The organism is Kitasatospora sp. NPDC048722 (assembly GCF_040650235.1).
Classification (GTDB): domain Bacteria; phylum Actinomycetota; class Actinomycetes; order Streptomycetales; family Streptomycetaceae; genus Kitasatospora.
In genome coordinates this window covers 1-56,468 of the sequence record NZ_JBEZGX010000042.1, presented here as the reverse complement: position 1 = coordinate 56,468, position 56,468 = coordinate 1, and the positions used below count along the sequence as shown (strand labels likewise).

50 protein-coding genes and 3 pseudogenes (1 of these 53 running past the window's edge) are annotated in these 56,468 nt (G+C 74.3%); 26 read left to right on the top strand and 27 right to left on the bottom strand.

Annotated elements, in window-relative coordinates:
* Positions 1 to 1,000 carry the 5' portion of a hypothetical protein gene (locus AB0C76_RS27740; protein ID WP_359970817.1) on the bottom strand. The gene continues 485 nt to the left of window position 1, outside the view, so only the first 1,000 of its 1,485 coding nucleotides appear in the window; its start codon is at positions 998 to 1,000; the stop codon falls past the left edge of the window.
* A gap of 582 nt (positions 1,001 to 1,582) precedes the next feature.
* Here AB0C76_RS27740 and AB0C76_RS27735 point away from each other — a divergent pair.
* The 3 genes from AB0C76_RS27735 to AB0C76_RS27725 all read left to right on the top strand — a co-directional run bounded on the left by AB0C76_RS27735 (position 1,583) and on the right by AB0C76_RS27725 (position 3,627).
* Positions 1,583 to 2,083, top strand: a complete 501-nt coding sequence (locus tag AB0C76_RS27735) for a hypothetical protein (protein ID WP_359970815.1) — start codon at positions 1,583 to 1,585, stop codon at positions 2,081 to 2,083.
* Between the two features lie 144 nt (positions 2,084 to 2,227).
* Positions 2,228 to 3,004, top strand: a complete 777-nt coding sequence (locus tag AB0C76_RS27730; RefSeq protein WP_359970765.1) for a 5-oxoprolinase subunit PxpA — start codon at positions 2,228 to 2,230, stop codon at positions 3,002 to 3,004.
* Positions 3,001 to 3,627: an allophanate hydrolase subunit 1 gene (locus AB0C76_RS27725; RefSeq protein WP_359970763.1), complete on the top strand. Its 627-nt coding sequence runs from the start codon at positions 3,001 to 3,003 to the stop codon at positions 3,625 to 3,627. Before AB0C76_RS27730 ends, AB0C76_RS27725 begins: the two co-directional genes overlap by 4 nt.
* Positions 3,628 to 3,642: 15 nt before the next feature.
* Here the strand turns inward: AB0C76_RS27725 and AB0C76_RS27720 are convergent.
* From AB0C76_RS27720 to AB0C76_RS27710, 3 genes and pseudogenes are all read right to left on the bottom strand, one after another.
* Positions 3,643 to 3,997, bottom strand: a pseudogene (locus tag AB0C76_RS27720) (aminoglycoside phosphotransferase family protein); the annotation flags it as partial.
* A gap of 84 nt (positions 3,998 to 4,081) precedes the next feature.
* Positions 4,082 to 4,240: pseudogene (locus AB0C76_RS27715) on the bottom strand (helix-turn-helix domain-containing protein); the annotation flags it as partial.
* 669 nt (positions 4,241 to 4,909) lie between these two features.
* On the bottom strand, positions 4,910 to 5,689 hold the full coding sequence (locus AB0C76_RS27710; RefSeq protein ID WP_359970761.1) for an alpha/beta hydrolase: 780 nt from the start codon (positions 5,687 to 5,689) through the stop codon (positions 4,910 to 4,912).
* A gap of 233 nt (positions 5,690 to 5,922) precedes the next feature.
* On the opposite strand from AB0C76_RS27710, the gene AB0C76_RS27705 reads away from it, so the two are divergent.
* The 3 genes and pseudogenes from AB0C76_RS27705 to AB0C76_RS27695 all read left to right on the top strand — a co-directional run bounded on the left by AB0C76_RS27705 (position 5,923) and on the right by AB0C76_RS27695 (position 8,318).
* Positions 5,923 to 6,474 (top strand): PadR family transcriptional regulator, encoded by a 552-nt coding sequence (locus tag AB0C76_RS27705; RefSeq protein WP_359970759.1) that lies wholly within the window; start codon positions 5,923 to 5,925, stop codon positions 6,472 to 6,474.
* Between the two features lie 66 nt (positions 6,475 to 6,540).
* Positions 6,541 to 7,265, top strand: a pseudogene (locus AB0C76_RS27700) (methyltransferase domain-containing protein).
* Between the two features lie 210 nt (positions 7,266 to 7,475).
* Positions 7,476 to 8,318, top strand: a complete 843-nt coding sequence (locus AB0C76_RS27695) for an undecaprenyl-diphosphate phosphatase (protein WP_359970813.1) — start codon at positions 7,476 to 7,478, stop codon at positions 8,316 to 8,318.
* A 160-nt stretch (positions 8,319 to 8,478) separates the two neighbouring features.
* Here the strand turns inward: AB0C76_RS27695 and AB0C76_RS27690 are convergent, their stop codons facing one another.
* Positions 8,479 to 9,990, bottom strand: coding sequence for a HEAT repeat domain-containing protein (locus tag AB0C76_RS27690; RefSeq protein WP_359970757.1), 1,512 nt, complete (start codon positions 9,988 to 9,990; stop codon positions 8,479 to 8,481).
* Between the two features lie 292 nt (positions 9,991 to 10,282).
* On the opposite strand from AB0C76_RS27690, the gene AB0C76_RS27685 reads away from it, so the two are divergent.
* Complete coding sequence (locus AB0C76_RS27685) at positions 10,283 to 10,846, top strand: hypothetical protein (protein ID WP_359970756.1); 564 nt, start codon at positions 10,283 to 10,285, stop codon at positions 10,844 to 10,846.
* A 150-nt stretch (positions 10,847 to 10,996) separates the two neighbouring features.
* Here the strand turns inward: AB0C76_RS27685 and AB0C76_RS27680 are convergent, their stop codons facing one another.
* The gene (locus tag AB0C76_RS27680; RefSeq protein WP_359970754.1) at positions 10,997 to 12,478 is read right to left on the bottom strand and encodes a hypothetical protein; all 1,482 of its coding nucleotides are present in this window, start codon (positions 12,476 to 12,478) and stop codon (positions 10,997 to 10,999) included.
* Positions 12,479 to 12,987: 509 nt separating this feature from the next.
* On the opposite strand from AB0C76_RS27680, the gene AB0C76_RS27675 reads away from it, so the two are divergent.
* Positions 12,988 to 14,202 carry an aminoglycoside phosphotransferase family protein gene (locus AB0C76_RS27675; RefSeq protein WP_359970752.1) on the top strand — a complete coding sequence of 405 codons (1,215 nt, stop codon included), beginning with the start codon at positions 12,988 to 12,990 and terminating at the stop codon, positions 14,200 to 14,202.
* A 54-nt stretch (positions 14,203 to 14,256) separates the two neighbouring features.
* On the opposite strand, the gene AB0C76_RS27670 is transcribed toward AB0C76_RS27675, so the two are convergent.
* The 3 genes from AB0C76_RS27670 to AB0C76_RS27660 form a co-directional block, all read right to left on the bottom strand.
* A complete protein-coding gene (locus tag AB0C76_RS27670; protein ID WP_359970750.1) occupies positions 14,257 to 15,465 on the bottom strand; it encodes an acyl-CoA dehydrogenase family protein in 1,209 nt (402 codons plus the stop codon).
* Positions 15,466 to 15,829: 364 nt separating this feature from the next.
* Positions 15,830 to 16,324, bottom strand: coding sequence for a hypothetical protein (locus AB0C76_RS27665; RefSeq protein ID WP_329926780.1), 495 nt, complete (start codon positions 16,322 to 16,324; stop codon positions 15,830 to 15,832).
* 942 nt (positions 16,325 to 17,266) lie between these two features.
* Positions 17,267 to 17,479 (bottom strand): DUF397 domain-containing protein, encoded by a 213-nt coding sequence (locus AB0C76_RS27660; RefSeq protein WP_359970811.1) that lies wholly within the window; start codon positions 17,477 to 17,479, stop codon positions 17,267 to 17,269.
* Between the two features lie 321 nt (positions 17,480 to 17,800).
* Between AB0C76_RS27660 and AB0C76_RS27655 the strand changes: the two genes are divergently transcribed.
* On the top strand, positions 17,801 to 18,340 hold the full coding sequence (locus tag AB0C76_RS27655) for a PTS fructose transporter subunit IIA (RefSeq protein ID WP_359970748.1): 540 nt from the start codon (positions 17,801 to 17,803) through the stop codon (positions 18,338 to 18,340).
* Between the two features lie 100 nt (positions 18,341 to 18,440).
* Here the strand turns inward: AB0C76_RS27655 and AB0C76_RS27650 are convergent, their stop codons facing one another.
* From AB0C76_RS27650 to AB0C76_RS27635, 4 genes are all read right to left on the bottom strand, one after another.
* Complete coding sequence (locus AB0C76_RS27650) at positions 18,441 to 18,929, bottom strand: NUDIX domain-containing protein (RefSeq protein WP_359970746.1); 489 nt, start codon at positions 18,927 to 18,929, stop codon at positions 18,441 to 18,443.
* A 28-nt stretch (positions 18,930 to 18,957) separates the two neighbouring features.
* Positions 18,958 to 19,497 (bottom strand): sugar transferase, encoded by a 540-nt coding sequence (locus AB0C76_RS27645; RefSeq protein ID WP_359970744.1) that lies wholly within the window; start codon positions 19,495 to 19,497, stop codon positions 18,958 to 18,960.
* A 326-nt stretch (positions 19,498 to 19,823) separates the two neighbouring features.
* A complete protein-coding gene (locus AB0C76_RS27640; protein ID WP_359970742.1) occupies positions 19,824 to 20,096 on the bottom strand; it encodes a hypothetical protein in 273 nt (90 codons plus the stop codon).
* Between the two features lie 98 nt (positions 20,097 to 20,194).
* Entirely contained in the window at positions 20,195 to 20,659 is a 465-nt protein-coding gene (locus AB0C76_RS27635; RefSeq protein WP_359970740.1) for a pentapeptide repeat-containing protein, read from the bottom strand.
* Here AB0C76_RS27635 and AB0C76_RS27630 point away from each other — a divergent pair.
* Complete coding sequence (locus AB0C76_RS27630) at positions 20,652 to 21,680, top strand: polysaccharide deacetylase family protein (protein WP_359970738.1); 1,029 nt, start codon at positions 20,652 to 20,654, stop codon at positions 21,678 to 21,680. The two genes, AB0C76_RS27635 and AB0C76_RS27630, sit on opposite strands and share 8 nt — an antisense overlap.
* A 133-nt stretch (positions 21,681 to 21,813) precedes the next feature.
* Here the strand turns inward: AB0C76_RS27630 and AB0C76_RS27625 are convergent, their stop codons facing one another.
* Entirely contained in the window at positions 21,814 to 22,590 is a 777-nt protein-coding gene (locus AB0C76_RS27625) for an aspartate/glutamate racemase family protein (protein WP_359970737.1), read from the bottom strand.
* A 57-nt stretch (positions 22,591 to 22,647) separates the two neighbouring features.
* Between AB0C76_RS27625 and AB0C76_RS27620 the strand changes: the two genes are divergently transcribed.
* Both AB0C76_RS27620 and AB0C76_RS27615 read left to right on the top strand, forming a co-directional pair.
* Complete coding sequence (locus AB0C76_RS27620) at positions 22,648 to 23,799, top strand: glycosyltransferase (protein WP_359970735.1); 1,152 nt, start codon at positions 22,648 to 22,650, stop codon at positions 23,797 to 23,799.
* A 224-nt stretch (positions 23,800 to 24,023) separates the two neighbouring features.
* Complete coding sequence (locus tag AB0C76_RS27615; protein ID WP_359970733.1) at positions 24,024 to 24,770, top strand: class I SAM-dependent methyltransferase; 747 nt, start codon at positions 24,024 to 24,026, stop codon at positions 24,768 to 24,770.
* 18 nt (positions 24,771 to 24,788) lie between these two features.
* Here the strand turns inward: AB0C76_RS27615 and AB0C76_RS27610 are convergent, their stop codons facing one another.
* The 3 genes from AB0C76_RS27610 to AB0C76_RS27600 form a co-directional block, all read right to left on the bottom strand.
* Positions 24,789 to 25,664 (bottom strand): alpha/beta hydrolase, encoded by an 876-nt coding sequence (locus tag AB0C76_RS27610; protein WP_359970731.1) that lies wholly within the window; start codon positions 25,662 to 25,664, stop codon positions 24,789 to 24,791.
* Positions 25,665 to 25,750: 86 nt separating this feature from the next.
* Positions 25,751 to 26,488, bottom strand: a complete 738-nt coding sequence (locus AB0C76_RS27605; protein ID WP_359970729.1) for a thiol:disulfide interchange protein DsbA/DsbL — start codon at positions 26,486 to 26,488, stop codon at positions 25,751 to 25,753.
* 172 nt (positions 26,489 to 26,660) lie between these two features.
* A complete protein-coding gene (locus AB0C76_RS27600; protein ID WP_359970727.1) occupies positions 26,661 to 28,046 on the bottom strand; it encodes a glycosyltransferase family 4 protein in 1,386 nt (461 codons plus the stop codon).
* Between the two features lie 335 nt (positions 28,047 to 28,381).
* Between AB0C76_RS27600 and AB0C76_RS27595 the strand changes: the two genes are divergently transcribed.
* The 6 genes from AB0C76_RS27595 (at position 28,382) to AB0C76_RS27570 (ending at position 35,961) form a co-directional block, all read left to right on the top strand.
* Positions 28,382 to 29,509 (top strand): glycosyltransferase family 4 protein, encoded by a 1,128-nt coding sequence (locus AB0C76_RS27595; RefSeq protein WP_359970725.1) that lies wholly within the window; start codon positions 28,382 to 28,384, stop codon positions 29,507 to 29,509.
* A gap of 261 nt (positions 29,510 to 29,770) precedes the next feature.
* Entirely contained in the window at positions 29,771 to 30,220 is a 450-nt protein-coding gene (gene mscL / locus AB0C76_RS27590; protein ID WP_359970724.1) for a large conductance mechanosensitive channel protein MscL, read from the top strand.
* A 437-nt stretch (positions 30,221 to 30,657) separates the two neighbouring features.
* Positions 30,658 to 31,452, top strand: a complete 795-nt coding sequence (locus AB0C76_RS27585; RefSeq protein WP_359970722.1) for a DUF6643 family protein — start codon at positions 30,658 to 30,660, stop codon at positions 31,450 to 31,452.
* A 284-nt stretch (positions 31,453 to 31,736) separates the two neighbouring features.
* Positions 31,737 to 32,630, top strand: coding sequence for an MOSC N-terminal beta barrel domain-containing protein (locus AB0C76_RS27580; protein ID WP_359970720.1), 894 nt, complete (start codon positions 31,737 to 31,739; stop codon positions 32,628 to 32,630).
* A 269-nt stretch (positions 32,631 to 32,899) separates the two neighbouring features.
* Complete coding sequence (locus AB0C76_RS27575) at positions 32,900 to 35,362, top strand: right-handed parallel beta-helix repeat-containing protein (protein WP_359970718.1); 2,463 nt, start codon at positions 32,900 to 32,902, stop codon at positions 35,360 to 35,362.
* 422 nt (positions 35,363 to 35,784) lie between these two features.
* Complete coding sequence (locus AB0C76_RS27570; protein WP_359970716.1) at positions 35,785 to 35,961, top strand: DUF6191 domain-containing protein; 177 nt, start codon at positions 35,785 to 35,787, stop codon at positions 35,959 to 35,961.
* A 51-nt stretch (positions 35,962 to 36,012) separates the two neighbouring features.
* Here the strand turns inward: AB0C76_RS27570 and AB0C76_RS27565 are convergent, their stop codons facing one another.
* Positions 36,013 to 37,134, bottom strand: a complete 1,122-nt coding sequence (locus AB0C76_RS27565; RefSeq protein WP_359970809.1) for a PLP-dependent cysteine synthase family protein — start codon at positions 37,132 to 37,134, stop codon at positions 36,013 to 36,015.
* Positions 37,135 to 37,346: 212 nt separating this feature from the next.
* Positions 37,347 to 38,525 (bottom strand): ROK family protein, encoded by a 1,179-nt coding sequence (locus AB0C76_RS27560; RefSeq protein WP_359970807.1) that lies wholly within the window; start codon positions 38,523 to 38,525, stop codon positions 37,347 to 37,349.
* Positions 38,526 to 38,641: 116 nt separating this feature from the next.
* Here AB0C76_RS27560 and AB0C76_RS27555 point away from each other — a divergent pair, with 116 nt between their 5' ends.
* Together AB0C76_RS27555 and AB0C76_RS27550 are read left to right on the top strand one after the other, a co-directional pair.
* Positions 38,642 to 39,868, top strand: coding sequence for an MFS transporter (locus AB0C76_RS27555; RefSeq protein ID WP_359970715.1), 1,227 nt, complete (start codon positions 38,642 to 38,644; stop codon positions 39,866 to 39,868).
* Positions 39,869 to 39,989: 121 nt separating this feature from the next.
* Positions 39,990 to 40,595, top strand: coding sequence for a HutD family protein (locus AB0C76_RS27550; RefSeq protein WP_359970713.1), 606 nt, complete (start codon positions 39,990 to 39,992; stop codon positions 40,593 to 40,595).
* A 32-nt stretch (positions 40,596 to 40,627) separates the two neighbouring features.
* On the opposite strand, the gene AB0C76_RS27545 is transcribed toward AB0C76_RS27550, so the two are convergent.
* Positions 40,628 to 41,383 (bottom strand): DapH/DapD/GlmU-related protein, encoded by a 756-nt coding sequence (locus AB0C76_RS27545; RefSeq protein ID WP_359970711.1) that lies wholly within the window; start codon positions 41,381 to 41,383, stop codon positions 40,628 to 40,630.
* A 296-nt stretch (positions 41,384 to 41,679) separates the two neighbouring features.
* On the opposite strand from AB0C76_RS27545, the gene AB0C76_RS27540 reads away from it, so the two are divergent.
* A complete protein-coding gene (locus AB0C76_RS27540; protein WP_359970710.1) occupies positions 41,680 to 42,483 on the top strand; it encodes a maleylpyruvate isomerase family mycothiol-dependent enzyme in 804 nt (267 codons plus the stop codon).
* Positions 42,484 to 42,520: 37 nt separating this feature from the next.
* On the opposite strand, the gene AB0C76_RS27535 is transcribed toward AB0C76_RS27540, so the two are convergent.
* Positions 42,521 to 43,294 carry an enoyl-CoA hydratase family protein gene (locus AB0C76_RS27535; RefSeq protein ID WP_359970708.1) on the bottom strand — a complete coding sequence of 258 codons (774 nt, stop codon included), beginning with the start codon at positions 43,292 to 43,294 and terminating at the stop codon, positions 42,521 to 42,523.
* Between the two features lie 176 nt (positions 43,295 to 43,470).
* Here AB0C76_RS27535 and AB0C76_RS27530 point away from each other — a divergent pair, with 176 nt between their 5' ends.
* From AB0C76_RS27530 to AB0C76_RS27520, 3 genes are all read left to right on the top strand, one after another.
* Entirely contained in the window at positions 43,471 to 44,322 is an 852-nt protein-coding gene (locus tag AB0C76_RS27530; RefSeq protein ID WP_359970706.1) for an ATP-grasp domain-containing protein, read from the top strand.
* Between the two features lie 123 nt (positions 44,323 to 44,445).
* A complete protein-coding gene (locus AB0C76_RS27525; protein WP_359970704.1) occupies positions 44,446 to 44,853 on the top strand; it encodes a RidA family protein in 408 nt (135 codons plus the stop codon).
* A gap of 286 nt (positions 44,854 to 45,139) precedes the next feature.
* Entirely contained in the window at positions 45,140 to 47,443 is a 2,304-nt protein-coding gene (locus AB0C76_RS27520; protein ID WP_359970702.1) for a glycosyl hydrolase family 18 protein, read from the top strand.
* Positions 47,444 to 47,626: 183 nt separating this feature from the next.
* Here the strand turns inward: AB0C76_RS27520 and AB0C76_RS27515 are convergent, their stop codons facing one another.
* Complete coding sequence (locus AB0C76_RS27515; RefSeq protein ID WP_359970805.1) at positions 47,627 to 48,835, bottom strand: geranylgeranyl reductase family protein; 1,209 nt, start codon at positions 48,833 to 48,835, stop codon at positions 47,627 to 47,629.
* A 352-nt stretch (positions 48,836 to 49,187) separates the two neighbouring features.
* Between AB0C76_RS27515 and AB0C76_RS27510 the strand changes: the two genes are divergently transcribed.
* Complete coding sequence (locus AB0C76_RS27510) at positions 49,188 to 50,552, top strand: dipeptidase (RefSeq protein WP_359970700.1); 1,365 nt, start codon at positions 49,188 to 49,190, stop codon at positions 50,550 to 50,552.
* Here the strand turns inward: AB0C76_RS27510 and AB0C76_RS27505 are convergent.
* On the bottom strand, positions 50,503 to 51,474 hold the full coding sequence (locus tag AB0C76_RS27505) for a DUF4184 family protein (protein ID WP_359970698.1): 972 nt from the start codon (positions 51,472 to 51,474) through the stop codon (positions 50,503 to 50,505). The two genes, AB0C76_RS27510 and AB0C76_RS27505, sit on opposite strands and share 50 nt — an antisense overlap.
* 133 nt (positions 51,475 to 51,607) lie before the next feature.
* A complete protein-coding gene (locus tag AB0C76_RS27500) occupies positions 51,608 to 52,675 on the bottom strand; it encodes an NUDIX hydrolase (protein ID WP_359970696.1) in 1,068 nt (355 codons plus the stop codon).
* Between the two features lie 436 nt (positions 52,676 to 53,111).
* On the opposite strand from AB0C76_RS27500, the gene AB0C76_RS27495 reads away from it, so the two are divergent.
* Complete coding sequence (locus tag AB0C76_RS27495) at positions 53,112 to 53,444, top strand: PfkB family carbohydrate kinase (protein WP_359970694.1); 333 nt, start codon at positions 53,112 to 53,114, stop codon at positions 53,442 to 53,444.
* On the opposite strand, the gene AB0C76_RS27490 is transcribed toward AB0C76_RS27495, so the two are convergent.
* The 3 genes from AB0C76_RS27490 to AB0C76_RS27480 all read right to left on the bottom strand — a co-directional run.
* Positions 53,404 to 54,288: a C40 family peptidase gene (locus tag AB0C76_RS27490; protein WP_359970692.1), complete on the bottom strand. Its 885-nt coding sequence runs from the start codon at positions 54,286 to 54,288 to the stop codon at positions 53,404 to 53,406. The genes AB0C76_RS27495 and AB0C76_RS27490 overlap by 41 nt on opposite strands.
* Positions 54,289 to 54,514: 226 nt before the next feature.
* Positions 54,515 to 55,945, bottom strand: coding sequence for an acyl-CoA synthetase (locus AB0C76_RS27485; RefSeq protein WP_359970690.1), 1,431 nt, complete (start codon positions 55,943 to 55,945; stop codon positions 54,515 to 54,517).
* A gap of 201 nt (positions 55,946 to 56,146) precedes the next feature.
* Positions 56,147 to 56,468 (bottom strand): electron transfer flavoprotein subunit alpha/FixB family protein (locus AB0C76_RS27480; RefSeq protein WP_359970688.1); only part of this gene is annotated, 322 nt, incomplete at its 5' end.

The window sequence follows — 56,468 nt, the reverse complement described above, 5'->3', positions numbered from 1 at the left end:
CCTGCTCTATCGGCAGCCGCAGCACGGGGGCGAGCAGCTGCCCGTACAGGTCGATGCCGCTGCGGACGCCGGGGGTGGCGAAGGCCTGCCGGTCCTGCTCGGCGCGGAACAGCGGGCCCGCCTCCAGCAGGCGGGTCTGCAGCTGGGTGTGGCGGCGGATGCAGTCCTTGACGATGTCGACGAGCTCGGCGGCGCGGCGCTTGTGCTCGGGCTCCTCGGCCTCGTCGCGGGCCTTGCGGATGTTGGTGAGAATCGCGTTCTCGTGCCGGTAGCGGTCGGCGATGTGGTCCAGTGCCTCGTCGATGAGGTCGGGGATGGTGCGCATCCAGTCCACGGCGCGGACGTTGCGCCGGGTCGCCTCCAGGGCGCGGCGCAGCGTCTCGGCGTACTGGACGGTGCGGTAGCGGGCCTGCTCGGCGGCGAGCTGGGCGTCGGCCAGGCGACCGCGGCGGATCAGCACCTCCAGTTTGACCTCGGCGGCGATCTGGGCCGAGGTGACGTCCGTGTCCAGCGCGCCGACCAGGACGTTGACCGCCTCGTCGGTGGTGCGCAGGTAGACGCCGCCGTCGGGGCCCGGGACCTCCTCGATCAGCTTGAAGTCGTAGTCGCGGCGGACGTACTCGCCGTCCGCGCCGAAGGTGCCGTAGACGGCGCGGAAGCCGCGGTCGACGCTGCCGACGTTGATCAGCGACTCCAGCACCCAGCGGGCGACCCGCTCGTGCTCGGCGCCGGGACGGCCGGCGGCCTGCGCGGCGACCCTGGGCAGCAGCCGGGCGAGCACTATGTCGCGGTCGGCGCCGGTGTCGAAGTCCATGTGGAGGGTGACCAGGTCGATCGCCGCCAGGCCGACCTCGGCCATCGCGTAGCCGCCGTACTCGCCGGCCAGGTTGACCTTCCGGTTGTCCAGGTCGTGCAGCGGGGCGGTGCAGGCCAGCGCCTTGAGCCGGCGGGCGAGGCCCTCGTCGGCGGCGGGGCCGGGCGCGGGGCGCGCCGTGGGCACGCCGGCGCCGGCGGCGGGCCGGAGGCCGGGCTCGGTGGGCGGGTCTGCGATGGCGGTCACGGTGGACAAGATTAGAGGTTCGCACCGACATCGACCGAAACGGGCCGTGCGGGCGGGCTGCGACACGGGCGCGCGGCGGGTGCGCAACGGGTGCGGGTGCGTGTCGGGGGTGAAATCAGAACCCGGTTTCGACGGGATCACGCCGATTCCGAACGGAAGTTCGAGAAAGCCGTGGAGGCGGTGCACCGCTCCCGGGATGATCGGCCCGTGATCATTCGACCGGCCGAAGCGGGCCTCCTGCCGCGCCGTCGGCGACCGCCCCCGCCGCCGGCGCCGGCACCTCCTCGGTCGCACCGGCCGGACCGGCCTCCGCCGGCCCGCCCGCACCCCCGCCGAGGCAAAGTTGAACACGTTCAAACCATGGGTCTAGAGTCGGTTCCGCGCAGGTGGGCAAGGCTCCACCTGCCCTTCGGCCTGGAGGTTTGCCCCGTGGACACCGATCCCACCGCCGGTACTGCCGATCCCACCGCCGGCACGGACACCGGCACTGCCGGCCGCCCCGACCCCGCCCCCGACGCCGCGCTGCGGCGGGTGCGGCGCTGGCTCCGACTGTTCCTGGTCGGCCTCGTCCTGAGCGGTCTGACCGCCTTCCCCCTGGAGACCGAGACCCGCTGGCTGGCCGACTTCGCCGCCGGCCCCGCCGCCCCGGTCTCCGACCACTTCCCCGCCGCCATGGCCTGGCTCGAACGCGTCCGCGACGGTGTCGCCGAGACCGACGACCGCTTCCCCTTCCTCGCCTACGGCACCGACTGGCTCGCCTTCGCCCACCTGGTGATCGCCGCCGCGTTCTGGGGCCCGCTCAAGGACCCGGTCCGCAACATCTGGGTCATCCGCTGGGCCGTACTCGCCTGCGGGGCCGTGATACCCCTCGCGCTCATCTGCGGCCCGCTGCGCGGGATCCCCGTCGCGTGGCGATTCATCGACATGTCGTTCGGAATCCTCGGGGTCGTTCCGCTGCTGATCGTGTTGCGGGCGCTGCGTCCGCTGGAACGTTCCTTCAGCGCACCGACGGCCGCGAGCTGAACACACTGCCAGGGGTTGTGCGCCCCAGGGCGCGAATTGACAGGGCGAGCGCCGGTGACGGCGCTCGCCGCCCGGGTCACGGTCCGCTGCCTTCCCGCGCAGGCCCTACCATCTCGCTCAACAGCTGCTGGGAGGCGGACGGGCGTGGCCGATGCGGTGATCGATCTCAATGCGGACCTCGGTGAGGGGTTCGGGCGCTGGACGCTGACCGACGACGAGGCCCTGCTGTCCGTGGTGACCAGTGCCAACGTCGCCTGCGGCTTCCACGCCGGGGATCCGTCGACGATGCGCCGGGTCTGCGCGCTGGCCGCCGAGCGCGGCGTGCGGATCGGCGCACAGGTCTCCTACCGCGACCTCGCCGGCTTCGGCCGCCGCGCGATGGACGTCCCACCGGAGGAACTGGCCGACGAGATCGCCTACCAGATCGGCGCGCTCCAGGTGTTCGCCCGCGCCGCCGGCTCCCGTGTCTCGTACGTCAAGCCGCACGGAGCCCTCTACAACCGGGTGGTCTTTGACTCCGAGCAGGCCGAGGCCGTCGTCGCCGGCGTCCTGCGCGCCGGGGCGGTCTGCGACGGGCCGCTGCCCGTCCTCGGTCTGCCCGGTTCGCGGCTGCTCGCCGTCGCCGAGGGGGTCGGACTGCCCGTCGTCGCCGAGGCGTTCGCGGACCGCGCGTACACGCGGTCCGGCACGCTCGTGCCGCGCCGCGACCCCGACGCGGTCGTGCACGACCCCGAGTCGGTGATCACCCGGGCCGTCGGCATCGCCCGGGACGGCACGGTGGAGGCCGTCGGCGGCGAGCACATCGGCGTCGAGGCCCGTTCCCTGTGCGTGCACGGCGACACCCCCGGAGCGGCCCAGCTCGCCTGGCGGGTGCGGGGCGCGCTCGCCTCGGCCGGGGTCCGGGTGGAGGCCTTCGCGTGAGGGCCGCCGTCCGGCCGGTGGGCGGGAACGCGCTGCTGGTGGAGGTGGCCGGACCGGCCGAGGTGGCCGCGCTGTACGGGTGGCTGCGTGAGCGGCAGGCCGAGGGCGCGCTCGGCGCCGTCGAGGAGATCGTGCCCGCGGCCCGGACCGTTCTGCTGGACGGCGTCGCCGACGCCGACGCGCTCACCGCGCTGCTCGCCACCGCACGTCCGGTGGCCGCGGACACGGCGCACGGCCCGCTCCTCGAAGTGCCGACCGTGTACGACGGCGCCGACCTGGGCGCGGTCGCCGCGCTGTGGGGCGTCTCCGAGGAGGCCGCCGTCCGGATCCACACCGGGCCCGAGTACGTCGTCGCCTTCTGCGGGTTCTCCCCCGGCTTCGGTTACCTGACCGGGCTGCCCGCCCGGTACGAGGTGCCGCGCCGGGCCACACCGCGCAGCGCCGTCCCAGCCGGTTCGGTCGCCCTCGCGGGCCCGTACACCGGCGTCTACCCGAGCCCGTCCCCGGGCGGCTGGCAGCTCCTGGGCCGGACGGCGCTCGCGCTGTGGGACGCGGAGCGCGAACCGGCTGCCCTGCTGGGGCCGGGCATCCGGGTGAGGTTCACGGCCGTACGGGGGCAGTGAACCTCCGGCGACCCTTCACCGCCCCAACAGCTCCTCCGCGACGGCCCGTTGGGCCTGGTCGAGCGCCACCTCCCCTTCCTCCGCCGCCCATACGGCGTTCTGCAGCACCCGGGCCAGCGTCCACCCCGCCGCTTCCGCCCGGTCCAACTCCAGCACGTCCACGAGGAGATCGAACCTCCGGCGCACCGCCCACCGCACGTCTCCGGTGGCTACGACGTCGTCCCAGCGGTCGCGCAGCGCGGGGAGCAGCTCGAAGCCGGGATGTCCGGCCGACGGCTTCGGGTCGATGGCGAGCCGGGCCGCGCCGCGCGCGGTCGAGCGGGGCGAGGACGTTGCCGAAGTGCAGTTCCCAGTGCAGGAGTTGTCCCCCCCCGGCTCGACCCGGACCTCGCGCAGGGGTGTTGAGCAGGCTGCCTTGTGCGGGGTCCCCCCCGCAGGTCCAACGGTGGGGGCGATCGCGGTCTCTCGTCGATCGAGAGCACCCTCCCAGGCCCACGACAGCGAACCGGCCCCGCCATTTGCGCACCGTGTTCACGCTGACCTCCAACTCCCGGGCGATCACGCCGTTGGCGAACCCCTCCGCCGCCGCGAGAACGATCCGGGCCCGCAACACCGCCCCACCTCGGACTTCGCCGACCCCGCCATCCTCACCAACCGCTCACGGACCTGCCGATCGATCACCATCACCACCGCTGTCCCCGCCCACTGCCCGTCACGTGCGACCGAGATCATGGCGGGCCACCGCCGCACCCGGCAGGATGGGCCCGTGCCGAAGAACCCCCCGGAGTCGATGCAGCACCACCTGCGCCCGCACCCTGCACCTCGGCGACCCCACCGGGCGGCTCCCGTCCGACTCACCAGCCTCGGAGATCCCGGCATGAAACCTCTCCCAGCACTGCCCCCGCAGTCCGCCTGGCACGACACTCGCACAGGCATCTTCTGCTACGCGGCCCGGGTCGAAGGACTCTGGTGGGTCCTGCGACTGAACGACTTTCCCGAGCATCCCCTCTACACGTTGTTCATTGACGCACAGGTCATCGGTGACGTGGTCGATGATCCGGCCGTCTGGCAGCAGTTGCAGCCCCCTGCGACGCTCCCCGCTCTCACCGCCCCGGAGCGTGCGGAGGTACTCCACCTCATGGCCGGTCTCGGCCCCTACGGCACAGAGACCGGCACCCCATGCACAGGCGACTGGTGCACCTGCAGCATCCTCACCGACGAATACGCGGCCCGGCCCGACACCGCTCCACGACCCTCCGCGGGGCAGCACTAGGCCCTTCCGTCAGACCTCCGTCCGCCCTGTGAGCGCCTCCGCCGTGGCCGTCGCGAAGCCGTCCGGGTTGTCGAGCATCACGTTGTGCCCGCACTCCGGCACCGCAACCACCCGGACCCCTGCCGCCCGCAGCCCCGGCGCCCCATGGGGTTCGCCCTCGGGTTCCGGGTACAGGAACGTGCGCGGCACCGCCATGCCCAGCAGCATCTCCCGCATGGTCGGCACCGTGGCGCGGGCGAGGTGGACGGCACTGCGGTGGAGCGCCTCCGGGCCCGCCAGCCGCATCGTCGCCCACCAGAACGGGCCGACCCGCTCGGCGACTTCGTCCCGTCCCCCGGCCAGGAACTCCTCCTCGGTGTAGCTCGCGAGCCCGCTGCTGCCGGGCCGCTGCGCCACCGGGGTGATCGGGTCGAGGTTGGCATCGACGAGGACGAGCTTCGCGACGAGCTCGGGGTGCCGGCGGGCCAGCACGATCGCGACCGCACCGCCCATGCTGTGCCCGACGACCTCCGCCCCCGCCACGGCGGCGCTGCGGAGCGCGGCCGCGACGGCGTCGGCGTGGTCCTCCAGCGCGTACCGGAAGTCCGCGGGCCGGTCGCTGATGCCGAAGCCGAGGAGGTCGAGCAGCAGGCTGCGGCGCCCGGCGAGCAGCGGGTGCGCGGCGGCCGCCGCGAAGTAGGCGGGCGAGCTGGCACCGAGGCCGTGCAGATAGACGCGGGCAGGCTCCGCGCCGGGCAGCTCGATCCAGCGGATCCGGTGGCCGTCGGGCGTGACGGAGGCTTGGCGCATCGCGGGACTCCTTCTGCGGCGTGGGACGGGTGACGGGTCGCAGGCAGTCGACCGGTCCGGTGAGTGAGCAGGTGACGGCGAACGGATGACAGCTGACAGATGACAGATGTTGAAATCTGTTATCTGTCAGCTGTTATCCCGCTGACTGATCGACACCGACCATACCTCGCCCACGAGGTATAGCACTACCGATATACCCACATGCCGAGGGATCCTTCTGGCAGAGTGACCCCATGCTGAAGCTCGCCATCCTCGGATTCCTGTACGACCGCCCCCTGCACGGCTACGAGCTGCGCCGCCACCTCGCCGCGCTCACCGGCCACGTCCGCCCCATCAGCGACGGCACCCTCTACCCGGCGATCAAGCGCCTGGAGTCCGACGGCCTGCTCGTCCGCGAGACCGAGCCCGGCACCGCCGCCGCCCCCCGCCACACCCTCCACCTCACCGCCGCCGGCCGCACCTCCCTGCTCGACCGGCTGCGCGAGCCCGAGCCGCTCGACATCAGCGACGAGAACCGCTGGTTCACCCTCCTCGCCTTCCTCCGCCACCTCGACCGCCCCGCCGACCAGGCCGCCGTGCTCCGCCGCCGCCTCGCCTTCCTCGCCGAACCCGCGAGCTTCTTCTACGAGGGCGAGCGCCCGGTCGGAGCCGAGGAGTTCGCCGACCCCTTCCGCCGCGGCCTGCTGCTGATCGCCCGCGCCACCACGGAAGCCGAACTCGCCTGGCTGAAGACCACGTTGGCCGACCTGGCGAACGCGGATCCGCAGCACCCGGCGGCGAATTGACCGAATCCCGTACGGGCTCGCGGGAACTCCTTCCCCTCCCGTCGCACCCGTGTTCCGATGACCGGCATGAGCGACGAACTCCCCACCCCACAGGGCCCCGCCGTGCACCGCAAGGGCTACGACGGCACCGGTCCGGGCGCGATCACCCCGGACGGCTGCGCCGTCGAGCTCTGGTCCCGCCTCCCGGTGGGCGACATCCCGGACCTGATCGAGGGCGCCGTGCCGGCCGGCGCCCGCATCCTCGAACTGGGCTGCGGCGTGGGCCGGATGACCCACCCGCTGGCCGACCGCGGTTCACCGTGACGGCAGTCGACGAGTCCGCCGAGATGCTGGCAAGGGTCCGCGAGGACGTGCGGACCGTCCGCAGCCCGATCGAGCACCTGCACCTCGGCGAGCGTTTCGACGTCGTCATGCTCGCCTCCTTCCTCGTGCACGCGGGCGACGTGGCCGTCCGCCAAGGGCTCCTGGAGACCTGCCGCCGCCACGTCACCGACGACGGCTGCGTGCTGATGCAGCGCGAGGGCGAGGACTGGCACCGCAACGTGCCCCGCGAGAGCAGGCTGGCGGGCACGGACGGAGTCGCCAGGATGGTCTCGTCGACGCCGAACGGGGACGGTTCGAACACCGTCATCGCCGAGTACGAGTTCCCGGACGGCCGCTGGACCCACACCTTCCGTTCCCGGCCGCTCAGCACCGAGGAGTTCGAAGGGGCGCTGGCGGAGGCCGGTCTGGCGGTGGAGCGCTACCTGACGGAGGACCGCACCTGGGTCCGGGCCCGGCCCGCCGGCTGATCCCGAAAGGGCCCGGTGCGCAAAGCCCGATTAAAGGGTGAACAAAGAATCGTCACTTTCACCCCGTACCATCGGCCGCGCGCCGGGCCGCGCACGGCCCGAGGGCCGGGCGGGTCGCGGCGGCACGCATGCCCGCACGCCCGTTCCGACCCGCGAGGACACCCACATGCAGCAGGACCGACGGATACCCCGGGCGGGTGTCCGGTGACGATCGACTGGTTCCACGGCGCCGTGCTCGGCCTGATCCAGGGCCTCACCGAGTTCCTGCCGATCTCCTCCAGCGCCCACCTGCGAGTCTTCTCCGCCCTGCTCGGCTGGGACGACCCGGGCGCGGCCTTCACCGCCGTCACCCAGCTCGGCACCGAGGCGGCGGTGCTGATCTACTTCCGCCGCGACATCGCCTCGATCATCCGGACCTGGGCACTGTCCCTCGTCCGCCCGGCGCTGCGCTCGCACCACGACGCCCGGATGGGCTGGTTCGTGATCATCGGCACCCTGCCGATCGGCGTCCTGGGCAAACTCTTCCAGGACGGCATCGAGACCCACCTGCGCGACCTGCGGATCATCGGCACCACGCTGATCGTCTTCGGGCTGGTCCTGGCCTTCGCCGACCGCACCCGGGCAATCCGCCACGCCCGTCCGATCACCGACCTGACCCTCCCGCACGCCGGCGCGTACGGCCTCGCCCAGGCGCTGGCGCTGATCCCGGGCGTCTCGCGCTCCGGCGGCACGATCAGCGCGGGCCTGCTGCTCGGCTACAGCCGGGAGGCGGCGGCCCGGTACTCGTTCCTGCTCGCGATCCCGGCGGTGCTCGCCTCCGGGACGCTGGAGCTGTTCAAAATCGGCGAGGGCCCGGCCCCGGCCTGGGGGCCGACGGTCCTGGCGACCGTCATCGCCTTCGCGGTCGGCTACGCGGCGATCGCCTGGTTCCTCACGTACATCTCGCACCGCAGCTTCCTGCCGTTCGTGGTTTACCGGGTGCTGCTCGGCGCCCTGATCATCGGACTGGTCGCGGGAGGCGTCCTCGCCCCGGACGCGGGCGCAGTGAAGTAGAACGTCGTTTCAACTCCGGGCTCCGGACGCCCACGCGGAAGGCAGCGAAGAGCAGCGGGAGAGCGGCGGAGAGCCGCAGAGAGCACCGGAGAACAGCGGAGAGCAAACGGGCCGGGGCGCCCCGACGGGGTGCCCCGGCCCGACGCGGCCGAAAAGGTATCTAGCGCCCGAACTCCCGGGCGGCGGTCAGCCGGCCGCGGACGGCCGCGTGGACCTCGGCCTCCTCGGCCGGGTCGGCGGCGAGTCGCCGCAATCGCTCCAGCACACGCGCGTCGCCCGTGGTGGCGACGTGCCGCGCGGCGAGCTCACGGGTGGTCTCCTCGCAGTCCCACAGGCACTCGACGGCCGGGCCCTCGGGGAAGTGCACGTCGGTCGTGGCGAGCGCCCGGGCGGCGCGTCCGCGCAGCTCGGAGGAGGCGGCCTCGCCGTAGATGTGGCGCAGGACCGGGACGGCGTCGGCGGCGGCCAGCCGCCCCGCACCGTCGACCAGCGACCCGAGCCCGGTGCCGGTGACCCCGCGCACGGAGACCCAGCGGCGCAGTCCGGCGACCACGAGCGGTGCGTCCTGCGGCTCCCCGGCGTCGGCGAGCAGCTGGACGGCGGCCTCGCCGAGGGCGCTGTCGGCGCCGCCGGTGGCCGGGTCGGCCCATCGGCGGGCGTGCGCGAGGACCTCGGGGCCGCGCATCCGGCCGAGCAGTTCCAGGGCGGAGCGCACCATCCGGTCGTCGACGTCGGCGGCAGCGGCCTCGATCAGCTCGGCGGCGGCGGGATCCCGCTGTTCGACGAGGTAGCGCAGGGCCGCTCTGCGGGCGCCGGGCAGGCCGTCGCGGGCGGCCTCGACGAGTGCGGGCCGGTCCTCGGGGCGGACGACGGCGGTCAGGCAGCGGGCCGCCGCGGCGGCCCGGCGGTCGACGGCGTCGGGGCCGGGCCCGGCGGTGTCGCCCCGCCCCACCTGGGCGGACGGCTCCGGGCGGCCGAGGAAGGCGCCGGCGCCGAGGTCGCCGAGCTCCCCCTGGTCGGCCCAGGCGAGCACGTCGGCGGTGGACCAGCCGGGGGTGACGCCGCTGCGGTTGAGCTGGCGCTGCCACACGTCGAAGGGCGACTGCTCGCTGGCCGCCGCGACCCTCGGGTGGTAGGCGGCCCACAGCCGCCAGGGCCGGGGCTCGTAGGCGTTGCGGATGAACTCGCGCAGCTCGGCGTCGCCCTCGGGGCCCGGCGGGAAGCGGTCCAGCACGGCGGTGCCGAGGAGCAGCAGGCCGCGGTCGTCGTCGCGCAGCGCGAGCTCGTCGAGGGCCCAGGCCCAGTTGGCACCGGTGGCGGCGTACTCGCGCAGCATCAGCAGCGCGTCGCGCCGGCCGTACGCGGCGAGGTGGCCGAGGACGGACAGGGCGAGGCCCGTGCGGCTCTCGTCGTCGCTGACCAGGTCCTCAGCGGAGTGGAGGTGGTCCTCGATGCCGTCGAGGGGGGCTTCCAGCTCCATGTAGAGGCGCGCGTAGTACAGCGAGCGGCTCTCGACCTGCCAGTCGGCTCGTGGGTCCCTGGTGACACACTCCTCCAGCGCGGCGATGGCCTCGGTACGGTCGGCGGCCAGCGCGTGGAGCTGCCCGTCACCGCGGCCCCGCTGCAGGAGGCCGAGGAGGCTGGCACTAGGTGCTATCACTGGCTCGAACATGAGGTCAGCATCCGTTGCGGCGGTCGTAGTGGCAACGGGATTTCCGTCGCCGGGGGTCTCTGGTGGGTACTGCGGTGGGCGCCCGGGCGCCGGAATCACCGAAGGTTACCGCCTCGGGCCCCCGTCCGCACACAGGGCGACGAGCGCTTCGGCCACAGTGGCATATGCCAGGGGAATTTTGCCCACGTTCTGTCCAAAACCCCACGGGAAGAACTCGGCTGTGCGACAGTCGTCTCACCAACCGCCACGGCACGCTCACACCGAGCGAGCTCCCCAGTTCGATGGACCGGTCATGAACATGTCCTCGTCCCCGGCGCGCCCGCCGGGCACCGCCCTCGCGGACGGCGCCCCGACGGGCGGCACGGGCGCGGGCAAGGCCACCGCCACGGCCGCCCCGAACGCCGGCGGACCGGCCCGGGGCACGACGGAAGCGGGCACGCCGGAGTCCGGCGCGTCCGACGGCGGAACGGACGGCGGCAGAGTGGACGGCACGGCGCAGGAGCCGTCCGGCTCCACGGTCTGCTCCGCCGAATGGGACCTCCTCACCGACGGGGTCCGGTGGGACGCCGGGACCTTCCGGCTCCTCGGCTGCGACCCCGGACACGGCCCGCTCAGCCTCGACCGGCTGCCCGACCGCCTCCCGGAGGCCGACCGGCCGCTGCTGCGGCGGATGATGACCGACACCCTCGTGCACGGGCGCACCACGTGCGGCACCCTCCGGGTCCGCCGGTTCGACGGCACGCACGACAGCGTCGAGTGCGCGGGCGAGCCCGTCCTCGGCCCGGACGGCACCGTCACCGCGCTGCGCATGCTCCTACGGCCGGCCGCACGCGCCGGAGCCGGCGAGCACCACTGACCGCGCCGCGGCGGACACACCTTCCGGTCCGGCCCCGCGTCCGACCCACGGGCACCCCGATCCGAACGAGCACCCCGATCCGAACGGGCAACCCGGCCCGAACGGACGCCCCGATCCGAACAGGCGTCCCCTTCTCGGGCGTCCGTCCCCTCAGGTCACCCGCGGCCGGTTCTTCGCGTCCGCCACCCGCAACTCCCGCCCCAGCTGGACCCTGAGCTCGTCGACCGCCGGGAGCCCGCGGTACTGCGCCGTCAGCCGGTACATCTCCCGCAGCCGGTCCCACGTGCGGTGCGAGGAGTTCTGCCCGATCAGGTTCATCACCATCTTGGCCTGGAGCTCCGCCGCGTCGGGCTCCCCCGTGATCCAGTGCACCGAGGCCAGCGTGATCCGGTCGAACAGCGCCGAGCGCAGCTGCCCGGTGCCCTCCCGCAGGGCGATCACGCGCTCCGCGTGCCGCCGGGCCTGCGGCGCCGCCGACAGGTCGTGCTCCGCGAGCGTGCGCAGCACCAGCGCCTGCATGCCGCGCAGTTCGGCCTCGTCGAACACCTGCATCCAGGACGGCGGCGGCTCCGGCGCGTCCTCGGCGAACAGGTCCTCGGCCTCGCCGAGCAGCCGGTAGGTGTCCTGCGTGTGCCCGATCGAGGCGTGCGCCCACGCCTCGACGGTGTTCAGCATCGCCCGCGTCCTCGGCAGCAGCCGGCCGCCGGCCGCCTTCGCCGCCGCCATCAGGTCGATCGCGTCGTCCGCCCGGCCCAGGTGCACCATCTGCCGGGCCGCGCGCGAGATCGCCTCGCCCGCCCGCGGCCGGTCGCCCGCCTCCTTGGCCGCCTCCGCGGCGATCATGAAGTACCGCTGGGCGGTGGGCTCCAGGCCCACGTCGTGCGACATCCAGCCGGCCAGCACCGCGAGGTTCGCCGCGACCAGCCACAGCCGCTGCTCCACGGCGGGCGGGTGCCGGTGCGTCAGCAGTCCGCCCACCTCGTTCAGCTGACCGACCACCGCCTTGCGCTGCAGCCCGCCGCCGCGCGCCGCGTCCCACGCCCGGAACACCTGCACCGAGCGCTCCAGCGCCTCCACCTCGTCGAGCCCGACCGGGCCCGCGTCGTACACGTCCACCACCGGGCGCGCGCCCGCCCCGGTGATCACCTGGCGCGGCCCGGGCACCGAGGCCGCGTACGCGACCGCGTCCCCGCCCAGCCAGCCCTTCAGGGAGTCGGCGATGACCGCCCCGGCCGTGAGCGCGGCGCCCGCGCCCACCAATCCACGTCGGTTCAGCATGAGGTCCATTCCCGTGAACTCGGTGAGGACCGCGGCCGTTCGATCCGGCGACCATGGCTCCGCTGCGGACTGCGCCGCCCCGCTCCTGGTGGGCCGGTGTCGTTCCAGACCGAGGTCCTCAGTGGTGACGACACGTCCGAGCCGCTCCGTGAACACGGTCGCCAGCACCCGCGGCACCGGATCGCGGGGGATCTCCCCCTGCTCGATCCAGCGCCGTACCCTCGAGGTGTCGGTGGACAGCTGCTGCTGACCCAGCGCGGCGCCCCTACGGTTGACCAGCCGCGCCAGTTCGCCCTTCGACCATCCGGTCAGGACGAACAGATCGGCGAGTCGGGTGTTGGGTCCCCTGCTCACGTGAAGCCCCCAGGTTCCTCGGCTGGTTCGAGGCTAGAGGCTCCGGCAAGTGCCAGGCGAGCATTCGCCACCGTTCGCCAGGGCCCGCCAGACTACTAAGCCAGTGCGGCGCGGGTGTGTTGTAGGGGTGCGCCACCTCGCCCCCGGGGCTGGAGGCGCTCCGGACCGGCGTCGGGGCATCCCCCGACCGTGGCGAGGGGCGCGCCCGGTCATCACCCGAGGGGGTGGCGCGGCCGGGTGGCGCGGGAGCGCCGGGCACGGCCACGGCGGCTCCGGCCGACCGCATTCCCCAGGGTGCGGACGGCCGGGACACCGCCGGACAAAGGGGTCCCCTCCCCCGTCCGTGCCCGGCGCCCGCGCACCACCCGGCCGTCGAACACCACCCGAACACCTCCCGCACCACCCCCCGAAGCAGGGCCCCCGGCACACCAGGAAGCACGGGGCACCGGCCCTCCCCCGCCCCCGCGGGGCGCACCCGCCGACGGACAGGAAGGGACCACCCTCACCCCATGTACTCCTCAGCGACGACCCCCACGCCGAGCCCGACCCGCACCGCGCTGCGCCCCCCCACCGCAGCCGCGGGCCGTCCCGGCCCCAAGCAGGTGCCCCCGCCGAGCCGCCCGGCGGCCCCGCGCGGCGCCGAGGGCCGGTCCGCGGACGCCCGGGTTCCGGCCGGCCGCAGCGCGCTGGGGCTTCGCGGCCCCGAGGCCGTCCCCCCGGTCGGCGGCCGGGTCCCCCTCGCCCGCCAGGTCGACGGCCGTCTGCTGCGCGGCCCGCACCGGCCCGGTACCCCCGTCGGCCCCGAGCGGATCGACCCCTCGGCGCTCCAGACCCCGGCGGTACGGGCCGCGCTGGCGAGCGTCGCGCGGATATGTCCCGCGTTCACCCCGCGCCAGGTGCTGCGCGAGGGCAGCCGCCACATCCTGGTGGCGGGCACCATCGGGCGGGCCCCGGTGGTCGCCAAGTGCCTCGCGCCGCAGGCCGTGCGGAGTGAGTACTTCGAGCAGCTGGTGGCCGACTTCCACCACGAGGTCGCGGTCTACCGGGCGTTCGTGCGCCACCGTCCTCCGGTGCGCCTGCCCCGGCTGGTCGCCGCCGACCACGACCGGTGCGTGCTCGTCCTGGAGCGCGTTCCCGGGCGGCCGGCCGCCCGGGAACGCCACCCCGTCAACGCGCCCACCCCGGGCGAGGTGCGGGCCCTGCTCACCGCGGTCCGGACGCTCAACCTGTGGCGCCCGCCGGGCGACGTGTTCCAGCCCCGGCTGGACTACCAGATGGAGATCGCCCGCTACCACTCGGTCGGCCAGCTGACCGATCGGGACGCCGGCGACCTGCGCGGCCTGCTGCACGGCCTCGGCCACACCCCGCTCCAGCTCTGCCACGGCGACGCCCTGCTCAGCAACATGCTGCTCGCGCCGTCCGGCCCGGTGCTGGTCGACTGGGAGCAGGCCGGCTGGTACCTGCCCGGCTACGACCTCGCGGTCCTGTGGAGCGTCCTGTCCGGCGACACCGCGGCGCGCCGCCAGATCAGCCAACTCGCCCAGAGCGGCGGCACGATGGCCAGGGACGCGTTCCTGATCAACCTGGTGCTCGTGCTGATGCGCGAGATCCGGCTCTACGACGTCCCGGGCGCGGGCGAGGAGCAGCGGATCATGATCCGCCGCCTCTACGACGACGCCGCGCTGGCCCGCCGGGCCGTCCGGGCCGCCGTGGGCACCCGCTGACCGACCGGTTCCGGCCGGGTTGCGGCCCCCGCGACCAGGCCGGACGGCAGCACCCTACGGCCGGGCGCCGCGCTCCAGGGCGGCCCGGCCGGCGGACTCCAGGACGGCTTCCTCGGGTGGCAGGTGCACCCGGCTGCTGAGCACGTCCCGCAGGTAACGCTCCAGCGGGTGACGCCGGCTCAGCCCCGGGTTGCCGGTCAGCGCGACGGCCTGCTGGACGGCGGCCGTCGCCGCCCGGGTCGCCAGCAGGTGGGCCGGCCCGGTCCGCACGACGGCCTCCCGCTCGCCCCGGTCCACCCGCGCGGCCAGCCCCTCGACCAGTTCCTCGGCGCCGATCAGCTGGGCCTCGATCTCGCCGAGCGCGCAGCGGTAGCGCGGCAGGGCGCCGAGCGGCTCGGTCAGATTGGCCGGAGTCCGCTGGTTCAGGAACCGGACGAGCCAGGCCTGCGCCGCCCTCGCCACCCCGACCGCGACCGCGGAGAGGGCCAGATCGTGCCAGGCGCGGGCGAGTTCGGCCTCCGCGGCACGGTCCCCCGCCGTCCGCTCCGACGCGTCCTTCCCGCCCTCGGGGCGACGCGCGACCGTGAGCCCGAGCGCGAGCTCGGCGGGCACCCGGACCGCGTCCAGCACCACGTCGTGGCTGGCACTGGCCCGCAGGCCCAGCTGGTCCCAGGTGGGATCGATCTCCACGCCCTCGCTCTCGCCGCGGACCAGGAACGTGCCGACCCGCGGCTCCGGTTCGTCCGTCCGCGCCGTCACCGCCATCCAGGCCAGCGCCTCGGCCCCGGTGCAGTACGTCTTGCGCCCGGTCAGCCGCCAGCCGTCCCCGTCCCGCCGGGCCACCGTCCCCGGCAGCACCCCCGGCCGGCCGCCGGGCTCCGCGCGCAGCGTGTTGACCAGGGCGGGCCCTCGCCGGGACTCCGTCAGCAGCCTCCGGTAGCCCGCCGCCGGCCACGGCGCCCGGCGGGCCTGCTCGGCGTGCTGGAGCAGCGTGAACGCGGTCACCACGGCCACCGAGGCGTCTCCGCGGCCGAGTTGGGCCAGCACCCGGACGGTGTCGGCGAGCGTGCCGCCCGGACCGCCGTACCGCTGCGCCACGGTGAGGGTGAGCAGCCCGGCCTCGTGCACCGCCTCGATGCCCTGGTAGGGGAAGGTCGCGTCCCGATCGTGCTCCTCGGCGCGGGCGGCGAGCAGGTCGACCACCCGGGGCAACCCTGCGAGGGCGGCGGCGACGGGCGACGGGTCGGCGGCGGTCGTGGTCATGGTGCGGGTGCCTCCGGGCGGCAGCAGGGGCTAGGCAACTGCGGGCGGCCCGCCGGCCGGGCTCGCGCCGTCGGTCGGCGGCACGGAGGTCGGGACCCGCTTCGGCACGGGGTCCGCCCCGGATCGGCACCGGCCGCTCGGCCGGACGCGTTCCGCCGTTCAGTGACCCGGACACGCCGCGCTGGCGGTGCGCCGCAGGTCCAGATAGCTGCGGCGGGTCAGCAGCGGGAGACGGCACGACATGTCCGCGACTGTACGAACCGGTGATCGAAACCGTCAAGCAGCGGCCCGGGGGCCGGACGACGGACGGCCGCCGGACGAGCACCGGGTGGACGGCGGACGAACGAGGCGCGGACGGCGGTTTTCAGCCCTGCTGGAACATGTCCGCGGGGAGCGGCTTCAGGAGCTGATACAGGTCGTCCGAAATCGGTCGGTCCCAGGACGCGATGGTGACCTGGACGCCGTCGCTGCGGCCGAACTGGGCGCAGAACACGCGCTCCTCGCTGACCTTGACCTTTTTCACGATCAGCAGGTCGTCCCCGAGCATGACCGGGAAGTCCTCGGCCGAGACGAAGTCGACCGGCTCGTCGTTCTCCAGGGCCGCGAGCAGCTGGCGCACCTCGAAGGGGACGTCGTCACCGGTCTCCCGGGCCGGCGAGCCCTCGGGGAGGTTGCCGATGAACATCGCCGGGCCTCTGCCGCCGAACAGGTCGTAGCGCAGGAAAATCCCCTGGCAGGAGCCGTCCGGGCCGGTCATCATGGCCGCACCGAAGTCGCCGGGCCAGTCGCCCGGGTCCATCGCGAGCACGTCGAAGTCCGGGCCGGCGGGCTGTCCGGAGCGACGGCGGAGAAAAGACATGGGAACATCGTACGTGTCCGGCACACCACGCTCGCGGGGTGGGTGGGGCACCGGCGGGAGATCCACGCTCAGAGACCAATGTTGACTCTGAGCAACCGTCCGGGCTACGTTCGGTTCAGCACGACAGCCGTTCTGGGTTTCACCCTCCGGGGGGACGGCATGTCGCATACGCGGCCCTACACGCGTATCCCTCACTGTGCATGTCGTCGTGCCGATCCGCCGAGCACCCAGCTTCGCCGTCGCACACAGCACAGCCACAAGCCAACAGTTCCGTGCAGTTCACGCAACAAGAGACCAGATCCGCGGGGCCCCGGCCCGTCGCTCCCGTGGATCTGCTCGGGACGCCGCCGCGTGGGGGCGTGCGGGTCCCGAGCACAAGGTGCCACGGTCCGAGTCGCTCTCGGATCCGGCACCGTCCTCCCGGCGACTGCCGGCCCCTCGTGGGCCGGGACCGGCCGACGCACCCCGGTGCGCAGGGGACTACTGGGAGGATGGCCCGGCAACGCTGCCGGGTCGCACAGCAGGCGCCGTGTCTGGCCGCGTGGGGGCGGTGGGCACGGCGTCTGCCTGTGCTCATACTCTGAGCTGCGTTTGTCTAACAGTCAACAGAAATTCTGACGAGGCACGCTCAATAGATCATCCGTTGTGATGATCGTTACCTGAAATGGGCCCCGAGCCGGCCGCGAACCGGACCTGCGGCGACCCTCCAACGGCCCGTCAGTGGCCTTTCCGTGCCGGGCCGGCGGCGGAACCCCGGGAGGCTCCGGGCCGCCCCGGGCCGCCCCGGGAGGCTCCAGGCCGCCCCGGGAGGCTTCGGGAGGCTCCGCGGAAGGGCTCTCAGGACGGCCTCCGCGGAGAAGCTCCTGGAACGCCCGTGGGGCGACCCCCGTCCCGGGGCCGCCCCACGACCGCACGCCCGCCCTCCCGGGCCCGGGCGACGGCTCAGGTGAGGTCGAACTCGCCGTCCCGCGCGCCGAGCACGAAGGCCCGCCACTCGCCCGGCGTGAACACCAGCACCGGCCCGTCCTCCTGACGGCCGTCCCGCATCCCGATGTAGCCGTCCACGAACGCGATCTGGACGTCCCCGACCCCCTGGCTGCTGCACAGCCACGTCGCGCCTGTGAAGTCCACCCTGGGCTTCCCGCTGGGCGCCAGCTCGGGCCCCGCCCCGGCTCCTCGCGCGCCGGCCGTCTCCACGTCAGTCCCGCTGTTCGATGCCACTGCTCGGTCTCCTCCCGACGGCTTTCCCGGCCAGCCTAGCCACACCCGCCCGGCCCGGTCAGCGGGTTGACGAGGTCTCCACCCGGCCGGGCACCGGCGGCGCCCGGCGGGCGGCGGGCGTGTCCGCCCGGCGGGGCCGCGGGCAGCTGCCAGAGTGAGGAGGACCCCGACCCGACGTCCGGTCCGCGGCCCGGCGCACCGCCCGGCACACCGCCCGGACCGGTCCCGACCCGAGACCCCCGCAGGGAGCAGCCGATGAGCCGCCGGGACGGCGCCCGCGCCGATGTCATCCCCATCTCCGACGCCCCCTCGGCCCACCCCCCGGCGCCCCGCACCCCGCCCTCCGGCGCCCCGCTGCCCCGGCCGACGTCCGGCCGGCCGCCCGCGCACGGCCGGGTCGGCATCGTCCTGGTGTCCCACAGCCAGGATCTGGCCACCGCCGTCCGCACCCTGGCGCTCGCGCTGACCGGATCCGACTCCCCCGCCCCGGTCGCCGCCACCGGGGGCGACCCGGCCGGCGGACCCGGCATCAGCGCCGTCCTGGTGGCCGCCGCCACCCGCCGGGTCGACCAGGGTCACGGCGTCGTCGTGCTGGCCGACCTGGGCAGCGCGGTCACGACCGTACGGGCCCTGCTCACCGAGGCCGACGAGCACGGCTTGCCGTTCCCGGTCCGCTTCGCCGACGCCCCCTTCGTCGAGGGCACGGTGGCCGCCGTCGCCACCGCGACCGCGGGCGGCGACCTCGCCGCGGTCCTGGACGCGGCCGAGGAGGCCTACCGCCAGCACAAGGGCTGAGGTATTGGCGCAAACCGATCGGCGGACGAACCGGCCGGCCGCTCTTCGGGGCGTCGTCGGTCGTTCACCGCCCGGGTGACCGGTCCGCCGACCGGCTCCGTCAGGGGCGCTCCTTGCCCTCCCACGAGAACACCGCCGGCCCCTCGCACTCCAGCGCGTGCCGCAGCCGCTCGTGTTCGAGGTCGATCATCGGCGGCAGCGCGTCCAGCGCGAACCAGCCGACCTCCAGTGACTCGTCGTCGTTCACCCGCGCCTCGCCGCCGATCGCCCGGCAGCGGAAGGTCAGCACCAGGTACTGCGTCACGTCGCCGTTCGGGTACGTCACCGGTTCCGTGACGGAGACCGAGGCGAGCAGCTCTGGCACCGCCACCACGCCCGTCTCCTCCAGGACCTCGCGCACCACGCCGTCGGCCGGCTGCTCCCCGGGGTCGAGGATGCCACCCACCACCGCCCACCGCCCGTCGTCGGACCGCCTGGCGAGCAGCACCCGGTCGCGATCGTCCAGCACGACGCCCGCGACGGCGCTCAGCCAGAGCGGGCGGTTGCCCACCACGGAACGGAGCTCGGCGAGAAACTGAGGAATGGCCATGAACCGCAGCCTACCCAGGCCAACCGGTTCATCGGGCGGGCCGTACGGGGTCGCCCGCCGCACCGTCCTCCGGGCACAGCAGTGCCTTCACCGTCAGACCGAGGATCCGCAGATCGAGCCCGAGCGAGCGGTGCTCGACGTACCAGAGGTCCAGCTCCGTCCACTGCGGGCGGCTCAGCCGGACGGACGGCCCGCGGGCCTGGAGCTGCGCCCAGCCGGTGAGACCGGGCCGCACGGCCAGCCGGGCGCGCTCGCGGCGGTCGTAGTGGACCACCTGCGCCGGGTGCGCGGGCCGGGGCCCGATCACCCCCATCTCGCCGCGGGCGACGTTCCAGAGCCGGGGCAGTTCGTCCAGGCCCGTGCGGCGCAGCAACTCCCCGATCCGTCCACGCCGCTCGGTCCGGAAGCGCAGGACGTGGAACACGCGGCCGTGCCGGCCCGCCCTGGGCAGGCGCAGGAGCACCGGCCCGTCGGCCGTCCAGCGCAGCAGCACGGCGATCGCCAGCGCCAGCGGCACCGCGACGATCCCGGCCAGGGCCGCGACCGCGAGGTCGCCGCCGCGCTTCATGATCCCGGCGCATGTCTGTCGGGTTCCGACCCACCGGTCCCGGCGCTGCCGCCCATCGCAACCCCTCCAAGAGAACGCATTCACGGTAAGGGGAGGTTTGAAGGCGTCGCCCGGGAATGGTGGAAGAAGTGGGGAACGCTTTACCGAACCAGCCGAAATCCGGCCGCTTCGGCTGCTTTTGCCGAGTTCGCGGAGTTCGCCGAGTTCGCCGTGCGTACGGACTTCCGCGAGTTCGGTGCGTGTCGCGGTGTTCGGCTCCGGTGTTCACTCACCGTGTTCGGGTGCGGGCGTCCAGACCGCTATCGGGCCGCTATCGGGACCGGTTTTCAGAGTGCGGCGTCACGGCGGTCGCGCAGCAGGCCGAACGCGATCCGCCCGAGCAGCAGGACCCCGGCCGCCAGGCAGCCGGCCACGGCCATCGCCCACGCGGGCCCGCCGCTGTCCGGCACGATCACCGCGACGACGATCCCCAGCGCCAAGCAGGCGAGACCCACCACGGCCAGCGGGATCTGGTGCGTCACCAGGGCGCCGCCGCTCCAGGCGCGCGCCATCCGGGTCGCGCCGTGCAGGTGGAAGGGATCACGGTCCGCATCTGCCATGAGCCCAAGGTACCCCGGCCGGGCGCCGTAAGCAGCCCGCGGGCGGTGATGCCCCCGGCACTCAGCGCAACCCTTCACACCTGCCGTGAGCATGCAATTCACCTCCACATTCGGTCCACGAAAAATCCTCGTCCACCCAGCACAACCATCCGCCGGGGGCGGGGGTCTCCCACTACATTGAGCGATCCAGGAGCCGTTCGCGGTGCGGGTGTTCGTCCCCCCGCCGAGGACCGGAATACCCAGGGGGCGGAGCCGCCGCCCACTGGAGTCGGAGGCCGGGCTCCGTCCTCCGACGGTACCGCCACGCCGCTCGGCGACCGAGGGGGAACCGTGCCGCATTCCCAGCCCACCACGTCGATGTCCGCCATGCCGATGTCCGTCGTGCCGATGTCCGCCATGCCGATGTCCGTATCACCCTTGTCCGTTTCATCCGTGTCGTCGGTCTCGTCGAGGTCCGCTTCGCCGCTGTCCGTCCCGTCCAGGTCCGTGCCATCGAGGACCGTGTCGTCCAGGTCCGTGTCGTCCAGGTCGGTGTCGTCCAGGTCGGTGTCGTCGATGTCCACCGCGGCCTTCACCACCGCCCCCGGCGTGCGCGCGCTGGCGCCGTTCGCCGGCTGCCTGGGCGAGCCGCACGGGGGGTGGGCGGCGGGCGCGACCGCCGGGCCCCGGCGCCGCAACGAGCCCGTCGACTGGCTGCGGTTCGCCCCCGTCCAGCCGGTCTTCCGGGCCCGCGCCGCGCAGCGGCTCGCCGTCCTCGCCTACCACGGCGTCACCGACCCCGGCTCGTTCGGCGCCCAGCTCGACCGGCTGCGAAGACTCGCCACCCCCGTCTCCCTCGCCGCCGTCCTCCAGGCCGTCACCGAACAGCGGCCGTTGCCGCCGCGCAGTGTGCTGGTGACCTTCGACGACGCCGACCGCAGCGTCCTCACCCACGCGCTGCCGGCCCTCGACGCCCGCGGCATCCCGGCCGCCGCGTTCGTCATCTCCGAGCTCATCGGTACCGAACGGCCGTTCTGGTGGCACGAGGCCGACTTCCTCGCCCGGCACGGCGGCCGGGCCCGCTCGCTCGATTCCGGCCAACCCTCGCAACTGCTCCCCCGGCTCAAGGCCATGCCCGACCCCGACCGCCGGCGCAGCCTGCACGAGCTGCGGGTCAGCGCCGACCGCCGCCCGCCCAGCCAGGACCAGCTCACCCCCGCCGACCTGCGGGACCTGCGCGACGGCGGCATCGCGATCGGCAACCACACCCAGGGCCACCCGTGCTTCGGGCGCTGCGACGACGACACCGTCCGCGCCGAGATCGCGGGCGCCCACGAGGCCCTCACGCAGTGGCTCGGCGAGCCCCCCATCGCCTTCGCCTACCCCGACGGCGGCCACGACCCCCGCGCCGAGACCGTCCTGCAGGAGCTCGGCTACCGCCTGGGCTTCCTCTCCGACCACCGCCTCGGGCCGCGGATCCCCTCCCACCCGCTCCAGATCAGCAGGCTCCAGGTCGACTCCACGACCAGCACCCGCCGGTTCGACACGATCCTGTCCGGACTGGAGCCGGCCTACCGCCGCTGGCGCCGCCGGCCCGTCGGGTAGGGGGAGCGGGCCCCCTACCCCCTCGCGTACGGGGCCGGGAGAACCGATGGGCGCCGCGTGGGAAGTCGACCGGGTCGACTTCCCGTGCGGCGCCCATCGTCGCCTCGGGCCCGGGCAGGGCCCGCGTGCGGAGCTACACCGCAAAGGTCGGGGCCACCAGGGCGTGCGACTCGGCGTAGAGGGCGGCAGCCGGCGGGAGGACGGTGGGGACGCCCGCGTGGAGGACCGTCGTCGTGCCCGTCCCGGTGCGGCTCGGGTCGGCGACGCGGCGCAGCGCCTGGGCGGCGACCGCGTCGGCGGAGCCGTGGAAGGTGAAGTCCGGGGCCGCCGTGGCGGCGACGGCCGCACGGATGCGGTCCTCGACCAGCTCGTAGTGGGTGCAGCCGAGGACGATCGCGGACGTACCGGCGGGCGTCCGGGCGGCGGCGTCCGCGATCGCCGCGGTGATCGCGTCGTCGTCGCCGTGCTCGACCGCGTCCGCCAGCCCCGGGCAGGCGACCTCCGTCACGTCCGCCGCACCCCCGAAGTCGCGGATCAGGCCGCGCTGGTAGGCGCTGCCCGTGGTGGCCGGGGTCGCCCAGATGGCGACCGGCCCGCCGAGCGCCGCCGCGGGCTTGATGGCCGGGACGGTGCCGATGACGGGCAGCTCCGGTTCCAGCTCGGCCCGCAGGGTGGCGAGCGCGTGGACGGAGGCCGTGTTGCAGGCGATCACGAGCGCGTCCGGCGCGAGCTCGGCCGCGGCCCGGGCGCAGCCGAGCGCGAGGCGGGTGATCTCTTCGGGCGTGTGCGGGCCCCACGGCATCGACGCGGGGTTCGAGGACAGCACGAGGTCGACGTCCGGGCGCAACCTGCGCAGCGCGGCGGCGGCGGCCAGCAGGCCGATTCCGGAGTCCATCAGTGCGATCTTCACGGGACAGGACTTTAGTCGATCCACCCCTGCGGGCCCGTTCTGCGGCAGACTGCCGGAGTGACCGTCCTGCTGTGGATCGCCGCGTCCTCCCTGCTGGTCTGGCTCTGGCTGGCGTGCTGCCACGGGTCCTTCTGGCGCACCGACGTGCGGCTCCCGCCGCGCCGGCCACCGGCGCGCTGGCCGCAGGCGGCCGTCGTGGTGCCGGCCCGCGACGAGGCGCGGGTGCTGCCGGTCAGCCTGCCGACGCTGCTGGCGCAGAAGTACCCGGGGCGCGCGCGGGTGATCCTGGTGGACGACCACAGCTCCGACGGCACCGGCGCCCTGGCCGCGGAACTTCGGACGATGGACGGTCTGGAGCTGACCGTCACCACCCCTCCCCCGCTGCCGCCCGGCTGGACGGGCAAGCTGTGGGCGCTGCGGCACGGCGTCGAACTGGCCGGCCCGGACGCGGAGTACCTGCTGCTTACGGACGCGGACATCGCGCACGGCCCGGACTCGCTCGCCGAGCTGGTGGCCGCAGCCGAGAGCAACGGGCTGGACCTCGTGTCCCAGATGGCCCGGCTGCGGGTCCAGACCGGCTGGGAGCGGCTCATCGTGCCCGCGTTCGTGTACTTCTTCGCACAGCTGTACCCGTTCCGCCGGAGCAACCGCCCCGGCGGACGGACGGCGGCCGCGGCGGGAGGCTGCTCGCTGGTGCGGCGGGAGGCGCTGGAACGAGCGGGCGGCGTGGCCGCGATCCGGGGCGCGGTGATCGACGACGTGTCGCTGGCCCGCGCGGTGAAGGCGACGGGTGGGCGGACGTGGCTCGGCCTCGCCGGGGAGGTGGACAGCGTCCGGCCGTACCCGCGACTGGAGCAGCTGTGGCGGATGGTCTCGCGCAGCGCGTACGCCCAGCTGCGGCACTCGCCGCTGCTCCTGCTCGGGACGGTGCTCGGACTGGCGCTGGTGTACCTGGTCCCGCCGGTGGCGACGGTGACCGGGCTGCTCGCGGGGGCTCCGGCGGTCGCCGTGGCGGGCGGGGCGGCGTGGGCGCTGATGGCCGGCACGTACCTGCCGATGGTCCGGTACTACGGGCAGCCGGCTCCGGCCGTGCTGCTGCTCCCGTTCACGGCGGCGATGTACCTGCTGATGACGGTCGACTCGGCCGTCCAGCACTGGCGCGGGCGGGGAGCGGCCTGGAAGGGCCGGACGTACTCGCAGCAGGCCTGACGCCCGGGCCTCCGGGTTGGCGGGTATCCGGGTTGGCGGGTATCCGGGTTGCCGGGTTGCCGGGTGTCCGACTCCGGGACCGGCCCGGGCTGATGTGGTTCGGCGCGGTCTCCAGGGCGCGTGATTCCGGCCGTGATCCCAGCCGTGATCCCGGGTGGCATCCAGAGCGGGATTCCGGACGTGATTCCGCGCGAGACCGGCTGTCGCGGATCCATACTGCTCGAATGGACCGTCAACGGCTCTCGCGTCTCGCCCATGCCCGTCACCCCGTCGCCGCGCCGCTCGCGGACGAGTCGGTGTCCCGACTGCTGGAGCGCGCCACCGGGCACACCGAGGCCGGCCGGATGCTGGACCTCGGTTGCGGGGAGGGGGCCTGGCTGATCCGGGCGCTGGCCGCACGCCCGCGATGGCGGGCGGTCGGGGTCGACCTCGACGCGGACGCGCTGCCCCGGGCCCGGGAGACGGCGGCCGCACTGGGCGTGGTGCGCCGGATCGGCCTCCACCACGTCGACGTACGGGAGTTCGGATCGGCGGAGCCGTTCGACCTGGTCCTGAACGTCGGTGCGACGCACGCTTTCGGCGGGCTGCTGCCGACCCTGGCCGCCGTCCGCGATCAACTGGCCCCGGGCGGGCGGGTGTTGGTCGGTGAGGCGTTCTGGGAGCGCGAGCCGTCCCAGGCCGCACTGGAAGGGCTGGGCGCGGACCGGGACGACTACGCCGACCTGGGGACCACCACCGACCGCCTGACCGCCGACGGCTGGACACCGGTGGACGGGCACGTCAGCAGCCGACAGGAGTGGGACGCCTACGAGTTCTCGTGGACGGGCACACTCGCCGAGTGGGCGCTCGACCACCCGGACGACCCCGGTGCGGCCCCCGCCCGCGAGGCCGCCGACCAGCACCGGGCCGCATGGCTGCACGGCCACCGGGGCACGCTCGGGTTCGTCACCTACCTGCTGCGTCGCGACTGAACCTTTCTGCCGCGCAAGTCACTTCTGGGTTCGCGCGAGGAAGTCGTCGATCAGCGGGGCGATTTCGGGCAGCTTCTCCTCCAGCGCGAAGTGCCCGGTGTCGAGGACGTGTAGCTCGGCGCCGGGGAGGTCGCGCAGGTAGGCGCGGGCGCCGGCCTCGGTGAAGAACGGGTCGTTGCGGCCCCAGACGATCAGCGTGGGCGGCTGGTTGGCACGCAGCCACTCCTGCCAGGCCGGGTAGAGCTCGACGTTGGAGTGGTAGTCCAGGGCGAGTTCGACCTGGATGTCCTTGCGGCCGGGTCGGTCGAGGAAATGCTGGTCGAGCGTCCAGCCGTCGGGGGCGACGAGGGTCGGGTCGCCGGTACCTCCCTCGTACTGGCCGCGGGTGATCTCCAGGGTGAGGATCGCGCGGGCCCGTTCGCCGGCACCCTCGACGCCGTGCCAGTTGGCGATGAACTCCCGCGCCTGGTCGGAGAGTCCCTCCTCGTAGGCGTTGCCGTTCTGGACCACCAGACCGGTGATCCACTCGGGCCGACGGGTGGCCAGGCGCAGGCCGACCGGGGCGCCGAAGTCGAAGACGTACAGGGCGAAGCGGTCGAGGCCGAGCGCGAGGCAGAACCGTTCGACGACGTCGGCGAGGGAGTCGAAGCGGTAGCGGAAGGCGTCCGGCGCGGGGCTGTCGCTGTGACCGAAGCCGGGGTAGTCGGGGGCTATCAGGCGGTAGCGGGTGCCGAGCGCGTCGAACAGACGGGCGTACTGGTGCGACGCCGACGGGAAGCCGTGCAGCAGGAGGAGAACGGGGGCGTCGGCCGGGCCGGTTTCGCGGTAGAAGACGCGCAGGCCGTCGAGATCGACGTGGCGGTGGTGGACGTGCGGGATCGTCAGCTCGCTCATGCTAACCATTAAATAGCATTGAGATGGTTAGTGGGCAAGGGTGGCGTCCACTGATTCCACGTCACCGACCCGACCGGGCCCGGGAATCAGTGCTTGCGCTGCTGCTCCTGCTGGACCAGGTAGTCCAGCACCTCGGGCATCGCGTCGACACCGCCGGCCTTGCTGGGCGAGGTGCGGTACTCGCCCTGGACGACCACCGTCGGCAGCTCGTTGACGCCGTAGCGGACGAACTGCGCGGCCGCGTCGTCGACCGACCGCGCCACCTCGGCGGACCGGTAGGCCTCGCGGAACCGCTGCGGGTCGACACCGTGGCGCGCGGCCCAGTCGGTGGCGGCGACCTCGGTGGTGAGGTCGGCCTTGTCGTTGTGCACCGAGCGGAACGCGCTCACCTGCAGTCGCTCGACCAGGCCGAGGCGCTCCAGCGTGTAGTACAGGCGCGCGTGGCCGCGCTGCACCGCCTCGTCCGGGCCGCCCTGCCAGATCGCGGGGACCCGCCGCAGGGCGACGTCCGAGTGGTGCTTGTCCGACCAGGCCTGGAGCGGCTGTTCGAGCTGCTGCGAGTGGCCGCAGTCGTACCAGAAGAACTCGACCGCCTCGGTGCGGGCCGACTCGCGCACCGGCTGCGGGTGGTCGAGCTTCACGTACTGGACGCCCTCGGCGGGCTGGCGGTGGACGGCCGCGCCGGCCTGGACGGGCGACGCGGCGATCCCGGCGGCGACCGCGAGCAGGACCGTGGACCTCAGCAGCGCCTTCGACTTCGCGGGCTTCGCGGGCATGACGGGCTTCGCCGGCGCCTCGGGCTTCTCGGACTTTGCAGGATTCACACCGGGCAGTCTGGCCGTGACGGTTCGTTACCGGCGAGTCGTCACAGGGCAGGTGGGACCGGATTCGCCCGATCGGCGTAGCGGGGAGTACGGGTGGTGACGTGCGGCGGTGGACCGGCGACGGGTGACCGCGGACAATCGACAGATGACAGATGATGAAATCTGTCATCTGTCATCTGTTCGCCGTCACCCGTCTCGCCTGCTCCCGGCTCTCCGCCCACACCTCGGCGACCAGCCGCTGCCAGGCGTCCACGACCGCGCCGAGCTCGAAGTGCGCCAGCGCGTGCTCCCGGGCCGCCGCGCCGAGGCCCGCGCGATTGCAGGCCAGCACCTTGGCCAGCGCCTCCGCGAGGGCGAGCGGATCCCCCGGGGCGACCAGCGCTCCGGTCGCCCCGTCCCGGACCACCTCCCGCACCCAGCCGACGTCCGTCGCCACCGCCGGCACCCCGGCCAGCGCCGCCTCGATGAGCGCGCCGGGCACGCCCTCGTTGTCGCTGGTCAGCAGCACCGCGTCGGCGGCCCGGTAGAGCGGGACGGGGTCGGGCAGCGCACCGAGGAAGTGGGCCCGGGCCGCGGCCGGGTGCCGGGCCAGGACCTCCCGCAGCGGGCCGTCCCCGGCGACGGCGAGGCGGACGTCCGGCAGCCGGTCGAGTACGTCGAGCGCGAGGTCCAGCCGCTTCTCGGGCGCGATCGCGCCGATCCACGCCACCAGCAGCACGTCCACGGGCAGCCCGAGCGCGTGCCGGGCGGCCCGCCGCTCGTCCTTCCCCTCCGCGGGCGGATAGCTCTCGGCCGCACGGGAGTTGGGGATCACCCGTACCTTGCCATCGGGCAGCCGGAAGTGCTCTTCCAGGACGGTCCTGGCCTCGTCGGTGAGCGTGGTGACGGCCGCCGCCCGGTGCAGGAGGGTGCTGCCACGGACCCGGCGCAGCGCTGTCCCCGTCCAGTAGCGGGGGTGGCCGACGGACACGTAGACGAACGGCGTTCGGGTCCCGGCCAGGGCGAGGGCGCAGGCGGCGAGGGTATCGGAGCCGTGGGCGAGGACGACGTCGGCGGCGCGGGCGGCGGAGCGCAGGGCCAGCAGCGTGGAGGGACGCAGCCGGCCGGGGCCAAGGACGGTCGCGGTGCGCGCGCCGGGGGCGTCAGGCGCGAAGGGCGAGTGCTGCGAGTACTGCGAGGGGAGCGAGTGCTGCGAGGGGAGCGACGCGGGCGAGGGCGTGGACGGTGTGCGCGGATGGTGCGGCGCCAGGGGCTCGTGGGCCGCCGGCGACGTCTGCGGCCGGGCGCCTGGCGACATCACCCGCGCCCCGGGGCCGTGGTCCGGCCCGCCGTCCGGCTGCTCGATGCGCTGCCCCGACCGCGGGCCCGAGGAGGAGCGGGAGCCAGGGTTCGGTGCGAGGGCCATCAGGGCGGAGGCCTGGCCCCGCCGGCGCATCTCGTGGTGGAGGTCCCGGGCGAAGTTCTGGGCGCCGCTGCGGCGCGAATCGCTGATCAGGTGCAGGACGCGGGGACGGGTTTCGGCCGGTTCGGCCGACGTATCGCACGTGTCGTCGGGCATGGCAACGACCTTGGCACAGCGTCACGCGCGCGACAGCCCCTTCGCACCACCCGGTGGTGGTCCGTGCGCCCGCGCTGATACCCCCGGCGTGCGCTGGCAGCCCGCCGTCGTGCGCCGGATGCGACCGCCGTGCGCCCCGGTTCGCCCCACCATTCCGGCCCGCTCCGGCCCGCTCCGGCCCGCTCCGCCCGGGTCGGCTCCGCACGGCGCCGTGTGGCGTTCCCCTCGCGCGTAATCCCTGGCGGGCCGCGCGGGCCACCTGCGATGCTGATCGGCAGTCAGGGAGCATCCGGCACGGGAGAACGGACGCACCCGGTGAAGGGCGGGGGTGGCCTGTGCACGTGCTTCAGGTGATCGACGACGTCAGCCGGCTCGGCGCGGCCGGGCGGGCCCTGCTCGCGATGACGCCCCAACTGGTGCGTGCGGGCATCGCTTTGGATGTCGCGTACCTCCACGACGCGCCCGGCGGCTGTCAGGCCGAGCTCACCGAGGCGGGCGCCGCCGTCTTCGCCGTCGGCCGCCCGGGCCGGGCCGCCACCGCGGCCGCGCTGCACCGGCTGATCCGCGAGCGCCGCCCCGACCTCGTCCACACCACTCGCCACACCGGGGCCCGGCGATCCGACCTGCTCGCCCGCGCCGCCGCGCTGACCGCACGGACGCCGGTGGTCACCAGCCTGGCCGATCCGCCGTCCGGCGCGGCGGGGCTCGGCCCGTCCCAGGCGCTGGACGCCGCGACCGCCCGGGGCACCCGCCGCTTCCACGCCCTCACCCGGCACGTCGCGGCGGCGACGGCGCAGCGTCTCCGTGTGCCCCGCCAGCGGATCGACGTCGTCCCGCACGGACGCGACCCGGAGCTGCTCGGCACCACGACCCCCGAGCGCCGGGCCGCCGTGCGCGGGGCGTTGGCCCTGCCCGGGGACGTGCCCGTCGTCCTCGTCGCCGCCGGCCAGCACCACCGCAAGGGCCTGGACGTGCTGCTCGACGCCTGGCCGGTGATCCGGCGCGCGGAGCCGGCGGCCGTCCTGTTGCTCGCGGGCGCCGAGGGCCCGGAGACGGCGCGGCTGCGCGCACTCGCCGATGCCGCCGGGGACGTCCGATTCCTCGGGCCGCGCGAGGACGTCGCCGACCTGATGGCCGCCGCCGACGCGGTCGCGGTGCCCGCGCGGCGGGACGGCCAGGGCGGTGCGGCGATCGAGGCGATGGGCATCGGCACGCCGCTGGTCTGCTCGGACCTGCCCGGGCTGCGCGAGACCGTCGGCTCCGGGGACTACGCCCGGCTCGTCCCCCCGGAGCGGCCCGCCGACCTCGCGGCGGCCATCGCCGACACGCTCGCGGACCGGTCGGCGGCCCGCGCGCGGGCGACGGCGGCCCGCGCGCGCTTCCTCACCTCGTTCACGCTGCACCAAGTGTCCGCCCAGATGGTCGAGTTCTACGAACGCTCGCTGCGCGTGCGACCGGTGTGAGGGACGGCGGCGCCCGGATCACGAGGTCACGCCCCCGGACCACCCGGCCGTGAACGGCGCCGGACGGCACCGGCCCCGTCGGATCGACCCGTACGCGGAGCGCCCGCGCGCCGACTGCGTACGGCCCGCTCCCGTTCGCGACCCGTTACGCGAATCGGGTGAACGCGGTTGGACCTCAGCCCCGACCGGTCGGCAGGATGTCCGGCCGGGGCGCCTCCGGGTACCCCATCTCCCCTCCCCCGTACGGATTTGGAGTACCCGGTGTTCAAGGGATTCCGCAGCTTCCTGCTGCGCGGAAACGTGGTGGACCTCGCGGTCGGCATCGTGATCGGCGCGGCCTTCACCGCCGTCGTCACCGGGTTCGTCACCGCCTTCCTCACTCCGCTCATCGGGGTCGCGACCGGCGCCGTCGGCGACTTCACCCAGAAGACCTTCGACGTCGCGGGCACCCGCTTCCCGTACGGCGTCTTCGTCAACGCGCTGATCGGCTTCGTCCTGATCGCCGCCGTCATCTACTTCGTCGTGGTGGTGCCGGTCGGCAAGCTGCAGGCCCGGTTCGAGGGGGGCGAGCCGGCGCCGGCCGCAAAGGTCGACTGCCCGGAGTGCCTGAGCGCGATCCCGGCCGCGGCGCGGCGCTGCTCGTTCTGCACCTCCGAGGTCGCCGGCCACCCCGGCCTCCCGGCCCAGGCCCAGGCGCTGCAGTCGCACTGACGGGGCACACCGGCGAGGCGCGCCGGCCGGGTGCGCCGGGTCGGACCCACTGCCCGGCCCGGCCTCGCACAAGTAGGGCCGCACGGGCGAGAAGTCGGCCCCCGCACGCGCTGACGGGGACTTTATCCCCGAAACATTCACGAGCCCCCGCCCACCCTCGGCGGGGGCTCGAACGCGCCCGCGCACGCCCCGTCCGTAAAAGTTTCTCCGCCAGGTCCCCGGCCCGTCATCGGCCAGTCACCACAAGGCCGCGCAGGTCGTGCGTCCGGGCGCTGTTCGATCGCTGACGGGGTGTCGAGGTTGTCCGGATCTGAACGCCGGTATGTCCGTTCTTCCTACTTTCGAAACCTTTGTGCGAGCGAAGACTGTGTAAACACTCGAACTGCTCCCCCTCCCGCTCTCCTCAGCAGGCGCATTGTGGGCTTACCGTATGCCCCATGACCTCGCCCCGCTCCTACGACGGAGTCGGCTACCCCTCTCCGTCCTTCTCCTCCGGCACGCCGATTTACGACAGCCTTGTCGCCGAACGCGGTGTCCCGCAGATCGCCCCCATCAATGTGCCGGCCGCCCTGCCGCCGGCCCTGTCGTCCGGGTACGGATCAAGCCTCGGCCCGTCCTACGACAACCGGTACGGCGCCGGCTACGAGAGCGCCGCCTCCAACCTCCCCGCCCTCCCGCCGGCCCGCCTCGCCCTCGGTCCCGGCCCGAGCAGCGCCCCCTCCGCCGGCCCCGCCACGGCGTACATCCCGGCGCAGTCCGCGCCGGCGTACGCCTCCGCGCCCCAGCCGCCCGTCCCCGGCTACGGCGGTCAGCAGGCGTACCAGCGTCCGCAGCCGCCGGCGCCCGGCTTCGCCCAGACCGCGAGCGGCGGTTACCAGCCGTCCGGCGGCCAGAGCTTCGGCGGCCAGAACACCTTCGTCGGCGGCCAGGGCGCCCAGCAGACGTTCGGCGCGCAGCCGATCGGCGGCCCGGGCGCGTTCGGTCCCGGCCAGCCGGGCCAGCAGCACGGCGGCCCGCAGAGCTTCGGCGGCCAGCAGTCGTTCAACGGCGCGGGCCAGACCGGCCCCGGCTTCCCCGGCCAGGGCGACCAGTCCTTCGGCGGCGGCCAGCTGCGCCCGGCCATGGCCCCGGTCGCGCCGGTGCGCCCGATGCAGCCGCAGCGTCCGGGCCCGTACGGCGAACCCGGTCAGTTCCAGCAGAACGGCTACCAACCGCAGGGCCAGGGCTACTGAGCCACTGACCTCCCAGGGCCGATTCCCCACGCGGCCCGCACCCGCACCACCTGAGTACCACCCGGCGCCCCCTGAACGCCGGGCGAACGGAGAAACGGGTCATCCACGGACCGCCCGGAACGCCCCCCACGGCGTCCGGGCGGTCCGTGCGCGTTCAAGGGGGCGCAGGCAAGGGGCGCGAAGGGGCGCACGCTCTGACGGGTATGCGGACCGACTGGCACGCCCACAGGTGCGCGCGCACGGGGGCGTCCGACCGGCGCGATCACGGCTGGCAGGATGGAGGGATGCAGCTCTCCGGACTCCACGTCTACCCCGTCAAGTCCATGTACCGCGTGAGCCCCGACAGCGCCCCCGTCGAACCCTGGGGCCTCGCCGGAGACCGCCGCTGGATGCTCGCCGACCCCACCGGGCGCTTCGTCAGCCAGCGCGATGACCCCGCCCTCGGCCAGATCCGCACCGGCCTCGGCCCGGACGGAACGCTGACCCTCACCGCACCCGGCGGCGACCGGATCGAGATCGCCGCCCCCACCGTCGCGGCCGGCGACCCGCTCGCCGAGGTCGAGGTCTGGGGCACTCGCTTCCGCGCCGCCGAGGCGCCCAAGGAGGCGCACGAGTGGATCGCCGAGCACCTCGGCGAGTACCGCCTGGTGCACCTGGACGACCCGCACGCCCGGCCCGTCGACCCGGAGTACGGCGAGCCCGGCGACACCGTCTCGATGGCAGACGGGTTCCCGCTGCTGCTCACCACCACCGCCTCGCTCGTCCGCCTCAACGAACTCGTCGCCGCCGCGCATCCCGACGGCCACGAGACGCTGCCGATGGAACGTTTCCGCCCCAACGTCGTGGTCGACGGCAGCGAACCGTGGGCCGAGGACGGCTGGCGCCGGATCCGGATCGGCGAGCTGACCTTCCGGGTCGTCAAGCCCTGCGGCCGCTGCGTCGTCACCACCACCGACCAGGAGAGCGGCGAACGGCGCGGCCCCGAACCGCTGCGCACCCTCGCCAAGCACCACCGGCTGCGCAAGCAGGCCGCGTTCGGCATGAACCTCATCCCCGAGCGGCCGGCTTCCACCGGTCTCCCGGGACAGGACGGCGACGTCCTCGGCACGCTGCGGCTCGGCGACCAGATCGAGGTCCTGGAGGACGGCCGGCAGTGGCCGGTCGACTCACGCGACTGAACTGAGCACCGACGCACGCGCTCCCGCGCGCACCACACGACCCACCGCCCCCACCGCACAACTCCCGCTCCGGAACCAGGAGTGTGTGCGCTCGTTGAACCCGGTGGGCGGAACATGTGGTGAAGACGGGATCCGCCGGTGCCCGCACGATCGCGGGCACCGGCCGGAGCACCCCCGCGGGCGCGCTACGGTGGGCGCACGGCCCGCGCACCCCCGCGCGCACGGCCCGATGATCGCCGGCTCGACGAAGGTGGGGACGACAGACCGTCATGGCTGAGCACAGGGTCCGGGTCACCCAGGACAGCGCATCCCGCTGGCGGCGCCGCGCCGGCGAGTACGACACGCTCGCGGAGGCCCTCGCCGCCGCCGAACCGGGCGACACCGTGACCGTCCGCCCCGGCACCTTCCGCGAGAACGTGCTGCTCGACAAGCCCGTGACGATCGTTCCGGCGCAGGGCCCCGGCACCGTCCGCATCGACCCGCCCTCCGGCGTGCCGCTGACCGTCACCGCCGCGGCCACCGTCCGCGACCTCGTCGTCGAGGGCGGCGACACCTCCGTCCCCGCCGTCCTCGTCACCGGCCCCCAGGCCACCCCCTCCTTCAGCGGCTGCCGCGTGGAGAGCCGTTCCGCCAGCGGGTTCGAGATCACCGGCGGCGCCCGCCCCACCCTGCGCGGCTGCGTCGTCGCCAACCCCGGCGGCCTCGGCCTGCGGCTGCGCGGCGAAGACACCGCCGCCGCGTTCGAGGACTGCGAGGTCGCCACCGCCGCGCAGGCCGGACTCGCCGTCCTGGGCGGCGCCACCGCCGCCCTCGAACGCTGCCGCGTCCACCACACCACCGGCGCCGGCGTCCTGCTCTCCGACCCCGGCAGCGCCGCCGAACTGACCGGCTGCGAGATCTACGAGATCCGCGGCAGCGGCGTCCAGGCCGAGGCCCAGGCCGGCGGCCGGCTCGTCGACTGCGAGATCCACCGCGTCACCGGCAACGGCCTGACCCTCGACGGCGAGGCCGAACTCACCCTCACCGGCTGCCGCGTCCACGACCTGCCCGAGAACGGTGCCGACCTGCGCGGCCGCGCCCGGCTCACCCTCTCCCACAGCACCGTCCGCGACTTCGGGCGCGGCGCGCTCTCCGTCTGGGACCAGGGCACCGAGGCCGTCGCCGAGTCCAGCCAGATCCACGGCTCCACCGGCGAGTACCCGGCGCTGTGGGTCAGCGACGGCGCCCGGCTCACCCTCACCGACTGCGCCCTGCACGACCTGCCGGACGCGCTGTTCGTCCTCGACCGGGACTCCGCCGCCACCGCCGACCGCTGCTCGTTCAGCCGGATCCGCAGCTCGGCGGTCTCCGTCAGCGGCGGCGCCGAGGTGACACTGACCGCCTGCCGGGTCCAGGAGGCCGGCACCGGACTGTGGTTCCGCGACCACGGCAGCGGCGGTATCCTCACCGACTGCGAGATCTCCGACGTCGCCACCGGCGTCATCGTCACCAAGGGCGCCGACCCGGTGCTGCGCGACTGCACCGTCCGCGCCAGCACCGACGCCGGGGTGTACGTCTCGGCCCAGGGACGCGGCACCTTCGAGGACTGCCGGGTCTCGCACGGCAAGGGCTTCGGCTTCCACATCATCGACGGCTGCCGGAGCCGACTCCTGCGCTGCCGGGCCGAACAGAACGAGCGGGCCGGCTTCGAGTTCTCCGAACCGGGGCCGGTCGCCGAGGGCTGCACCTCCGACGACGTCGGGCCGGCAGCGGGCGCGGCGCCGGGCGCCGCCTTCGGGACGGCCTCCGGGTCCGCCTTCGGAGCGGCCGCCGGAGCAACGGACGTACCCGCACCGCGCTCCGCCCAACTGGCCACCGCCGTAGCGGCGTTGGCCCCGCCCGCCGCCATGCCCGAGATCGCGCCGATCCCCGACTGCCGGCCCGCCGACGAGGCCCTCGCCGAACTCGACGCGCTCGTCGGCCTCGCCACCGTCAAAGAGGAGGTGCGCACCCTCATCGACCTGATCTCGGTCGGCCGGCGCCGCCGCCAGGCCGGGCTCAAGGCCCCCTCGCTGCGCCGGCACCTCGTCTTCACCGGCGCCCCAGGCACCGGCAAGACCACCGTCGCCCGCCTCTACGGCGAGATCCTCGCCTCCCTCGGCGTGCTCCAGCGCGGGCACCTCGTCGAGGTCGCCCGCGTCGACCTCGTCGGCGAACACATCGGCTCCACCGCGATCCGCACCGCCGCCGCCTTCGACCGCGCGCGCGGCGGCGTCCTCTTCATCGACGAGGCCTACGCGCTCGCCCCCGAGGACGGCGCCCGCGACTTCGGCCGGGAGGCGATCGACACCCTGGTCAAGCTCATGGAGGACCACCGGGACGAGGTCGTCGTCATCGTCGCCGGCTACACCGCCGAGATGGAACGCTTCCTCTCCGCCAACCCCGGCGTCTCGTCCCGCTTCTCACGCACCATCAGCTTCCCCGACTACTCGGCGGACGAGCTCCTCGACATCGCCCGCGCCCAGTGCGCCGAGCACGAGTACGCCCTCACCGAGGCCACCGAGGACGCGCTGCTGCGCCACTTCGCCACGATCGAGCGCGGCCCCAACTTCGGCAACGGGCGCACGGCCCGGCAGGTCTTCGAGACGATGGTCGAACGGCACGCGATGCGCGTCGCCCAGCTGGCCGACCCGTCGACCGAGGAGCTCCAGATCCTCGTCCCGGCCGATCTTCCGGCCGCCCGCACAATCTGACATACCATCACGACTCCTGTCCCGTGCACGCCGCCATACTGCTGGACGGCACGACAGCCGGCGACGAGGGAAACACGATGACGCACGCGGCAGGCGAACGTCCACCTCGATCCTGTTGGTACTGGCCGGAGTTGCCACCCGATCGTCCGGGAACAAGCCGGTCCTCGGCGCTCAGGGCGGGAACGGCCAGCCGGCCTTGGCCGCCAGCAGCGCAGGAGCCGCGGGGCGGCGCGGGTGCGCCCGGCAACTCGGGTGGCACGGGCAACTCGACTGCAGGAACCGCGACTTCACGAAGAAAACGGACATGGTGGTTGCCGCGCGCCCGTGGACCACTGGTACGGCGAGTCAGGTGCCGAGCCCTTCGTGATCCCGCCGCCGCCCGGAAACGGGCCCGTGGCACCGGGCTCCCCCCGGGCAAGTGCGTGCAGTTGGAGCAGCGCCGGGTCGAGCTGGCGCTGCGGGACGACGAGCACGACGGCGCTCCGAAGCGCACCGGGATCGACCTCGCCGACGGGCGGGCGGTGATCCGGCAGGGCGGGGGCGCAGCGGGGCGGCGGGGAGCGGGAGCAACGGACGAACCAGCGACGGCTGACAGCTGACAGATGACAGATTTCGAAATCTGTCATCTGTCAGCCGTTCGCCCTGCCCCGTCACCCCACCCAGGCCCCGCCCGCCAGGAACGACTCCAGGGCGGCCCGGTACGGCGCGATGTCGATCCGCTCGCCGGCCAGCCAGTCGTCGGAGTAGTACTTGTCCAGGTAGCGGTCGCCCGGGTCGCAGATCAGGCTGACGACGCTGCCGTGCCGACCGGCCGCCCGCATCTCAGCGACGATCTTCAGCGCACTCCACAGCCCCGTCCCGGTGGAGGCGCCCGCCTTCTTCCCGAGCACCCGCTCCAGCACCCGCACCGCCGCGACCGAGGCCGCGTCCGGCACCTTCATCATCCGGTCGATCGCGCCGGGCACGAAGCTGGGCTCCATCCGGGGCCGCCCGATGCCCTCGATCCGCGAACCGCTCACGCACACCGCGTCCGGGTCGTGGTCCACCCAGCCGTCGAAGAAGCAGGAGTTCTCCGGGTCCGCGACGCAGATCCGGGTGTCGTACTGCATGTAGTGGACGTAGCGGGCGATGGTCGCCGAGGTGCCGCCCGTCCCGGCGGTCGCGACGATCCAGGCAGGCTCCGGGTGCGGCTCCAGCTGGAGCTGGGCGAAGACCGACTCGGCGATGTTGTTGTTGCCGCGCCAGTCGGTGGCGCGCTCGGCGTAGGTGAACTGGTCCATGTAGTGGCCGCCGGTCTCCTCGGCGAGCCGCGCGGACGCCTCGTACACCTCGTCCGAGCGCTCCACCAGGTGGCACTCGCCGCCGTGGAACTCGATCAGGTCGATCTTGGCCTGACTGGTGCTCTTGGCCATCACCGCGATGAACGGCACCCCGACGAGCTGCGCGAAGTACGCCTCGGACACGGCCGTGGAACCGCTGGAGGCCTCGATCACCGGCTTACCCGGGCGGATCCAGCCGTTGCAGAGCCCGTAGAGGAAGAGCGAGCGGGCGAGGCGGTGCTTCAGCGAGCCGGTCGGGTGGGTGGACTCGTCCTTGAGGTAGAGGTCGATCCCCCACTCGGCCGGGAGCGGGAAGCGCAGGAGGTGTGTGTCGGCGGAGCGGTTGGCATCGGCCTGGACCTTGCGCACCGCCTCCTTGAGCCAGGCCCGGTAGTCCGCGTCGGAGCGGTCGACGTCGACGGTCGGCTCGATGCCGCGTCCGACGCCCGGCATGATGCCCGGTTCGGCGCCCAGCTCGGTGCTCATGGTCACTCTCCTCGTCTTGACCCCCCTCTGCTCACTACGAGTGTATGAGAGTCACGATAAGTGACAATTTTCGGAGCACCAGCTTCCGCTTATCCCTGTCCGCTCCCCCTGCCCGCTCCCCTGCCCCGATCAACCGCCCGAGCCGCCGCCCCGCAAACCGCAGGACCGCAGGACCGCTGTCAGCCCACCTGCACCGACTGCGGGTCCGCCAGGTACGGCCGCCACGCCAGTTCCGCCGCGCCGGCGAGCGCACTGTCCGCCAGCTCCGCGCCGACGATCGGCACCCGTCCGCTGCGCCCCCACAGGCAGCGCTCGGCGACGACCGCGCGCAGCCGCTCGGGCGCCGCTTCCAGCAGGTCGAGGTGGAGGCCACTGAGCACGACACGGTCCGGGTTGAGAATGTTGGCGACGCCGGCCAGCCCGAGCCCGAGCCGGTCGATGACGTGCTCGACCGCAGCCCGCGCGCGCTCGTCGGTCGCCGCGGCCCGGCACAGGTCGCGCGCCTGGTCGAGCATCGCGCGCCCCGGCTCGGGGGTGAGCCCGGCGGCAGCGAACAGTGCGTCCGGGTCGGTTTCCGCGTTGAGGCAGCCGCGGTTGCCGCACGCGCAGGGCCGGCCCTGCGGATCAACCGTGAGATGGCCGACCTCCAGCGCGAGCCCGGCACTTCCGGTGTGCAGCCGCCCGTCGATGACCAGCGCACCGCCGACGCCGCTGTGCCCGGACGTGACGAGGAGCAGGTGACGGGCACCGCGACCGGCTCCGTGGCGGTACTCGGCGAGCGCGGCGAGGTTGGCGTCGTTCGCGATCGCGGTGGGCAACGGGTCCAGCGCGTGCGGGCCGTGGTCGGCGCGGCCGACCTCGACGTCGTACAGGTCCGCCACGGGCGTGCCGCTCGGCCAGGCGAAGTGCAGGGCGGCGAGCGCCGTACCGTCCGGCTCGGTGACCGGGTTGGGCAGCGCGAGCGCGGCGCCGAGGCAGCGGCGGCCGGTGGAGCGGGCGAGCTCGGCGCCCGCCTGGGCGACGGCGCGCAGCATCCGGACCGGGTCGGTCGCGGCGGGCAGCGGCAGGTGGACCGGCGGATCGAGGAGCCCGCCGAGCCCGGCCAGCGTGACGCTCAGCCCGTCCGTGTGGATCTGCCCAGCGATCACCACGGGGCCCTGCGGGTCGATCGCGAGCCGGTGCGACGGCCGCCCGCGTCCGCCACCCGCAGGACGGGAGTCGACCGTGATCAGGCCCAGCGCCTCCAGCTCGGCCGTGACGGCGCCGGCGGTCGCGCGCGTGACGTCCAGCGCCCGGGTGAGCGCGGAACGGGTCGGCGTCTGACCGGTGTGGATGAGCGAGAGCGCGGGGCCGAGCAGCGTCCGACCGCGATCGGGGGCGGCACGGCGGTGGGCGTCGCGCTGCGCCTCGGAGTCGGTCCCGGGGCCCGCTTTCGCACTTGATGATGAGAGCTGCACGACCCTATTGTGACTTTGTGCCGCTTCGAAACAAAATCCGCGCCTCTGCCCCCACCGACCGGACCTCCCACCAGTCTCGCAGCACACCCCCGCGAACGGACAGCCCCTGGAGCCCGGCGCGCCTCGCGCTGACCGCGTTCTTCGCCGTCGACGGCTTCCTCTTCGCCACCTGGGTGGTCCGGATCCCGGACGTCCGCAGCCAGGTCAACGCCTCGCACAGCGCCCTCGGACTCGCCCTGCTCTGCCTGTCGATCGGCGCCGTCCTCACCATGCCGGTGGTCGGCCGGCTCTGCCTGCGGTACGGCTCGCGGCCGATCACCGTGGGCTCGCTCGCCCTGCTCAGCCTCGCCGTGCCACTGCCCGCGCACACCCACTCGGTGGCCGCGCTCGGCGGTGTCCTGCTGCTGTTCGGCGCGGGGTACGGCGGCGCGAACGTCGCCATGAACAGCGCCGCCGTCGACCTGGTCGCACAGCTCAGGCGGCCCGTCATGCCCAGCTTCCACGCCGGGTACAGCCTCGGCGGCCTGGTCGGCGCGGGCGTCGGCGGCCTCCTCGCGGGCACCCTCAGCGCCTCCTGGACGCTCGCCCTCGGCGGGCTGCTCGGCCTCGTGATCACGGCGGCGGCGGGCGTCGTCCTGCTGCGCAGCCCGGACGCGCCGCAGGTCTCGGGCGGGAGCAGCGCGAACGAGACCGGTGGCGCCGCTCCGCGCGCCGGGCTGATCGTCGTCCTGCTGGGCCTCACCGCCCTGTGCACCGCGTACGGAGAGGGCGCGATCGCCGACTGGACGACGCTCCACCTCACCGACGACGTGCACGCGAGCGCCGGGACGGCCGCCGCGGGCTACGCGGCGTACGCGTTCGCGATGACCAGCGGGCGAGTCGGCGGCACCTGGCTGTCCATCAGGCTCGGGCAGACCCGGCTGATGTTCCTGGGCGGCCTGACCGCGGCGGTCGGCATGCTGGCCGCCGCGCTCGCGCCGTCGGTGCCGTTCGCCATCGGCGGGTTCGTCCTGGTCGGACTCGGCCTGGCCAACCTGTTCCCGCTCGCCATCGCCCGGGCGGGCTCGGCCGGCGGGCCGCAGGGCGTCGCGCTCGCATCGACGCTCGGGTACGGCGGGATGCTGATCGGGCCGGTGGTCATCGGCTTCCTGGCCGACGCGGCCGGCCTGCCGCTCGCCCTCACCACCGTGGCGGTCGCGGCGGCGGCAGGGGCCCTCCTGCCGCTGACGGTGCGGCGGCACTGACGACGGACCACGAACAGATGACAACTGACAGATTTCAACATCTGTCATCTGTCTGCTGTCATCTGTTCGCCGCTGGCCGTCCGCCGTCACCCACCCCACCCGCAGTGGCATGATGCCGCCCATGACGACCACCGGGCGGATCGAGACACTCCGGGCGAGCGAGCGCCCGGCCACGGCATGGCTCAACGGGGGCGGGGTGACCCGGGAGGTCGCCGGTTTCCCCGCCGGGGCCGCGCTGGACGGCTTCGAGTGGCGGGTCAGCCTGGCAGACGTCGACGCCGCCGGCCCGTTCTCCCCGTTCCCCGGCATCGACCGGGTGATCACCCTGGTCGAGGGCCCCGGCATGGTGCTCACGGTCGACGGATCCGAGCACCGGATCGACACGCCCTACCGGCCGTTCGCCTTCCCCGGCGACGCCACCACGGACTGCCGCCTGCTCGCCGGCCCGGTGGTCGACTTCAACGTGATGACCCGTCGCGGAAAGGTCACCGCCGAGGTCGATCTCGTGACAGAGCCCGCATCCGCCGACGTGCCGCCTGGCGGCTCCGTCCTCGTGGTCTGCCTCGCCGGCTCCACCATCATCGACGCCTCGACCGACGCCTCGGCCAACACCGCCACCGCCACCGACCTCGCCCGCTACGACGCCGCCCTGCTCCGGTACCCCGGCCCGCTCCGGCTCCAGCCCGACGGCGTCACCGCCGTCATCACGTTCCGCCCCGCCGTCTGACGGCGCCGGACGTCAGGCGCCCGGCCCCACCCTCAGGCCGACTCACCCGGCAGCCGCAGGTCCCACCCCACCAGGGCGCGCAGCTGTTCCGCCGTCACACCGTCCGGCACCGGCTGCGGCGGCTCGTGGCGCAGCGGCGGCTGCCAGCCGTCCTCGGGAGTCCAGCGCCGCACGACCTTGGCCGGCGCGCCCGCGACGACGCTGTGGTCGGGCACCTCACCGCGCACCACCGCGCCCGCGGCCACGACCACGTTCCGGCCGATCCGGGCGCCCGGCAGGATCACCGCGCCGGTGCCGATCCAGCTGCCCGAACCGATCTCGACGGGCTCGTTGCGCGGCCACTGCTTGCCGATCGGCAGGTCGGTGTCGCGGTACTCGTGCGCCTGGTCGGAGATGTAGACGCCGGGCCCGGTCCACACGTCGTCGCCGAGGACGATCGACTGGTGCCCGACGATGTGGCTGTCGCGGCCTATCACGCAGCCGCCGCCGATCCGCACGATCGGATCGGGCCCGAGGTCGAGGCCGGGCAGGAAGCCGGCGCTGATGGTCACCCGTTCGCCGATGATCGAGAACGGTCCGATCGTGATCCACTGCTCGTTGAACACCGCCCCGAGCGGGAACGCGAGCGTCGTCCCGTCCCCCAACTCTCCGAAGCGGTAAGGGCCAGGGTTCTGGTTGCTGACCGCACCGGTTCGCTGCACCCAGCGCCAGCCCCGGTGGACGAGGCGTCCGGCTGCGCGCCGGCCGCCGGCCCGGACGGCGGAGACGAGGGAACGGGTTTTCGGCATGCGCTCACGTTACCGGCCCGTAGGGTCCGTCCGGCCGCCGGGCGGCCAACATCACACCCGGCCCACACGCCCCACCCGCACCCCGGCCTGCACGCACCGCGCCGCACGGCACGCCCGCACGCACCGCACCGCACGGCACCGCGCCGCACCGCACCGCACCGCACCGCATGCCACACCCGCACGCACGCCCCACCCCCCGCCCCTCAACCCCCGCGCCCCGCACGTACATCCGCCCCCGATCACCCCGACCCGATCGCCCTGCCCCGACGTCCGCCGGCCGTGGAACACTCCGGACCATGGACATCTCCGAGCACATCGACGCCCTGCGCCTCGAAGGCGCCCTGCTGGCCGACGCCGCCGCCCGCGCCGGCCTCACCGCCCCCGTCCCGACCTGCCCGGACTGGCAGGTCTCCGACCTCCTGCGGCACATCGGCACGGTCCACCGCTGGGCCGCCGCCCACCCCGGCCGGGGCCTGCGGGAGCCGCTCGACCTGAACGGCGGGAGCGAGCCGGTCGGCCCGGCGCCGTCCGACGCGGCGCTGCTCGACTGGTACCGCGAGGGCCACGCCGCCCTGGTGGACACGCTGGTGGCCGCGCCCGCCGACGTCGACTGCTGGTCCTTCCTCCCCGCGCCCAGCCCACTGGCGTTCTGGGCCCGCCGCCAGGCGCACGAGACGGCCGTCCACCGCCTCGACGCCGACGCGGCGGCCGGCACCGAGGGCCCGCGGGCGGACACCGCGCTCGCCCTGGACGGCGTCGACGAGCTGCTGCGCGGCTTCCTCGTCCGCCCGCGCTCGAAGCTGCGCAGCGAGGAGCCCCGGACCGTCCTGGTCCGGGCCACCGACGGCCCCGGCGCCTGGCGGGTGACGATCAGCCAGGCGCCGGTGGTGACCGTCACCGCGGACGCGCCGAACGGCCCGAACCACCCGGACGAACCGGGAGCCCCGGCCGAGCCCGCCGACCTGACCATCGCCGGCCCGGCCCACGAGCTCTACCCGCTGCTCTGGAACCGCCTCCCGGCCGACCGCGCCGGAGCCACCACGTACACCGGGGACGAGGACCTGCTGCGCCTGTGGCGCGAGACGGCCGGCATCGGCTGAGGACCGGTCCGGTCGCACGGCGGAACGGCCCGCCCCGTCAGCGCACCCAGCGCGCGGGCCGCTTCTCCAGGAACGCCCGCATCCCCTCCTGCGCCTCCGCCGAGCCGAACAGCCGCGCCGACAGCTCCACCAGCTCGTCCGCGTCGCGCTCGAAGGAGCGCACGACCTCGGCGTTCGCCAGCCGCTTGGACTCCGCGAGCCCCTGCGGCGAGCCCTGGCGCAGCGCGTCCAGCAGCTCCTTCAGCGCGGTGCCGGTGTCCTCGGCGGACGCCGTGGCGCGGGTGATCAGCCCGATCCGCGCGGCCTCGGCGGCGTCGAAGACCTCGCCGGTGAGGTAGTAGCGCGAGGCGGCGCGCGGGTCGAGCTTGGGGCGCAGCGGCAGGGAGATGACGGCGGGCGCGAGGCCGAGCCGGACCTCGGTGAACGCGAAGGTGGCGGCGGGGCCGGCGACGGCGAGGTCGGCCGCGCCGACCAGGCCGAGGCCGCCGGCCCGCACGTGCCCGTCGATCACGGCGATCACCGGCTTCGCGCAGTCCACGATCGCCCGCTGGAGCTCGACCAGACCGCGGGGGCCGACCGTCGGGTCGGCGCCGGTGGCCTCGGACAGGTCCGCGCCCGCACAGAACACCTTGCCGGTGTGCCCGAGCACCACCGCCCGGACGTCCGGGTCGGCCGCGGCGAGCGCCAGGCCGGCGTGCAGCTCGGCCATCAGGCGGGTGGAGAGCGCGTTGCGGTTGTGCGGCGAGTCGAGGGTCAGGGTGGTGACGGCGTCGGCGGTGGTGACGTGGACGAACGGCGCTTCTCTGGTCATCGGCGGGGCCTGCTTTCCGGCTGAGGGTGGGTCGGACCGCGGGCGCCGTCCGGGGTGCCCGGACGGCGCCCGCACGACTCTGGCACGCCCACCCGTCCCTCGGCCAGAGCCGCCGGGGACGCATTGGGCGGAAAACCCGTGGTGGGCGCCACACCGCCGGCGGCACCATCGACGCCATGAGCACCATGAACGCCCCCACCCCCGCCCCCACCCCCGCGACCGGGGCCGGGGCCGGGGCCGCCGGCACCGTCCTGCTCCTCGCGCCCCGGATCAACGAGACCGGCCTCCAGTTGCGCACCGCCGCCGGCCGCCGTGGCCTGCGCGCGTTCACGGCGACGTCGTGGCGGGCCCCGGAGGAACTGCTCGGTTCGACGGCGCCCGTGCACGTGTACGGCGGGCCGCTGTTCGGCGACGCCGTCGGACGGGCGCTCGGGCTCGCGCTCCTGGAGCCGGCCGCCACCTGGCTCGGCGACCTGCCGCGCGAGCTGACCGGGCGCCGGGTGTCCTGCACGACGCTCGCCGAGGCGCGGAAGCTGCGCGGTCCCGCGTTCGTCAAGCCGCCGGCGGACAAGGTGTTCGCCGCCCGCGTCTACGAGGACGGTGCCGCACTGCCGGGGCCCGGAGTGCTGGACGGCGACACGCCGGTGCAGGTGAGCGAGGTGGTGCGGTTCCGGCGCGAGTACCGGCTGTTCGTGCTCGATGGCACCGTCCGGGCCGCATCCCGGTACGCGGTGGACGGGGAGCTGAGCGTCGCGCCGCTCGGCGCGGACGCGGGCGAGGTCCTCGCGTTCGCCGCCGACGTCCTCGCCGCCGGCGGGCCCGCTCTGCCCAGCGCCGCCGTGGTGGACGTCGGCCCGACGGACGGAGGTTGGGCCGTGGTCGAGGCCAACGCGGCCTGGGCCAGCGGCGGTTACGCCGCCGACCCGGACGGCGTCCTGGACGTCGTGCTGCGCGCAGCCGGACCCCTCGCGCAACTCCCCGCGGCCGACCGCCCGTTCCTGCGCGACCTGCCCGAGATCGTCCGCTGATCCCGGGCGCGGTCGCGCGTCCCCGGGCCGCCCCACCCGCGCACGGCGCGCTCTTGCGGCGAAAGGAGCGAAAGGAGGAATGGAGGGTGCGGCGGCGTCCCGCCATGCGCCACGATGGCCCGCATGACCACCAACCACCACCTCACCCACATCACCGAGCCGCCCGGCGTCGCCCCCGGCACCGGCTACACCCAGGTCGTCACCGGTACCGGCCGCCTGGTCCAGGTCTCCGGCCAGGTGGCCTTCGACGAGCACCGCAACCTCGTCGGCGTGGGCGACCCGAAGGCGCAGGCGCGGCAGGTGTTCGAGAACCTGCGCCGCTGCCTGGCCGCGGCCGGCGCCGGCTTCGACGACGTCGTGAAGTTCACCATCTTCGTCACCGACATCGCCTACCTGCCCGCCATCCGCGAGGCCCGCGACGAGCACGTGAACACCGCCAACCCGCCGGCCAGTTCCGCGGTGCAGGTCGCGGCGCTGTTCCTGCCCGAGGTGCTGATCGAGATCGAGGCATTCGCCCTCGTCCAGGAGTAGGCACCACCACCGGCCCACCCCGGGCCCACCCCGGGCCGCCGAGACCTCGCCACACTCCTCGTTCCCGCCGTCCGGCCCACCGGACGGCGGGAACCGTGGCGAGTCCCGCCCCCACCCACGACGCGACCACTCAACTCCCCAGTGGTTCAGACCTGTTGACGCATTGGTCCAGTCCTCCTACAGTGCCCATGCCCCGCCTCCCGACGGCGCGGGCACCGATCGCACACGGATCACCAGCACCGGTTCTACTCCACCCTGTCCAACCCCCACAGACACAGGGAGAACCATGTCCGCTCGATCCCGGGCGGGGCGCCCACGCGCGCGCAGCAGGCTGCTCGCGCTGCTCTCCGTCCTGCTCCTCCCCCTCGCCGCACTCACCGCGCTGGCCGCCCCGGCCCAGGCCGCGGGCAAGCTGACCGCCGCCTTCACCACCGCCGACAACGGTTCGTGGTGGCAGGGCACGTACGTCGTCCGCAACGACAACGCGGCCGCCGTCACCGGCTGGACGCTGGAGTTCGACCTCCCGGCCGGTGTCACCATCGGCAACACCTACAACGGAACGGCCACCGTGAACGGCCGGCACGTCACGGCCACCAACGCGTTCTACAACGCGACCGTCCCCGCGCACGGCACCACCGAGCCGTACAGCTTCTGGTTCGTCGGCAGCGGCCCCGTCGCCACGCCCCTCAACTGCCGTGTCAACGGGGACAAGTGCGACGGCAGCGCCGATGTCCCGCCGTCCGCGCCCGGCACGCCGACCGTCACCGAGTCGACCGCGCACACCCTCACGCTCGGCTGGCCGGCCGCGACCGCCGGCGACTTCCCCGTCGCCTCGTACGACGTGCTGAACGGCGCCACCGTCGTCGGCTCCAGCACCACCACCAGCGCCGTGGTCACGGGCCTCGCCCCGGCCACCACCTACACGCTCGCCGTCCGCGCCAAGGACACCCGCGGCAACGCGAGCGGGCCCAGCGCGCCCGTCACCGCCGCCACCTTCGACCCGTCGACCGACCCGAATCCGCCCACGGCACCGGCCAACCTCCGTGCCACGGAAGTGAGTTCGTCCGACGTCACACTCGCCTGGAACGCCTCGGCCGACAGCGTCCGCGTCGCCGCGTACGACGTCTACCAGGGCGGCACCCTCGCGGTGACGGTCGGCGGGAGCACGCTCACGGCCACCGTCGGCGGCCTCTCCCCTTCCACCGCCTACACGTTCACCGTCAAGGCCCGCAATCCGGCCGACGTCTCCTCACCCGCGTCCGCACCGCTCGCCGTCACCACCTCCGACCTGGTCGGCGCCGGGAAGTACGCCCGCGTCGGCTACTTCGTGCAGTGGGGCATCTACGGCCGCCAGTACTTCGTCAAGAACCTCGACACCTCCGGCAGCGCCGCCAAGCTCGACGTCGTCAACTACGCCTTCGAGAACATCGATCCGACCAACCTGACCTGCCTCGCCGGCGTCACCAAGGGCACCACGTCCAACCCCCAGGACCCCGACCAGGGGACGGGCGCGGGCGACGCCGACGCCGACTACGCCCGCCCGATGAGCGCCGACCAGTCGGTGGACGGCGTCGCCGACGACGGCTGGGGCAAACTCCGCGGCAACTTCAACCAGTTGAAGAAGCTCAAGGCCAAGTACCCGAACCTGAAGGTGGTCGTCTCACTCGGCGGCTGGACGTACTCCAAGTTCTTCTCGGACGTCGCCGCGAGCGACGCCTCCCGGCAGAAGTTCGTCCGGTCCTGCATCGACGTGTGGATCAAGGGCGACCTGCCCGCCTACAACGGCGCGGGCGGCCCCGGCACGGCGGCCGGGATCTTCGACGGCATCGACCTCGACTGGGAGTGGCCCGGCTCCGGCGACGGCCACGCCGGCAACCACTGGAGCGCCGGCGACAAGGCCGGCCTGACCCTGCTGCTGGCCGAGTTCCGCAAGCAGCTCGACGCGCTGGGCGGCCCGCACCGGCTGCTCACCGCCTTCACCCCGGCCGACCCGGCGAAGATCGGCGCGGGCTGGGACCTCACGAAGATCTTCGGTTCCCTCGACATCGCCAACGTCCAGGGCTACGACTTCCACGGCTCCGGCAGCGACAACTCGTGGGAGCCCAACCGCACCGGCCACCAGGCCAACCTCAACGCCGACCCCAAGGACCCGTACCCGTCCCACTTCAGCGTGGACGCGGCGGTCCAGGCCTACCTCGGGGCCGGCGTCAACCCGCGCAAGCTCACCATCGGCTTCCCGTTCTACGGCCGCGGCTGGCAGGGCGTGGCCGACGGCGGCGCGTCCGGCGCCTGGCAGTCCGCGAACGGGGCGGCACCGGGCCAGTTCGCGGAGGAGGCCGGCACCCGCGGGTACGACAACCTCATCAGCAGCGTCCCCGACCTGACCGTCCACCACGACCCGCAGGCCGTCGCGACCTACGGCTACACGGGCGCCGGCGACCAGTGGTGGACGTTCGACGACGCCTGGTCGATCGCCGGGAAGACGGCCTACCTCAAGTCCAAGAACCTCCTGGGCGGCATGATCTGGGAGATGTCCGGCGACACCCCGACCGGCACCCTGATGTCCGCGATCGACACCGGTCTCCGGTAACCGGGCCCGGCACCCTGCCGGGACACTCGACGCGCCCCTCCCCACAGGAATCCCCACGGGAATCCCCACGAGAATCCCCACGAGAACGGAGCCGGGGCCGGCGCTCCCTCCGAGGAACGCCGGCCCCGACCCGTCCCACGCGACTACGGGACTACGCGACTACGCGACGTCGGGACCAGAGGACTAGCGCGAGGCCAGCGCCGACAGCCTGCGCGCCGCGCGGTACTCGCGCAGCACCTGGGCGAAGGTCGTGTGCCCCTGGGTCGTGCGGGCGAAGGCACGCCAGGCGGCCGGCACCAGGCAGACCGCGGCGTGGAACAGGTACGGCCGGCGCTCGAAGGCCGCCAGCAGCTGCTTGCCCGCCCGCATCTCCACGCCCAGGCCCGCCTTGATGGCGAACGCGTAGTTGAGCGCCTCGCGCCGCACCCCGGCCGCGTCGCCCGCCTCGGCAACCTTCACGGCCCACTCGCCGGCCAGCCGGCCCGAGCGCAGCGCGTACGAGATGCCCTCGCGGGTCCACGGCTCCAGCAGGCCGGCCGCGTCCCCGGCGACCAGCACCCGGCCGCGCGAGAGCGGCGAGTCCTCGGCCCGGCAGCGGGTCAGGTGGCCGGACTCGACGCTCGGCGTGAAGCCGGACAGGCCCAGCCGCCGGACGTAGTCGGCGAGGTACTGCTTCGTCCCCTCCCCGTCGCCGCGCGCCGAGATGACGCCGACGGTCAGGCTGCTCGACTCGGTCTTCGGGAAGACCCAGCCGTAACTGCCGGGCAGCGGACCCCAGTCGAGGTGGATCCGGCCCGCCCAGTCGGCGGCGACCTGCGGCGGCACCGGGATCTCCGCCTCCAGGCCCAGGTCGACCTGGTCGAAGGTGACGCCCACGTGCCGGCCGATCCGGCTGGCGCTGCCGTCCGCGCCGACCACCGCGCGCGCCTCGAACCGGCGTCCGTCGGCAGCCGTCACCAGCGCCGTGCGGTGGTCCCCGCCGCGCTGTTCGACGCCGGTGACGGTCACGCCGGTGACCATCACGGCGCCCGCCTGCTTGGCCGCCTGCACCAGGCGCAGGTCGAACTCGTCGCGGTTGACCAGGCCGAACAGCATCCGCTTCGAGCGCTGCGTCCGGGTGTACCGCCCCCGGTAGGCGAAGGTGACGGCGTGCACGCGGTCCTGGAGGGGCAACCGGAAGTCCGGCGGCAGGCTGTCCCGGGAGGGGCCGATGATCCCGCCGCCGCAGGTCTTGTAGCGGGGGTGCTCGGCCTTGTCGAGCAGCAGCACCCGGCGGCCCTGGACGGCGGCGGCGTGCGCGGCCGAGGCCCCGGCCGGTCCGGCGCCGACCACCACGACGTCCCAGACGCCGCCGACCGCGTCGAGCGCGTCGGCTGCGTCACCCGGGTCCAGCGCGCCGGACCGCGGATCCGACGGACCGTCGGAAGGCCGGACGAGTCTCTCGGGCGCCTCGGACGCTTCCGACGCCTCGGACGCCGTCGGCAGTTCGGACGCCTCGGCGTCGAGCGGGCTGCGGGAATCGGAGCTTCCGGAGTCAGTCACGTCGAGCAATCCTATGCGTCCGCACCGGTCCCTGCCGAGCCGCACCACACCGCCGCGACCTCCCTGCGCCCGTCCCGAACCCGCACCCCACCCCCACCGCACCCGCCCCGCGCCCGCCGCTCCGCCTATGATCGGCGGTACCCCAACCGCCCGTACCCGCCCGGACCATCCCTCGGGCGGCCCCGTCCCCGGAGAAGCCCCGATGTCACAGCCCCTGGCCGACGCCGTCCGGTCGCTGATGGACCGCGCCCGCACCGACCTCGCCGAGCTGGTCGCCTTCCCGTCGGTCGCCGACCCGCGCCAGTTCCCGGTCGAGGAGTGCGAGAAGGCCGCGCGCTGGACCGCCGAGGCGTTCGCCGCCGAGGGCCTGACCAACGTGCAGCTGATCGACACCCCGGACGGCACGCAGTCCGTCTACGCCGAGCTCCCGGGACCCGAGGGAGCGCCGACGGTCCTGCTCTACTCGCACTACGACGTCCAGCCGCCGCTCGACGAGGACGCCTGGCTGAGCCCCGCCTTCGAACTGACCGAGCGTGACGGCCGCTGGTACGGCCGCGGCGCGGCCGACTGCAAGGGCAACATCCTGATGCACCTGACCGCCCTGCGCGCCCTGCGTCAGGTGTACGGCGACGCGTACCCGGTCGGCCTGAAGATCATCGTCGAGGGCTCGGAGGAGCAGGGCACCGGCGGCCTCCAGCAGTACGCCGAGGCGCACCCGGAGCTGCTCGCCGCCGACGTCATCGTCATCGGCGACACCGGCAACTTCGCCCCCGGCCTGCCCACCGTCACGGCGTCGCTGCGCGGCATGACGGTCGTCGAGGTCTCCCTCACCACCCTCGCCGGCAACCTGCACTCCGGCGCCTTCGGCGGCGCCGCCCCGGACGCGCTGCAGTCCCTCGTGAAGGTGCTCGCCTCCCTGCACGACGAGAACGGAGACGTCGCCGTCGCCGGGCTGGCCACCGACCAGACCTGGGAGGGTGTGCAGTACCCGGAGGAGCAGTTCCGCGCCGATGCCAAGGTGCTGGACGGCGTCGCCCTCACCGGCACCGGCTCCGTCGCCGACCGGCTCTGGGCCCGCCCGTCCGTCACCGTCCTCGGCATCGACGCCCCGCCGGTGATCGGCGCGACCTCGTCCGTGCAGGCCGCCGCCAAGGCGCTCGTGAGCCTGCGGGTGCCGCCGGGCACCGACTCGGCCGCCGCCCAGGACCTGCTGGTCGCCCACCTGGAGGCGAACGTGCCGCTCGGCGCACACCTGACGGTCGAGCGCCAGGGCAACGGCGCGGCGTTCAGCGCCGACACCACCGGCCCGGCCTACGAGGCGATGGGCAAGGCGATGGCCGAGGCCTTCGGAACCCCGATGGTCGTCTCCGGCGAGGGCGGCTCGATCCCGCTCTGCGACACGCTGCGCACGCTGTACCCGCAGGCCGAGATCGTGCTGATCGGCGTGGAGGAGCCGACCACCCAGATCCACGCGGTCAACGAGAGCGTGGACCCGAAGGAGCTGGAGCTGATGGCCCTCAGCGAGGCCCTGTTCCTGCGTCACTACGCCGAACTGCGCTCCGCCTGACGGACGTCGTGCCCGCCCCCGCGGCGGGCACCCGCCGCCCGGACGACGCACCGGCGGGCGCACCGGACCGTGCCCCCGGGGACGCACCGGACACCGCGCCCGCCGACCGGCCGGCGGCTGCACCCAGTCGCCGGCCCCTGGCCGCCACCACGGCCGCGACGGCCGCCGCGTAGCCGGCCGCACCCACCACGAGCCCGGCCCCGGCGCCGAAGCAGAACTCCGGGATCAGCCCGCGCCGCAACGGGCTGATCCGCTGCGCCACCCCGGCCGCCGTCGCCAGGCCCAGCGCCACGACGGCGGCCCTCCGGCCCGTCCGCGAGAGCGCGACGGCGGGCCGCACCGGCTCGACGGACCGCGCCGCGCGCACCGCCCAGCCACCGACGGCCGCGAGCGCGAGGGCCGAACTCCCGTACTGCAGAGCCGAGTAGAGCGGCACCCCGGTGACCTCCCGGTCAAGCACCGGCAGCAGCCGCACCCCCAGCCGCCCCTCGTGGGTGAAGGCGTCCCACCCCACGTGCGTGGCCGCGCCGACTGCCGCCGACACCGCGAACCACCCCGCCCGTGCCGCAATGTCCGGGTCGCCACGGCGCACCGCCGCCACCACGCCACCGCGCGGGACCGTCAGCGCCTCCGCCACGCCCGCCCACCGCTCGGGCAGCAGCGCCACCAGCGGCCCCCGCAGCAGCCCGTGCCAGCCCGCCACCAGCGCGCCCGCGACCACCACGTCCAGCGTCGGCACCGCCCACCACCGGTGCGTCAACCCGCCGTGCCCGTACACCCCGGGCAGCAGGGACTCGGCGAAGAACGGCACGTCGGGCGCCATCGACCCGGCGACCAGCGCCGACGCCACGAGCGGCCCGCGCTCCCCGGCGGCGCGCAGCAGGGGCAGGACGGCGGCGGGGTGGCTGAACGTGAACGGCATGCGCCCATCCTGCCCGCTCCCGTCCCGGCCCGCCGACCGCCCACGCCCTACCGTTCCGGGGCGCTCCGCCGTTCCGGGGGCTCCGCCGTTCCGAGGCCTCCGCCGCCCCCGCCGCCCCTCGCCCCCGCCCTGCCTACGCCGCGTCCGCCGCCCTGGCCAGCCCCACCGCGACCCGCCGCCCCGCCTCCAGGTACCGCAGCTCCCCACTGCGCCGGGCGTCCAGGGTCGCGGCCAGCCGCCGGTACCGGCTCGGCGGCAGCAGGTCGGCGGCCTCGTCCAGCGTGACGAAGCGGCAGTTCCGCAGCTCCTCCCGCTGGAGCAGGAGCCCCTGCCGGGCAGTGGCGTCCAGCAGCCCGCCGTCGTACATGAGCCGCAGGCCGCCGCGGCGCGGCCCGGTCCGCGGTTCCCAGTCGACGGCGAGCAGCCGCAGGACGGCCGGGTCGAGCCGCAGGCCGAGTTCCTCGGCGGTCTCGCGCAGGGCGGCGTCGGTGGGGGCCTCGCCGCGTTCGACGACGCCGCCGGGGAAGTCCCAGTCGGGCTTGTAGACGGGATCGACGAGGAGCACGCGGTCCTGCTCGTCGAAGAACAGGACGGCGGAGGCGACGGTGTCCTCGGTCGGGTCGGGCGTCTGGACGATCGGGCAGCGGGCGGCGCCGTCGCGGACGAGCTCGGCGATCCGTTCGGCGGTCTCGCGCGGCGTGAGCCCGCCGGTGTCGAGCGCGCGGGCGTCGCGCAGCAGCCAGCGCCGGGCGGCGCGGTAGCGCGGCAGGTGCTCCAGGCCCCACCGGCGGACCCGGTCGCTGGCCTCTGGGTCGCCCGGGCACGCGTCGCGCCGCTCGATGCGCTCGCGCAGGATCGTTTCTTCGGGATCCAGAACGACGTGGTGCACCGCGATGCCGTGCGAGGCCAGGTCGCCGAAGATCTCGTCCCGGTAGTCCTCTCTGAGCAGGGTCATCGGGACCACCAGGGGGCCCGGCACCTCGCCGAGCAGCGCGGCCGCCACCTCGGGGACGAGCCGGCGCCAGGCCGGCAGGTCCTGGAGGTCCGACACCGCCGACAGCCGGTCGGCCGGGAGCATCCCGCGCAGCCCGGCCCCCACCAGCTCGGGGTCGAACAGCGTGCTCCCGGGAAGCAGTTCCACCAACTCGCGGCAGGCGCTGGTCTTGCCCGCCCCGAACGTGCCATTGACCCAGACGATCACAACGTCCCCTGCCCCTCGACTTCCCCCGATGCCGTTCGCACCGGGCGGCGCCCCCGTTGTCGAACCAGCGCCACCCGAGGTGGTACCCCCGCCGCGCGGCTCCCCATGCCTTCCCGCGCCCTCCACTGCGCCGCCACGGCCCGCCCAGTGACAGCGGCATGTGCCCAGGCCAGGGGCCCGGGCGACGGACGGCGCCGACTGTTCGCGCAGGCCTCCGTGCGCGCTTCGCACGCCTACGGCCCGCCCCTGGTGCGCCCCATCAAGCCGGCTCGCACGCCCGTACAACGGCGCTCACGCAACAGCACACGCCCCACGCGCACCACCCCCGCGCACGACCGTACGCCCTCCGCGTCCCCACCCACGCACCGGCTCCCCCGACACCTGCCACCGAGCCGCCACCGAGCCGAGCCCCTAGCGACCCGCGCCGCCACCCGGCTTGCACCGAGCCCTGCCCGCCCCCGCCGTCACCGTGGTCGACACCACCGGCGCCGGCGACGTCGTCTGCGGCGCCCTGGCCGCCGAACTCGCCCGCGGCGCTGCCCTGCCCGAGCCGGCGGCCACCGCCGTGGCCGCCGGGGCGTTCGCCGTCACCGCCCTGGGCGCCCGGGGTGCCCGGGGTGCCCTCCCCCGTCCGGCTGACCTCTGCCCCGGCACCTCCCGAGGTCAACATCCCTGCACAGCGGAGGGCGTTCGGGCCGAACAGGCCCGAACGCCCTCCGCTCACACGGCTACGGGCGCCCCATGTAGGCCGGGTAGTAGCCACTGCTGATGCCCGAGATCCGGATGTTGGTCCCCGGCCGCGCCGCCTCGACGTACTGGTTGTTGCCCAGGTAGATCGCCACGTGCTGGATGCCCCGCCTCGTGCCGTCGGGTGACCAGAACAGCAGGTCGCCGCGGCGCAGCTGGCTCGCGTTGATCGGCGTGGTCGCCTCGTACTGGTCGTTGGCCACCCGCGGCAGGTCGATGCCACCGCGCCGGAACGCCTGCTGCACCAGGCCGGAGCAGTCGTAGCCGTCCGGCCCGTTGCCCGCGATCTCGAAGGGCTTGCCGAGCTGCGCGAGCGCGAACTGGATCGCCGTCTCGACGTTCCGGTCCGCCGCGGGCGGCGCCGCGCTGGAGGAGGAGGACGAGGACGAACCCCCGCCCCCCGTGCGGTCGAGGTAGATATCGTAGTGGGTGGTCCAGCGCCACTCGCCCTTGCTGTTCTTGAACCAGTACCGCGAGCCGTCCCAGCCCTGTTTGATCCCCCCGTTGGACTTCGCGCCGGAGGACGAGGGCGACGTCTTGGCCGTCGAGCCGCCCCCGGTGCGCGCCTTGTAGACGCTGTAGTGGGTGGTCCAGCGCCACTCGCCCTTGCTGTTCTTGAACCAGTACCGCGACCCGTCCCAGCCGGCGTGGGCCGGCGCCGGCTCGGCGGACGCGGGGGTCACGCCGGTGCCGAGGCCGATCACACCCGCGCCGGCGACGATCACGGCCACCATGCCTATCCCCCGGCGCATCCGCCCGGCCCGGGAGGGACGGGCCGCGGCCCTGCGGTCGGCGGTGGGGCTGGTGGTGTGCTGCCCGGTCGGCTCGTCGGAGGCATCCGGTGCGCCGGTGTTGACGGTGGTCATCCTGCTGACTTCCTTCACTGCTGCGGAAACGCGGAGTGGTCCGAGCCGTCGAACCGACCCCAAAGGGGACGGATCGGACGATTCGGTCCTGTCGCGTGTCACGTTAGGCACGCGTCCGCACCCGGCGCGCAGTGAAGTAAGCCAAAGGAAGGGTCACGAAGGGTGAGCACCGAACGGGGCATCAGAGTGAGCCGCCGTCACCGGCGCGGTTCCCGACGCCCCCTCATCACCGCTCGTCGGACTCCGCCAGCAGCTGCTTCTTGAGCACCTTTCCCATGGCGTTCCTTGGGAGTTCGGGCACCAGGACGACCCGCCGCGGGCGCTTGTGCACGGACAGCCGCTCGGCCACGAACGCCGTCAGCTGGTCCCCCGTCACCGGACCGTCCGCGATGACGTACGCGACGACGGCCTGCCCGAGGTCCTCGTCCGGCGCGCCGACCACCGCCGCGTCGGCGACGGCCGGGTGGTCGCGCAGCGCGGCCTCCACCTCGCCGGCACCGATCCGGTAGCCGCCGCTCTTGATCAGGTCCACCGAGGCGCGGCCGACGATCCGGTGGAAGCCGTCCGGGCCGATCACCGCGACGTCGCCGGTGCGGAACCAGCCGTCCGCGGTCCACGCCTCGGCGTCGGCGTCCGGCCGGTTGAGGTAGCCGGAGAAGAGGGTCGGTCCGGCGACCTGCAACTCGCCGACGGTCTCCCCGTCGGAGGGCACCGGCGCGCCGTCCTCGCCGACCAGCCGGGTGCGGACGCCGTCCAGCGGCAGGCCGACGCTGCCGGGCCGGCGCTCGCCGTCGGCCCGGGTGCTGACGGTGATCAGCGACTCCGTCATCCCGTAGCGCTCGATGGGGGCGTGGCCGGTCAGCTCCGCGAGCCTCTCGAACACCGGGACGGGCAGCGGCGCGCTGCCCGAGACCAGCAGCCGGGCGCCGACGAGGGCGGACGCGGCCTCCGGGTCCGCCGCCAGCCGGGACCAGACGGTCGGCACGCCGAAGTACAGGCTGCCGCCGGCGGCCGCGTACCCGGCGGGAGTGGGCCGGCCGGTGTGGACCAGCCGGCTGCCGGTGCGCAGGGCGCCGAGCACACCGAGCAGGAGGCCGTGGACGTGGAAGAGCGGCAGGCCGTGGACCAGCGTGTCCCCGGCGGTCCACTGCCAGGCGGCGGCGAGCGCGTCCAGGTCGGCGGCGACGGCCTCGCGGCGGATCACCGCGCCCTTCGGCGCGCCCGTGGTGCCCGAGGTGTAGAGGACGAACCCGGTGGCGTCCCCGGCCGGCTCGGCGTACGTCGTCGCGGAACGCTCCGCCGGATCGACCGGCAGCGCCTCCACACCACCCATCGCGCCGTCCCCGACCGCACTGTCCCCGACGGCGTGCGCCAGCAGCGCGGCCCCCGAGTCGCGCAGGATGTGCTCGCGCTCCTTCGGCCCGGAGTCGGGCGGCAGCGGCACCACCGGCACACCCGCCAGCAGGCCGCCGACCACGGCGGTGACGGTCTCGACGCTCGGCCGCGCCAGCACCGCGAGCGCGGGGGCACCGGCGACCCGGTCGGCCACGACGGTCGCGGCGCCCAGCAGGTCCTCCCGGGAGAACGCCCGCCCGTCGATCCGCAGCGCGTCGGCGGAGTCCCCGAAGCCGCCCTGAAGTGCCGTCAGCAGTGCCATGCGTCCGTCCTCGCCTCTCCACAGGTGTCGCGCCGACTCTACGGGCCCACCGCGAACGCCCGGGAACAGCGGTCCGGGAACAGCGGTCCGGGAACAGCGGGACAGGAACAGCGTTGACGGGACCGGCGGGACGGCCCGGGAACGCCGGAGGGCGCGGCACCGAGCACCCGGCACCACGCCCTCCGTCCCCGCCGGGGCGGATCAGCCCTTGCGGGCCTTCACCTCGGCGGTGAGCTGCGGCAGGACGGCGAACAGGTCGCCGACGACGCCGTAGTCGACCAGCTCGAAGATCGGGGCCTCGGGGTCCTTGTTGACGGCCACGATGGTCTTCGAGGTCTGCATGCCGGCCCGGTGCTGGATGGCGCCGGAGATGCCCGCCGCGATGTACAGCTGCGGCGAGACCTGCTTGCCGGTCTGGCCGACCTGGTTGGTGTGCGGGTACCAGCCGGCGTCGACGGCGGCGCGCGAGGCGCCGACGGCCGCGCCGAGCGAGTCGGCGAGCTCCTCGACGACGCCGAAGCCC

Coding starts and splice junctions, on each gene's coding strand:
- AB0C76_RS27710 (WP_359970761.1), bottom strand. CDS start 5,689: ATGCGCCAAGCCTCCGTCACGCCCGACGGCCACCGGATCCGCTGGATC.
- AB0C76_RS27705 (WP_359970759.1), top strand. CDS start 5,923: ATGCTGAAGCTCGCCATCCTCGGATTCCTGTACGACCGCCCCCTGCAC.
- AB0C76_RS27690 (WP_359970757.1), bottom strand. CDS start 9,990: ATGTTCGAGCCAGTGATAGCACCTAGTGCCAGCCTCCTCGGCCTCCTG.
- AB0C76_RS27685 (WP_359970756.1), top strand. CDS start 10,283: ATGAACATGTCCTCGTCCCCGGCGCGCCCGCCGGGCACCGCCCTCGCG.
- AB0C76_RS27675 (WP_359970752.1), top strand. CDS start 12,988: ATGTACTCCTCAGCGACGACCCCCACGCCGAGCCCGACCCGCACCGCG.
- AB0C76_RS27670 (WP_359970750.1), bottom strand. CDS start 15,465: ATGACCACGACCGCCGCCGACCCGTCGCCCGTCGCCGCCGCCCTCGCA.
- AB0C76_RS27665 (WP_329926780.1), bottom strand. CDS start 16,324: ATGTCTTTTCTCCGCCGTCGCTCCGGACAGCCCGCCGGCCCGGACTTC.
- AB0C76_RS27655 (WP_359970748.1), top strand. CDS start 17,801: ATGAGCCGCCGGGACGGCGCCCGCGCCGATGTCATCCCCATCTCCGAC.
- AB0C76_RS27650 (WP_359970746.1), bottom strand. CDS start 18,929: ATGGCCATTCCTCAGTTTCTCGCCGAGCTCCGTTCCGTGGTGGGCAAC.
- AB0C76_RS27645 (WP_359970744.1), bottom strand. CDS start 19,497: ATGAAGCGCGGCGGCGACCTCGCGGTCGCGGCCCTGGCCGGGATCGTC.
- AB0C76_RS27640 (WP_359970742.1), bottom strand. CDS start 20,096: ATGGCAGATGCGGACCGTGATCCCTTCCACCTGCACGGCGCGACCCGG.
- AB0C76_RS27630 (WP_359970738.1), top strand. CDS start 20,652: ATGTCCACCGCGGCCTTCACCACCGCCCCCGGCGTGCGCGCGCTGGCG.
- AB0C76_RS27615 (WP_359970733.1), top strand. CDS start 24,024: ATGGACCGTCAACGGCTCTCGCGTCTCGCCCATGCCCGTCACCCCGTC.
- AB0C76_RS27610 (WP_359970731.1), bottom strand. CDS start 25,664: ATGAGCGAGCTGACGATCCCGCACGTCCACCACCGCCACGTCGATCTC.
- AB0C76_RS27600 (WP_359970727.1), bottom strand. CDS start 28,046: ATGCCCGACGACACGTGCGATACGTCGGCCGAACCGGCCGAAACCCGT.
- AB0C76_RS27585 (WP_359970722.1), top strand. CDS start 30,658: ATGACCTCGCCCCGCTCCTACGACGGAGTCGGCTACCCCTCTCCGTCC.
- AB0C76_RS27580 (WP_359970720.1), top strand. CDS start 31,737: ATGCAGCTCTCCGGACTCCACGTCTACCCCGTCAAGTCCATGTACCGC.
- AB0C76_RS27575 (WP_359970718.1), top strand. CDS start 32,900: ATGGCTGAGCACAGGGTCCGGGTCACCCAGGACAGCGCATCCCGCTGG.
- AB0C76_RS27565 (WP_359970809.1), bottom strand. CDS start 37,134: ATGCCGGGCGTCGGACGCGGCATCGAGCCGACCGTCGACGTCGACCGC.
- AB0C76_RS27550 (WP_359970713.1), top strand. CDS start 39,990: ATGACGACCACCGGGCGGATCGAGACACTCCGGGCGAGCGAGCGCCCG.
- AB0C76_RS27545 (WP_359970711.1), bottom strand. CDS start 41,383: ATGCCGAAAACCCGTTCCCTCGTCTCCGCCGTCCGGGCCGGCGGCCGG.
- AB0C76_RS27540 (WP_359970710.1), top strand. CDS start 41,680: ATGGACATCTCCGAGCACATCGACGCCCTGCGCCTCGAAGGCGCCCTG.
- AB0C76_RS27535 (WP_359970708.1), bottom strand. CDS start 43,294: ATGACCAGAGAAGCGCCGTTCGTCCACGTCACCACCGCCGACGCCGTC.
- AB0C76_RS27530 (WP_359970706.1), top strand. CDS start 43,471: ATGAGCACCATGAACGCCCCCACCCCCGCCCCCACCCCCGCGACCGGG.
- AB0C76_RS27525 (WP_359970704.1), top strand. CDS start 44,446: ATGACCACCAACCACCACCTCACCCACATCACCGAGCCGCCCGGCGTC.
- AB0C76_RS27520 (WP_359970702.1), top strand. CDS start 45,140: ATGTCCGCTCGATCCCGGGCGGGGCGCCCACGCGCGCGCAGCAGGCTG.
- AB0C76_RS27510 (WP_359970700.1), top strand. CDS start 49,188: ATGTCACAGCCCCTGGCCGACGCCGTCCGGTCGCTGATGGACCGCGCC.
- AB0C76_RS27505 (WP_359970698.1), bottom strand. CDS start 51,474: ATGCCGTTCACGTTCAGCCACCCCGCCGCCGTCCTGCCCCTGCTGCGC.
- AB0C76_RS27490 (WP_359970692.1), bottom strand. CDS start 54,288: ATGACCACCGTCAACACCGGCGCACCGGATGCCTCCGACGAGCCGACC.
- AB0C76_RS27485 (WP_359970690.1), bottom strand. CDS start 55,945: ATGGCACTGCTGACGGCACTTCAGGGCGGCTTCGGGGACTCCGCCGAC.